This is a genomic window from Nonomuraea sp. NPDC001699 (assembly GCF_053596455.1).
Map to the genome: position 1 here is coordinate 221,796 of NZ_JBSFGF010000001.1, position 54,168 is coordinate 275,963.

Genomic DNA, 54,168 nt, shown 5'->3' on the forward strand with positions numbered 1-54,168 from the left:
TCCGCCGGGGCGGCGGGCTCGGGGGCGGCGCCGAGCGTCCAGGGGGAGGAAGGCGTCGTGTCGGTCCGGGGAGGCTCGTCCGGGAACAGGTGCGGGTGGGAGGCGCGGAGCCGGGCGCGGGCCCGCCGCAGCTCGTCGTCCAGGGCGCCGGTCCACAGGCCCGTGACCGCGGCCGCGTGCGGGAGGCTCAGCCCGTCGTGGAAGGTGACGACGACGGCCGCGCGGGTCGTCGGGGCGAGCCCGGTGAACAGGTGGCCCTCCGGCAGCGGCCAGGGCTCGCCCGTCGCGCCCAGGAACCGTCCGTACAGCTCGCGCAGCACCGCGTCGGCCGGGCGGTGGTAGCGGATGGCGGACCACCGGCGGCAGGCCGCGAGCAGGGCGTGGACGGTCAGCTCGCGCGCCTTGTCCACGTCGCCGGTCAGCAGGTACGCCGTCCGCGCGAACGAGGGCTCATAGGACGCCAGAAAAGCCGATAAGTCGTGGGATTTGCTCACTTGTATGACTCCTTGGAGGTTGATCAGCGTAGAGGCAGTCCCGGCCGCGCGGAAGTGCCCCGGAAACCCGGACCGATCCGCCGTGGAGCCGCTTGCAGGCCCGTGGGCTGGGCATCTACCGGGCATGCGCCCGTCATCCCCGACCTGCGACCGGTCGTCGCGCCTTCGCCTCGTCGCGCCGCTCGCCTGCCTCGCCGTGCTGACCGCGTGCGGCACCGTCACGCAGACCGCCCGGCTGGACACCCCCGCGGAGACCAGCCCGGCCGCCACCCCGCGCGGCACCCCCTCCGACGTCCCCACCAGCACCGCCGAGGTGGACGTCGAGCGCGACGGCCTCGACCCGGCCGTGGTGACCGGCGTCCGGTACGCCACCCACGACGGCTACGACCGGGTGGTCATCGACCTCACGGGCGACATTCCCGGATACAAGGTCAAATGGGTGGACGAGTTCCTGGAGGACGGTTCCGGCGAGCCCATGGGCGTCCGCGGCGGCGCGTACCTGCAGCTCACCCTGGTCCCCGCCAACGCGCACGACGACGACGGCTACCCCACCTGGAAGGGCGGCCCCGTCTACCCGGCCAACCTCAAGAACGTCTCCGACGTCGTCAGGACCGGCGACTTCGAGGGACGCGTGGGCATCGGCCTGGCGCTCGCCCGCAAGGCCGGCTTCCGGGTGAAGGAGCAGTCCGCGCCGAGCCGGCTGGTGCTCGACGTGGCACACTGATCCCCGTGGTGAGAAAGATCGAGGGCCCGACCCGCATCCCCGTCCCCGGCGGCAAGCTCATCGACGAGCACGTGGGGCGCGTCAACAGTGGCGACGAGCAGGTCTCGATCGCCCACATGACCGCCCCGCCCGGCTGGGCCGAGCCCGCCCAGACGCCGTCGTTCACCGAGTACACCGTGGTCCTGCGCGGCAGCGTGCTCGTCGAGCACGACGGCGGCACGGTCGAGATCGCCGCCGGCCAGTCGGTGGTGACCTCGCCGGGGGAGAAGGTGCGCTACAGCGCGGGCCCCGACGGCGCCGAGTACGTCGCCGTGTGCCTGCCCGCCTTCGCGCCGGAGGCCGCGGGCCGCGACTGACCCGGGGGCCCGCGCGGGTGTGCCGGAGGGGTCGTCCACAGGCGGGCGCGACGTGTGCGGCGGCGGAGGAGTGTGCTCATATCATGGCCAGATGAGCCCCACGCTTGACAAGATCCGGCTGGCTCCCAAGGTGTTGTTGCACGATCACCTCGACGGCGGGCTGCGCGCCGAGACGATCGTCGAGCTCGCACGGGAGATCGACTACGGGCGGCTGCCCTCCACCGACCCCGACAACCTGCGCCTGTGGTTCGAGGAGGCCGCCGACTCCGGGTCGCTTGAGCGCTACCTGGAGACCTTCGACCACACGGTCGCGGTCATGCAGACCCGCGAGTCCCTGGTCCGGGTGGCCGCCGAGTGCGCCCGCGACCTCGCCGACGACGGCGTGGTCTACGCCGAGGTGCGCTTCGCCCCCGAGCAGCACACCACCATGGGGCTGAGCCTCGACCAGGTGGTGGAGGCGGTGCTCGAAGGGTTCACGCTCGGCTCGCAGGGGCGCGGCATCCGGGTCGGCACGCTGCTGACCGCGATGCGGCACATGGCGCGTTCGATGGAGATCGCCGAGCTGGCCGTGCGCTACCGCGACGCCGGCGTCGTGGGGTTCGACATCGCCGGGGCCGAGGCCGGCTACCCGCCCACCCGGCACCTCGACGCCTTCGAGTACCTCCAGCGGGAGAACGCGCACTTCACGATCCACGCCGGCGAGGCGTTCGGGCTGCCGTCGATCTGGCAGGCCATCCAGTGGTGCGGCGCCGACCGGCTGGGCCACGGCGTGCGGATCATCGACGACATCGCGGTGGCCGGCGACGGGTCGGCCAAGCTGGGGCCGCTGGCGGCGTACGTGCGCGACAAGCGCATCCCGCTGGAGATGTGTCCCACGTCCAACCTCCAGACCGGGGCCGCCGCCTCGATCGCCGAGCATCCCATCGGGCTGCTGCGCAGGCTGCACTTCCGGGTCACCGTCAACACCGACAACCGGCTGATGAGCTCCACGAGCGTGTCGCTGGAGTTCGCCAAGCTGGTCGAGGCGTTCGGCTACGACTGGGACGACCTCCAGTGGTTCACGGTCAACGCGATGAAGTCGGCTTTCCTCCCGTTCGACGAGCGGCTGGCGCTGATCAACGGCGTGATCAAGCCGGGGTTCGCGCAGATCAAGTGGCAGCCGTGAAGCACACCTACCGGTCCAAGACCGCTTTCGTGCTGGGCTGCGCGTGGCTGGTCTTCGTGGCGTTCAACGTGTGGGACCTGACGGCCCACTACAACGGCAAGCCGTCCATGGTGGCGCTGGCCGTGCTCGGGGCGATGTCGGCGCTCGTCTACGCGATCGCGATCAGGCCCGCCACCGTGGTCGGCGAGGAGGGCCTGCTGGCCCGCAACCCGCTGCGCACGACGTTCCTGCCGTGGGCGTCCGTCGGCGAGGTGACGGTCACCCACTCCATCGCGGTCCGCCACGGCGGCGAGGGCGCCGACGAGCAGGTGCTGCGGTTGTGGACGCCGATGAGCAGCGCCCGCGAGCGGTCCAAGGCGCAGCGGCGCGGGGTGCCCAAGCCCGAGCGCGGCGGCCGGTTCCGGGTCGAGACCACGGTGAGCAAGGCCGAGCAGGCCGCCGCCGAGGCGTTCACCGGCAAGACCCACGCCGACTTCGTGGGCGACCAGATCCGCGACCGCGCCGAGGCCGCCCGCCGCCGCGAGGAGCCGGCGACCCCGGCCAGGGTCACCTGGTCCTACGACTCGATCGCGGTCCTCGTGGCCGCGGTCGCCCTGATCGTCGCCGCCGTCGTCATCGCCTGACCGTCCGCCGGCCCGGGTGGACGGGCGGACGGCGCGATGTCAGGAGGTCCGGCGGGTGAGGAAGCGGGTCATGCCTGCCTGGGCCAGGCCCGCCCGCTCGACCTGCCGGGCCGCCTCGGTCTCGGCCTCGAAGGCGCGCTCGACGTCGGCGAGCGCCGGGCGCAGCAGCCGGAGGTGCGTGGCGGTGGCGGTGCCCGGCCGCGTCCAGTGGCGCACCCGCGCGATCGCCGTCTCCACCAGCTTCTCGGCGGGCACGAGCTCGTCCAGCAGCCCCGCCGCCAGCGCGCCGGCGGCGTCCAGGCGGGCCGAGTCCAGCACCAGCCGCAGCGCCCGGCCGCCCGCCAGCCGGGGCAGCAGGTGACCGGCGGCGTTCGAGATCGACAGGCCGAGGTGGTTCTCGGGGAAGAAGTACTCGGCGGCCGGGGCGCCGAGCCGCGTGTCGAAGCAGAGCGTCCACTCGGCGGCGCCACCGACGGCCAGGCCGTTGACCGCGGCGACCACCGGCACCTCGGTCTCCAGCACGGCCCTGGTCATGTCGTGGAACAGCTCCACCTCCGCCTCCAGCGGCTTGCCCGCCGCCTCGGCGATGTCCTCGCCCGCCGAGAAGGCCCGGCCGGCGCCGGTCACCACGATGCCCCTCGCCGTACGGCCGTGCGCGCGGACGGCCGCGGCCAGGTCCCTGCGCATGCCGGCGGTGAGGGCGTTCAGTTTCTCGGGGCGCGTGAGGGTGATCAGGGCCACCTCGTCGCGTACGGTCACGTCGATCATGCCGGGTCCTCCGTGGGGATGGCGGGGGCGGCGCGCTGGTCGCGGCCGGGGCGGAGCAGGTGGCGCTTCTCGATGCGGGCGGACGGGGTGAGCGTGAACGACTCCACGAACTCCACGTACGCCGGGATCTTGAAGCGGGCCAGGCGTTCCCTGGCGTGCGCGATGACGGCGGCGGCCGTGCCCGCGTCGGCGGCGTGTCCGGGGCGGAGCTGGATGAACGCCTTGGGCAGCTCGCCGAAGAGGTCGTCGGGGATGGGGACCAGGGCCGCGGACAGGACCGCGGGATGCCCGGCGAGCACGCTCTCGACCTCGGCGCACGAGATGTTCTCACCGCCCCTGCGGACCATGTCCGTCAGCCGCCCGGCATGTCGGATACGCCCTAGCTCGTCGCGTACGCCCAGGTCGCCGGTGTGGTACCAGCCGCCGCGGAAGGCGTGCGCGGTGGCCTCGGGATGGTTCCAGTAGCCGTTCATCATGGGCGCGCCGCGGACCAGGATCTCGCCGGTTACGTCGTCGAGCCGGACCTCCTTGCCGGGCGGCGGCGTGCCCATCGCGCCGGTGCCGACCGTGTCGTCCGCGTCCGGAGCGGCCATCAGGTCGCAGCCGCTCTCGGTGGAGCCGTACAGCTCGCGCCAGGGTGCGCCCCAGCGCTCCTCGAACGTGCGGTGCAGGCCCGGGGCGATGCCGGAGCAGAGCACGAGCCGCATCCGGTTGTCGCGGTCGAGGGGGCTCGGCGGCTGCTTGTGCATCAGCAGGGGCATGGTGCCCAGCACGTACGTGAGGGTCGCGCCGTGCTCGCGGACGGCGGGCCAGAAGCCGGAGGCGGAGAAGCGCGGGAGGACCACCAGCGGGATGCCGCCGGCCAGGCAGAGCAGGGTGGTCCATTGCGGGTCCATGTACGAGTACGCCTGGGCGATCAGCAGGACGTCGTCGTCGCGCAGGTGTACGAGGTCGGCGACGACCCGCGCGGTCCTGACCCAGTAGTCGTGGGTGAGCAGGCAGGCTTTGGGGAAGCCCGTCGTCCCCGACGTGTACTGGAAATTAGCGACATTGTCCGCGCTGGGGGATATGTCGAGAGGTGGGCCATCTGTCAGCGTGTCCACGAGGTGCACCACGCCGGGCACGCGCGCCGCGTGGGCCCGGCCGGCGAGGGTGGCGACCGCGCCGGAATCGCGCAGGACGTGCTCCAGGTCGGCGGCCTGGTACCGCACGTTCACGGGGACGGTGACCGCCCCCGCCTTCAGGACGGCGAACCAGCTCAACGGCCACCACGGCTCGTTGTCCAGCATGACGGCCACCCGGTCGCCGGGGCGTACTCCTCGGGCGGCCAGCGCGCGGGCCAGGCGGTCGGACTCGGCGTCGGCCTCGGCGAAGCTCAGCGAGGTCGCGGGGACGGTCGGTGAGGGGGCGGGGAAGCGGAGGAACTCGCGTTCGCCGTACGTGCTAGCGGCGGTCCTCAGCAGGTCGGGGATCGTGGTGTGCATCCGGCGGCTCCCACGGGAAGTCGGGCAGCAGGCGTGGATCGAGGGGCGCCACGACCGGGACGGCGGCGCGCACGGCGGCCAGGCCGATCGTGACGAACTCCGCGCACACCTGCTCCAGCGTCGAGTCCCCGTCGGGGCGGTACCACTCGCTGGTGCCGGTGCACATGGACATGAGCGCGAGGCGGGTCAGCCTCTGGTCGGCGAGGTGGAAGACGCCCTCGGCGACGCCGTCGGCCAGGGCGCTCCTCCAGTGGCTCTCGTAGGCGTCGCGCAGGGCGATGACCTCGGTGTGGGCGGGGGAGCCAGGGGTGAGGGAGCGGAGCTCGCCGTCCATGACGCGGCTGGTTAGGGGGCTGCGCGCGTGCAGGGCGGTGAGCGAGGTGATCAGCAGGGCGAGGCGGTCGGCGGGACGTGTGGCCCCGTCCAGGACGCGGGCGGTCGAGTCGATCAGGCCCTGGAGGCCGGTCCGCATGAGGTCGGCGAGCAGGGCTTCCTTGCTGGGGACGTGGTGGTAGATGCCGGCATTGGTCAGGTTCGCCGCCCTGGCCAGGTCTCTGATGCCGGTGGCGGCGTAGCCCTGCCGGGCGAAGAGCCGCACGGCCGCCGTCCTGATCCGGAGCCGTGCGTCCACGTCCACGGCCACCTACCGAACGTTCGGTTGCTAGTTACGCTGAAAAATACCCCATGTCTGTAGAAACCGCCATAGGTTGACTCTGACACCGTGTGAGCCCCTACTCCTGGAGCGGACATGTTCAGCATCGGAGAATTCGCCAGGCTGGGGCTCGTGTCCGTACGCATGCTCCGCCACTACGACGCCATCGGTCTGCTGCGTCCCGCGCAGGTGGACCCGCTCACCGGTTACCGGTCCTACCAGGCCGCGCAACTGGCCAGGCTCAACCGCATCGTCGCCATCAAGGACCTCGGCTTCACGCTGGACCAGGTCCGGGCGATCCTGGACGAGAAGGTCAGCACCGAGGAGCTCCACGGCATGGTACGGCTGCGCCGCGCCCAGCTTGAGGCGCAGATCAGCGCCGACCTGGCCAGGCTGCGCGGCGTCGAGGCGAGACTCCGCAGCATCGAGACGGAGGGTCACATGAGGACCGCGGAAGTCATGCTGAAGAAGGTCAGCCCGGTACGGGTCGCCCAGCTCAGCGCCAGAGCCGCCAGCTACGAGGGCGAGGACGTCGGCCCGGTGATCCAGCCGCTGTTCGCCGAGATCTGCGCCCGCGTGGAGGAGGCCGGCCTCAAGGTGGTCGGCCCCGGCCTGGCCCACTACCGTCAGGAGGACGACGGCTCGGTCATGGTGCACGCCTGCCTGCCGGTCAACGCCGACCCCGACCCCCGCCACGACTTCGAGATCAGGGACCTGCCCGCCATCGGCACGGCGGCCACGATCATCCACCACGGCCCGATGGAGGCCGTCGGGCCGACCTTCCAGGCCCTGGCCCACTGGATCGAGGAGAACGGCTACCGTTCGCTCGACCTGGCGCGCGAGGTGTCGCTGCACTGCCCGGACGATCGCGCGGAATGGGTGCACGAGCTGCAGATCGAGGTGGCCCCGATCTAGTGGAGGCGGCCGAGCTGGAACACCACCGGGTCGAGCTGACCGGTTACTGCTACCGCATGCTCGGCTCGGGCTTCGAGGCCGAGGACGCGGTGCAGGAGACGTTCGTCCGGGCCTGGCGGACGTACCAGGCCGGGCGGGGGCCGTTGCGCCCGTGGTTGTTCCGGCTCGCCACGTCCGTCTGCCTCGACATGCTGCGTGGGCCGCAGCGGCGGGCGCGGGCGATGGACCTCGGGCCGGCGGCGCGTCCGGGAGACCCGCTCGGCGAGCCGCTGGCCGGGGACGCCTGGGTGTGGCCCGTCCCCGACGACCGCGTGCTCCCGGCCGACCCGGCGGAGCTGGCGGTGGCCAGGGAGAGCGTGCGGCTGGCGTTCGTGGCCGCGTTGCAGCGGCTGCCGGCGCGGCAGCGGGCCGTGCTGATCCTGCGTGACGTGCTGAAGTGGCAGGCCGCCGAGGTGGCGGGCCTGCTGGAGATGAGCGTCGCGTCCGTGAACAGCGCGTTGCAGCGCGCCCGCGCCCGCCTGCCCGCCGTCACCCCGGAGGACGCCGAGGTGGACGAGAGGCTGCTCGACCGCTACGTCTCGGCCTTCGAGCGGTACGACGTGGACGCGCTGGTCTCGCTGCTGCGCGAGGACGCGACGATGTCGATGCCGCCGTTCGCGTGGTGGTTGCGCGGCCGGGAGGCGATCAGGGCGGTCCTGGTGGCCGCCGCGGCGCCCTGCGACGGCACCCGCCTGCTGCCGGCCAGGGCGAACGGCGCGCCCGCCTTCGCCCAGTACCGGGACGGGAAGGCGTTCGCCCTGGTAGTCCTGGAGATCGGCGGCGGAGTCGTCACCGGCATGACCACCTTTCTCGATCCCGGGCTCGTGTCGTCCTTCGGCCTGCCGATGAGTTTCGGGGGCGCGCTCCGTACTGACAGGTGAAGGAGGACAGACACATGCCACAGATCGTCGAATTTCCCGAGCGTCCTTACATCGGGATCCGGAAGACCATCACGATGACCAGCTTCGGCCTCGTCGGGGACCGGATCGCGGAGATGATCGGCTGGCTCGCCGAGCGCGGGCACACGCCCGCCGGAGCCCCGTTCTTCCGGTACGACAGCATCGACCTGCCGCAGGACCGGCTGGTGGTGGAGGCGGGCGTGCCCGTCACCGCGCCCGTGGCGGGGGAGGGCGAGTTCCACGCGGGCACGCTGCCCGCGGGCCGTTTCGTCACCGAGTCCCACCACGGCCACCCCGACCAGCTCTCCGGCGTCATCGAGTCGGTGCTGACGTGGGCCGCCGAACAGGGCCTGACCTGGGACATGACCGAGAAGGGCGGGACCGAGCACTGGGGCTGCCGGCTGGAGCTGTACCGGACGGACCCGCGGGTCGAGCCCGACCTGAACAAGTGGGACATCGACCTGCAGTTCCGCCTGGCCTGACACTCGGCCGGATGACGCGACCCGTCATCCGGCCCCTCATCCGGCCAGAAGCCGGGCCGGTCATCCCGGCCAGCCACCGGGCCCGTCACGCCGCTTCGGCGCGGGGCAGCCGTGAGGTCAGCAGCGCGGCCAGCACGAACAGGGCCGCGCCCGCCAGGCCGATCGTCACGAGCCCGCTGACGAACGCGGCGTGACTGGCCCGCAGCAGCTCGGCGGCCTGCGCCGGGGCGAGCCGCGCGGCCACGGCCGCCGCGCCCGCCACGGTCTCCCTGGCGGCCTCGGGCACGTCCGCGGGCAGGGCGTGGTGGTAGACGGCCGCGCCGACCGTGCCGAGCAGGGCCAGACCGAGCGTGCCGCCGAGGAAGTTGCCGGACTCGGCCAGCGAGGCCGCCGACCCGGCCTTCTCCGGCGGCACGGAACCGACCACGATCCCCGTGCCCAGGGCGAACAGCGGGCCGGTGCCCAGCGCCAGCACGGTGATGGCGGTGATCACCACCGGCAGCCCGGACCCGGCCTGCGTGAGCAGCGCCGCCCCGGCGGCCGACAGCGTCAGGCCGCCCACGACGGCCGTCCGGGGGGCCAGGCGGCGGGTGAGCGCCGGGGTCAGCGTGGTGCCCAGCGCGACGCCGAGCCCCATGGGCGCGAACCACAGCGCCGACTGCGCCGGGGTGTACCCCAGCACCGACTGCAGGAGCTGGGTGACCAGGAGACCGGTGCCCGCCATCGCGATCCCGGCGAGCACGAGCGCGGTCAGGATCAGGGTGAGCGGCCGCTGGGCGAACAGGCGCAGGTTGAGCAGGGGAGCGTCGAGCGTGAGCTGCCGCCGTACGAACGCCGCCCCGAACGCGAGACCGACCGCGATCACCGCGAGCGGCACGCCGGGCCCGGCCGACACCGACGAGGCGGCCAGCTCCTTGACACCCCAGACCACCGGCAGGATCGCCAGCATCGACAGCGCCACGCTGACCAGGTCCATGCGCCCGCCGTCCGGGTCGCGGAACTCCGGCAGCAGCAGGACGCCGGCCACGAGCAGCACCACGATCACCGGCACGGCCAGCAGGAACACCGACCCCCACCAGAAGTGCTCCAGGAGCAGCCCGCCGACGACCGGCCCGAGCGCGGCCCCGGCGAACTGGCAGGTGGCCCAGACGGCGATGGCCGTGCCGCGCTGCCGGGCGTCGCGGAACATGTTGGTGATGAGCGCGAGCGTGGAGGGCATGAGCGTGGCCCCGGCCACGCCCAGCACGGTACGGGCGGCGATCAGCATGGCGGGGCCGGTCGCGTACGCCGCCACGACGGAGGCGACGCCGAAGGCCGCCGCGCCGGTCAGCAGCAGCCGGCGGCGGCCGATCCGGTCGCCGAGGCCGCCCATCGTGATCACCAGCCCGGCGACCATGAACCCGTAGATGTCGATGATCCACAACTGCTGGACGGCGTCGGCCCCCAGGTCCACGCTCAGCCGGGGCAGCGCCAGGAACAGCGCGTTGATGTCGACCGCGACGAGCAGGGTCGGCAGGGCGAGCACCGCCAGCCCGGCCCATTCGCGCCGCCCGGCCCGGGGCTCGGCGGCGGTCTCGGTGAGATTCGGCATGTCGGCACCCTCCTGGTGTCATCGGTTCCGCCAGGAGGTCGGAGCGGGGGGCGCGCGCTCGACATGCTTTCCGGAGAAGTTCCGCGGGGATGTCGAGAGGGCCGCACCGGCTCCGACTCCAGCACGACGGAACTCGCACGACCACGAGGAGAGACGATGAAGTTTCTGCTGATCATGCAGGTGAACCAGCAGGTCATGGACACCCTGACCGAGGAGCAGCGCGAGCTGATCATGAACGGCCACGGCGCGTTCATGAAGACGATCCAGGAGTCGGGCGAGATGATCGGCACGCAGGCGCTCGGCGACCCGTCGACCAGCGCCGTCGTCCGCACCCGCAACGGGCTGCCCGCCGTGACCGACGGCCCCTACCTGGAGGCCAAGGAGTACATGGGCGGCTACTACATCGTCGACTGCGAGAGCCGCGAACGCGCGATCGAGCTGGCCGGGATGATCCCGGACAGCCGGATCGAGGGCCTGGCCGTCGAGGTCCGGCCGATCATGTTCTCGGCCGGCGCCGACATGTGACCCCGAGACCCCGGGCCCGCGACGCGACGCGGGCCCGGCCCCTGGAAACCCCTGGCCCGAGCGGGACCGGAGGCGCTCAGAGTTCCAGGGCGGCGGTGAGGTCGGCCTTCAGGGCGTCGAGGTCGCGGGCGGCGGACGCGCGGGCTTGCGACACCTCGCCCGCCACCGGCACCACCACCTCCAGGTAGCACTTCAGCTTGGGCTCGGTGCCCGACGGGCGGACCACGACGCGGCCGCCGTCCGACAGGCGGAAGCGCAGGCCCTCGGTCGGCGGCAGGCCGCCGTCGCCGCGGCTCAGGTCGTCGACGGCCTCCACCGCGTGGTCGCCGAGCCGCGACGGCGGGGCGGCGCGCAGGCGGTCCATCGCCCCGGAGATCAGCGACAGGTCGGCGACCCGGAAGCTGAGCTGGGACGTCGCGTGCAGGCCGTACCGGACGGCCTGGTCGTCGAGCAGGTCGAGCAGGGTGCGCCCGTCGCGCTTGGCGGCGGCGGCGACGGCCGCCACGGTCAGGGCCGCGCCGATGCCGTCCTTGTCGTGGACCGGCAGGCCGGCGTCGGAGCCGACGCTGTAGCCGATGGCCTCCTCGTAGCCGAAGACCAGGCCCTCGCCCGCCTTCATGATCCACTTGAACCCGGTCAGCGTCTCGCCGTAGCGCACGCCGTGGGCCTGGGCGATCTTGCTCAGCAGCGTCGAGGAGACGATCGTGGTGGCCACCAGGCGGTCGCCCGTGGTGTGCGTGATCACATGCTCGGCCAGCAGGCCGCCGACCTCGTCGCCGGTCAGCATGCGGCACGTGCCGTCGGGCAGCGGCACGCCGACCGCGCACCGGTCGGCGTCGGGGTCGTTGGCCAGGATCAGGTCGGAGCCGAGCTTGGCGGCCAGCGCGACGGCCAGGTCCATCGCCCCGGGCTCCTCCGGGTTGGGGAAGGCCACCGTCGGGAAGTCGGGGTCGGGGTTGCGCTGCTCCTCCACGGCCATCGGCGTCTCGAAGCCGGCCGCGAGGAAGGCGCCCGTCAGCGTCCCGGAGCCCACCCCGTGCAGCGGCGTGTACGCCACCCGCAGGTCGCGCGCCTCGCCCAGCGGCAGGGCGGTGACCGCGTCGATGTAGTCGTCGACGATGTCCTCGCCCAGCTCGGTGAGCGTGCCGGGGCCGTCGAGGGGAAGCTGGTCGACCCGGCCCACGGCGTCGATGGCGGCCGAGATCTCCCGGTCGACCGGCGGCACGATCTGCGAGCCGTCGCCCCAGTAGACCTTGTAGCCGTTGTCCCTGGGCGGGTTGTGGCTGGCCGTGACCGTCACGCCCGCGTCGGCCCCGAGCTGGCGCACGGCGAAGGCCAGCACCGGCGTGGGCAGCGGGCGCGGCAGCAGCGAGACGTGCAGTCCCGCGCCGGTCAGGACGGCGGCGGTGTCCCTGGCGAACACGTCGGACTTGTGCCGGGCATCGTAGCCGATCACGACGTGCTTGCCGGGGCCGAGCACACCGGCCAGACCGGCGGCGGCGCGCATGACGGTGACCCGGTTCATCCGGTTGGGGCCCGCGCCCAGCTCGCCGCGCAGGCCGGCGGTGCCGAACTCCAGCTTGGCCTGGAACCGCTCGCGCAGGGTGGGCAGGTCGTCGTCCTCCAGGAGGCCGGACAGCTCGGCCCGGGTGTCGGGGTCGGGGTCCTGGGCCAGCCACTGACGGGCGCGACGCAGCAGGTCGGCGTCGACGGGCGGCAGCGGCACGTCACCGCCGGACTCGGGCGGGATCAGGTCGTCGCCGCCGGACTCGGGCGGGAGGCCGGGGGTCACAGGCGGTCCACCACCTTGGCCAGCAGCACGCCCATGCGGGCGGCCGTGGCGCGGCCCACCTCCAGGACCTCCTCGTGGTTGAGCGGCTCGCCGGACAGGCCCGCCCCCGGGTTGGTGACCAGGGAGACGCCGAGCACCTCCAGGTTCGCCTCGCGGGCGGCGATGGCCTCCAGCACGGTGGACATGCCCACCAGGTCGCCGCCGAGCGTGCGCAGCATCCGGATCTCGGCCGGCGTCTCGTACGTCGGGCCGCGGAAGGCCACGTAGACGCCGTCGGCCAGGGTCGGGTCGATCTCGCGGACCAGGGCGCGCAGGCGGCGCGAGTAGACCTCGGTGAGGTCGATGAAGGTGGTGCCGGTGATCGGGTTGGCGCCGGTCAGGTTGACGTGGTCGCTGATCAGGACCGGGTCGCCGACGTTCTGGGTCTCCGGCCGCAGACCGCCCGCCGCGTTGGTCAGGACGATCGTGCGCACGCCCGCCGCGGCCGCCGTGCGCACGCCGTGGACGACCGCGTCGACGCCCAGGCCCTCGTACAGGTGGGTACGGCCGAGGAAGACCAGCGCGTGCCGCCCGGACGGGGTGCGGACGACGCGGATCTTGCCACCGTGCCCGGCCACGGCCGGGGCGCGGAAGCCGGGCAGATCGGTGAACGGGATCTCGGCCACGGTCTGCCCGATCGCGTCAGCGGCGGGAACCCACCCCGACCCCATGACGAGGGCCACGTCGAAGGTGTCGAGGCCGGCCGCGCCGGTCAGGGCGGCGGCGGCCTCTACGGCCAGGGTGTATGCGTCGTTGCTCACATCTCAGTAGTTTAGGAGCAGCCTGTCCAGGACCCGCACCCCGAACTGCAGCGCGTCCACCGGCACCCGCTCGTCCACGCCGTGGAACATCGAGGCGAAGTCCATGTCGCCGGGCAGCCGCAGCGGCACGAACCCGAACCCGCGCACCCCGAGGTCGGCGAAGAAGGTCTTGTTGTCGGTGCCGCCCGACATGCAGTACGGCACCGCCCGCGCCGTCGGGTCCTCGGCCTTCAGCGCCGCGATCATCGACTCGACCAGCGCGCCGTCGAACGTCGTCTCCAGCGCGATGTCGTGGTGCACGAACTCGCGGCGCACGTTCGGCCCGATGAGCGAGTCGACGGTCTTGAAGAAGTCGTCCTCGAAGCCGGGCAGGAAGCGCCCGTCCACGACGGCCGTGGCCTGGCCGGGGATGACGTTGGACTTGTAGCCGGCGTCGAGCTGGGTCGGGTTGGTGGTGTGGCGGAGCGTCGCGCCGACGAACCGCACCAGCGGGCCGAGCTTGTCCAGCAGCGGGGCCGGGTCGTCCTCGTCGAACGGCAGGCCGAAGGCGTCGGCGACCTCGGTGAGGAACTGGCGCACGGTCGGCGTGTAGGTCAGCGGCCACTCGTGCCCGCCGAGCCGGGCCACGGCCTTGGCGACCTCGGTGACCGCGTTGTCGGAGTTGAGCATCGAGCCGTGCCCGGCGGTGCCGTCGGCGACCAGCTTCATCCAGGCCAGGCCCTTCTGGGCCGTCTCGATCAGGTACAGCCGCAGCGACGGGTCGACCTCCAGCGAGTAGCCGCCGACCTCGCTGATTGACTCGGTCACGCCCTCGAACAGCTCGGGGTGGTGGGCCGTGAGGTACTTGGCGCCGTACACGCCGCCGGCCTCCTCGTCGGCGACCCAGGCGAAGACGATGTCGCGGCGCGGGCGGCGTCCCTCGCGCTTCAGCTGGCGCAGCACGGCCAGCATCATCGCGTCCATGTCCTTCATGTCCACGGCGCCGCGGCCCCAGATGTAGCCGTCCCTGACCTCGCCGGCGAAGGGATCGACCGACCAGTCGGCGGCGTTGGCGGGCACCACGTCGAGGTGACCGTGGACGAGCAGCGCCGGCAGGGACGGGTCGGTGCCCTCGACGCGGGTGACCACGTTGCCGCGCCCCGGCTCGCTCTCGACGTACGTCGCCTCGATGCCGACCTCGTCCAGCCGGGCCATGACGACCTCGGCCGCGGCCCGCTCGCCGGGGCCGCTGCCGTCCCCGTAGTTGCTGCTGTCGACGCGGATCAGCTCCACGCACAGGTCGGCGACTTCCTTCTCGGCAGGTGTCATGGCGTCTTCTCCAGGGTGAGCAGTCCGGACTTGTGAAGGTGGCCGCGTTTGTACGCGCGGGTGATGAGGGTCAGGTCGCTGTCGGTGATCTCGTCGAGCCGGCCGAGCACGTCGGTCATGAAACGATAGAGGTCCGCCTCGTGGGCCACCGCCACCTGCACGATGAGGGAGTGGGTGCCCGACGTGGCGGCGCAGTACCGCACGTTGGGGTGCGCGGCCAGGCGCCGGCCGGTCTCGCCGAGCCCGTACGGCCGCACCTTCAGCCACAGCATGGCCTCGACCTCCAGCCCGAGCAGCGCGGGCTCGACCTCGGCGCGCGGCAGCAGTAACCGCCGGTCGATGAGCGAGCCGACCCGCCGCCGGGCGGTCGGCACGGAGAGGTCGAGCCGTTCGGCGATCGTGGTGAAGGCGGCCCGGCCGTCGGCCGCCAGCAGTTCGGCGATCTCCTTCTCCAGCGGCGACAGGCCGTCCTCGTCGGGCAGGTCGGGCGGCGGCGGCGCGGGGCGCAGCTCGGCGACCTCCCGCTCGGTCAGGAAGGGCGCGTGCCACTCGGCCACGGTCGTGAACGTGTGCAGCACGACCTGGGTCTGTGTCTGGAGCACGCCGTCGATGTCGCTGATGTCGTGGGACAGGATGGTGTGCAGGTCCTGCCGGGACGGCGGCACCAGCTCGCAGGCCAGGTCGGCGGCCCCGGTCAGCGCGTAGACCGACCGCGTGTCGCGCCGGTCGGTGAGCGACCTGGCCACCTGGGCCGCCGTGCCGGGCCGCACCTGGACGTGCAGGTGCGCGGGGCGGCCGTGGCCGGTGCGCAGGTCGTCGTAGATCGCGGTGACACGGACGACGCCGTCGGCGATGAGTCGCTGGAGCCGGCGGGCGACCGTGCGTTCGTGCTCGCCCACCGCCCGGCCGATCTCGCCCCACGTGGCGCGCGGGCTGACCTGGAGCGCGGCGACGAGCCGTCGGTCGAGAACGTCCACCTGCAACCGCTTCCGTGTCGGGTTTGTAAATAATTGCCCAGACATTTGACTGTTTCGGTCTTCCGAATGCACAGTAAGCCATCACCCCACGTGTCAGCAAAAGGAGACATGCCGTGTCGACCTCCCCCGTCGCGCAATCGCCGCTCGGCATACCCAAGAGCAGGGTCCGTCAGCTGATGGCGGCCAGCATCGGCAACGTGGTCGAGTGGTACGACTGGTACGCCTACACCTTCCTGGCCACGGTCTTCTCGGCGCAGATCTTCCCCGACAGCTCGGGCAACAGCCTGGTGCCGCTGCTGAGCTCGTTCGCGGTCTTCGCGGTGGGCTTCTTCATGCGGCCCCTCGGCGGTCTGCTGGTGGGCGCCTTCGCCGACCGGTACGGCCGCAAGTCCGCCATGACCTTCACCATCGTCCTGATGGGCGGCGGCTCGCTGCTGCTCGGCCTGACCCCCACCTACGAGGCCGTGGGGCTGCTGTCACCGGTCATCCTGACGCTGGCCCGGCTCGTCCAGGGCCTGTCCGTGGGCGGTGAGTTCGCCGCCGCCACCACGTTCCTCGTCGAGTCGGCCCCGCCGCGCCGTCGCGGCCTGTTCTCCTCCTTCCAGTACGTCAGCACCACCATCGGCCAGCTCATCGCCTCCGGACTGGCCGCGGTGCTCACCGCGACGCTGGTCAAGGAGGACATGAGCTCCTACGGCTGGCGCATCCCGTTCCTGGTGGGCGCGCTGCTCAGCCTCGTCGGCCTGTGGATCCGCAAGGGCGCCGACGAGACCTCGGCGGTCGCGGAGGAGATCCAGCGGGGCGAGGTCAAGCGGCCGGGCATGTTCGAGTTCCTCAGGCTCCACCCGAAGTCCGCGCTCACCATCGTCGGCATCACGATCGCCGGCACCGTCGCGTACTACACCTGGACCAGCTTCCTGCCCACCTACGCGCAGATCACGGTCTCGTTCGACAAGGCCGAGTCGCTGCAGGTCGGCACGATCTCGCTGGTGTTCTTCATGTTCTTGCAGCCGCTGCTCGGCCTGCTGTCGGACAAGATCGGGCGCAAGCCGATGCTGATCGCGTTCGGGCTCGGCTTCCTGATCCTGCCGGTGCCGCTGCTCGGGCTGCTCACCGACTCCTTCGCGAGCCTGCTCGTCGTGCAGATGATCGGCATGGTGTTCCTGGGCTGCTTCACCTCGGTCTCGGCCGCGGTGAACTCCGAACTGTTCCCGACCCGGGTGCGGGCGGCGGGGGCCGGGTTCCCGTACTCGCTGACCGTGGCGATCTTCGGTGGCACCGCGCCGCTGATCGGCACCGCGCTCCAGAAGGCGGGCAACCCCGGGATGTTCCCGTGGTACATGTCCGCCCTGGCCCTGATCTCCACGCTGGTCTACGTCTTCGTGCTGCGTGAGACCAAGGACGAGCCGCTGCGCTAGGGCGCCGAGGTGCAGGGGCGCTCCCGCAGCTCCTTGACGTAGTCGTCGGGGGCGCCCGCACGCTCGGCCGCGTCGGCCAGGTTGCACAGGTAGCGGGCCGAGGGCAGGCCGCCCTCGTAGCCGTCGAGCACGTAGAACCAGGCCACGGCCTCGCCGTCGAGGGTCTGCACCCGCAGCCGCACCTTGTGGTACGCCCCGCGGACCGCGCCCTCCCACTGGTCGAGCGAGGTCTCCTCCCATTCGGGCACGTCGTAGAGCACGACGAAGACGTGTTCGTCGGGATCCTCCACGATGGTGGCGATCGAGCTCTCCCACTTGCTGTCGGTGCGGCCGAAGGTCAGCCGCCAGCCGGTCAGCCAGCCGACCCCCCAGATCGGGGAGTGCGGGGCGCGCATGGCCATCTGCTCGGGGTCCATGTTCATCCCGTAGGAGGCATACAGCCGTAGATCATTCGGCTTCCCTGATTGATCCGAAAGCCACGCCACGATCCACCCCTCTCGCCGGGTGCCGCTCGTCATCCAGCTACCGCGCCATCCTGCCACGCTGACCCGGCGTGTCGGTCCATCAAGCCGGGCACGGAAGGCCCATGTGTCCCCCATGTCCACGGGAGCGTCATCCCGCCATGGCCCGGTTGCGGCTTCCGGGGGCACGTGCGGGAGAATGGGACACGTGACGAGGATCGTGATCATTGGTGGCGGACCAGGCGGCTACGAAGCGGCGCTGGTGGCCGCCCAGCTAGGCGCGCAAGTCACGATGGTCGAGCAGGACGGCCCGGGCGGAGCCTGCGTGCTCACCGACTGCGTGCCGTCCAAGACGCTGATCGCGACCTCCGTCCGCAAGCAGGCACTTCTCGACGCGCCCTCGCTCGGCGTGTCGTTCTCGGGCGGCCCCGACGGCGACGCGGGCGTGGTCGGCGTCGACCTGCCGCTGGTCAACAAGCGGGTCAAGGAGCTGGCCCAGGCCCAGTCGGCCGACATCGCGACCCGGGTCGAGGCCGAGGGCGTCGAGATCATCAAGGCGCGGGGGCGGCTGGTCGATCCGCAGGTCGTCCGCGCGGGCGACCGTACGATCAGGGCCGACGTGGTGCTGGTGGCCACCGGCGCGACGCCGCGCGTGCTGCCGGGGGCCGAGCCCGACGGCGAGCGCATCCTCACCTGGCGGCAGCTCTACGACCTGGAGGAGCTGCCCGAGCACCTGATCGTGATCGGCTCCGGCGTGACCGGCGCCGAGTTCGCCGGCGCCTACCGCTCGCTCGGCGCGGAGGTCACCCTGGTCTCCAGCCGCGACCGGATGATGCCCAACGAGGACGCCGACGGCGCCGAGGTGCTCGAAGAGGTTTACCGGCGGCGCGGCATGAACGTCATGGGCCGCTCGCGCGCGGCCTCCGTCAAGCGCACGGCCGACGGCGTGGTGGTGACCCTGGAGGACGGCCGCACGGCCGAGGGCTCCCACGCGCTGATGACGGTCGGCATGGTCCCCAACACCGGCGGCATGGGCCTTGAGGAGGCCGGCGTCCAGCTCGACCGCAACGGCTTCGTCAAGGTCGACAAGGTCTCCCGCACCTCCGCGCCCGGCGTCTACGCGGCCGGCGACTGCACCGGCGTGCTCATGCTGGCCTCGGTCGCCGCCATGCAGGGCCGCATCGCCGTGTGGCACGCGCTGGGCGAGGCCGTCCAGCCGCTGCGGCTGGCCACGGTGGCCTCCAACATCTTCACCGACCCCGAGATCGCGGCGGTCGGCGTGGCGCAGCGCTCGATCGAGGCGGGCGAGATCGACGCGAACGTGGTCAAGCTGCCGCTGGCCACCAACGCGCGGGCCAAGATGCAGGGCTTCAACGACGGCTTCGTCAAGCTGTTCTGCCGCCCCCACACCGGCATCGTGCTCGGCGGCGTGATCGTGGCCCCGCGCGCCTCGGAGCTGATCCTCGCGGTGTCGCTGGCCGTGCAGCAGCGGCTGACGGTCGACCAGGTCGCCCACACGTTCGCGGTCTACCCGTCGCTGTCGGGCTCGATCACCGAGGCGGCCCGCCGTCTCATGCAGCCCGAGGCCGCCATCGGCATCTAGTGCCGTGACCGACGACGCCCTGAGGAGATGTCGCGGGTGAATCGTGCTCTGCTGAGCCGGCTGCTGCCGGGCGTCGACCTGGAGGACCTCACCGTCCGTCAGGGGCAGTTCCACCAGGTGGTGATCGGCGCGGACCGGGTCGTGTGCCTGCCTCGCACCGAGGCCGCCGCCACCCGGCTGCCGCAGCGGGCCGCCGTCCTGCGCCTGCTCGCCGGGTTCGAGCTCGGGTTCCGTACGCCTCGGCCGCTGTCGGAGGGTGGCGGCCACGGCGCGGACCAGCCGCGGTTCCTGGTGCTCAGCCGCGTTCCCGGAGCCCCGCTGGAGGCCGAGGCGCTCGAAGATGCCCGGGTGGCCGAGGCCGCGGCGGCTCAGTACGTCACGCTGCTCACCGAACTGGCCAGGATCGGCGCCGAGGAGAGCGTGCGAGCGGCCCTGCCGGCGCCGCGCGATCGATGGCGGGAGTTCGCGGCGGACGTCCGCGCCGAGCTGTTCGGGCTCATGTCCGACGGCGGACGCCGGCGGGCCGAGCGGGAGCTCGCGGCGCTCGACGGCCTTCCGCACGTCGCCGACGCGGTGGTGCACGGCGATCTCGGCCCCGAGAACGTCCTGTGGGAGTGCGCGGACGGACTGCCCGTGCTGGGCGGGGTGATCGATTGGGACGAGGTCACGATCGGCGATCCCGCCGAGGACCTCGCGGCCGTCGGAGCCGGCTACGACACGCGGTTCCTGGATCGGGTGCTCGCGCTGGGCGGCTGGTCGGACAGCGGGACGGCCGGCCGCATCGCCGTCATCCGGGCGACCTTCGCCCTGCAACAGGCCCTGTCCGCGCACCGGGACGGTGACGAGGAAGAACTGGCGGACGGCCTGACCGGCTACCGCTGAAGCCGTCCCCGTCGTCGACGGACCGACCCGCGCGGTTTCCTCGTCGTCCCGGAGCACCCGAACCTGGTCTTCAAGGGCGACCTGCGGCTCGGGGACGTCTCGCCGGCCCGTTTGCCATGACACTCATTGGATAGTAGCATTATCCAACATCCGGATAACGCTACTATCCAATGAGGTGTTCCCGATGACTGTGATCGTTCTCTTGGTGGCGACGGTGGGCTTCCGGTTGCTGGGCGTGCTCGGGGTGCGGCGGTTCGGCACCTTGCAGGTGTCCGTGGCGCACGGGCTGGCGGTGATGCTGGTCATGACGGGGAGCGCGCACTTCGTCCCCGAGGGTGTGACCTTCATGCCGAACCATGGCGACCTGGTGCGCATGGTGCCACCTTTCGTGCCGTTCCCGGCCGCGATGGTCTACCTGACCGGCGTGTTCGAGCTGGCCGGGGCGCTCGGGCTGGTGCTGCCGGGCACGCGCCGGGCCGCCGGGCTCTGCCTGGCTCTGCTGTTCGTCCTCCTGCTTCCGGCGAACATCTACGCGGCGGTCTCCGACGTGCCGTTCGCGGGCGGGGAGGCGTCGCCCTTGTGGCAGCGCGTTCCGGAGCAGGTCCTGTACATCGCCGCGGCGCTCGTCGCCGTCGGGCGGCGTGCCGTCCCTGCCCGGGAGGGCGCGGAGCCCGTCACTGCCGGGCGTTGATTCGTTCCTGACCCAACCAGGGGCCTGCCGACCGGCCCCGCGGGGGTGCTGCGCGCATGCGGAGCTGCCGCAGCGCCCCCTCTCAGGGCTTCCAGGCCGGGTCGCGGCCGATCAGGCCGAGCAGGCGGTCGAACGGCGGGGCGTCGTCCGGCACCGCCACCGGCGGCCCGAACGCCCCCTGCCGCCGGCCCATCTCCACCGTCTCCTCGGTGAACCGCAGCCCCCGGGACACCGCCTCCGCGTCCGGTTCGTACGCCTGGTCGGTGGCCCTGGCCAGGTCCCAGCCATGGACGACCATGTCGACCAGCCACAGGTGGGCCACCATGGTCATCGGCAGGCCGCCCAGCGCGTCGCAGGTGCCCTCCCACGCCTCCGGCCGCGACCAGGCGTCCAGCATGCGCCCGGCCCGCTCGGGGAAGTCGCCCGCGTACGGGCCCTGCTCGGTGCGCTCCCCGCCGCGCGCCAGCGACTCGAACATCTCCGCCACCCATTCCAGGTGGCTGACCAGCGCCTTGACGTCGAACTCCGCGCAGGGCGTCGGGGATTCGAACTGCTCGGGCCGCACCCCGGTCACCAGACCCGCGGTCCGGTCGGTGGCCCGCGCCATCAGCGGCATCATGTCTTCCATGGCAGACATGATGTCCCGCCTGCCCGAGGCACGGCTTGTAGAAACGCGACAGCGCGGCTGGGTCAACCCGTACGCGGGGCTCGCCGCCTTCGATTTCGCGCGGCAGGCGCCGTCGCCGGAGCTGGCCGCGTACGTGGACCACTTCTGGGTCGTCACCTGGACCGACCTCGTCGAGCCGTACGAGCAGCGCATCCTGTCGCACCCGACCGTGAACATGACGATCGTCCAGGACTTCCACCAGATCGCGGGCGTGATCGACGGCGGGTTCTCGTACACGATGCGGGGCAGCGGCCGGGCGCTCGGCACCCGCTTCCGCCCCGGCGGCTTCCGGACGCTGCTCGGCGCCCCGGTGTCGGAGCTCACCGGCCGGTTCGTGGAGATCGGCGAGATGTTCGCGGCGTCCGGCCCGGCCCTGGTCGAAGGCGTGCTGGCCGAGCAGGACCCGGGCGCCGCCATCGCCTTGGTGGAGGCGTTCCTGCTGGAGCTCGGGCCCGAGCCGGACCCGCTGGCCGAGGAGGCCGCGGCGCTGGTGGGGATGGTGGAGGACGACGTGACCGTGACCAGGGTCGACGAACTGGCCGCCAGAGCGGGCCGGTCAGTGCGCTCGCTGCAACGACTGTTCCGGGACTATGTCGGCATCGGCCCAAAATGGGTGATCCGCCGCTTCCGGCTGCACGAGGCCGCGGAACGCGTGCAGCAGGGCCTCGACCTCGCCACGCTCGCCGCCGAGCTCGGCTACACCGACCAGGCCCACCTGACCCGCGACTTCACGGCCGCCGTCGGCATGCCGCCCGCGGCCTACGCCCGCCTCAACCCCCAGGCCTGACGCCTGCGGGCGGATCACCACTCGCGGGGCGCGATCAGCTCCTCCACGTCCGCCTCGGGGAAGCCGTAGGTCGAGGCCACGAACCAGAACTCCTCGCCGATCGCGTCGCGCGCGACGGTCTCGATCTCGCTGCCGGCCTCGTGGAACTCCTCGTCGAGCTCGTTGAACTCCTCCGTCGCGGCATGCGTGAGCGCGTAGAGGGCCGCCAGGTCGGCGGGCTGCTCGGTCTCGATGCGCTCGCACAGCCGCAGCAGGACGGCCCGGCCCTTGTCGACGACGTGATCGGGGTAGTAGCCGTCGTCGTACATGGCCTTGAGAAAGGGGTGGCCGGTCACCTGCGGATGTGTGGGGGACATCCCGAGCTCCTTCGCGGTCGCGGTCGAACGGCTCGATCATGCACCGCGCCACCGACAGAATCCGCCGGGCCGAGGTCAGCGCATCAGCTCGTACGCCGCGTACGCCGTGACCCCGTACGCCAGGTGCGGGATCACGTCGGAGACCCACGCGCCCGCCGGCCACTCGCGCGGATCGGTGACGTCGAGCAGCGTCAGCGGCACGTTCGAGCCGGACATGGCCAGAGCGGTGAGCGCCAGCACCCCGACCGGCCACGACCTGCGCCGCCCCGACAGGACCCCGTAGGCGATGGCCGAGGCGATCCCGGTCGCGTACCCCATGAGGGAGCCCAGCGCCTCCACGCGGTTGGCACCCCGGTCGCCGTCGCCGAGGTCGGTGTGGGTCAGGCCGGACAGCTTCTCCACGGCCTGGCGCGGCGTGCTGCTCGCGGCCCGCGCCCGGACGAGCATGTCCAGGTAGGAGACGGTGTTGAGGGCCGTGGTGCCTGCCGCTCCCGCGATCAGTCCCTTGACGAGTGTGTGCATGCCCTGGCCGCTACCCCGCCCTGCCTGCCCCTCACCCGCACGTCGAACCGGTGGCGGCACGTACTGTGGCCGGGTGAGCGCTGATGGGATGCCCGCCGCGCTGTCGCCGTACGTGACGACGCTGGCCGCCTACGACCTCGGGCCCGGTTCTGGCGGGGTTCATCGCGGGCTCCCGTCGTCCACGTTGTCGATCACGATCCCGGAGGCGGACCCGGTCGACATCGCATGGGTCGGGCGGCCGGGCCCGGGGCGGCGGCTGCGGGCCGCCGTGGCCGGGCTGCACCTGGACGCGGCCGAGCTGCGGCAGCGGGGTTGCACGCGCGGGCTGTGGCTGACGCTCACCCCGCCGGGCGCCGCCGCGCTGCTCGGGGTCCCCGCGTCGGCGCTGGCGGGGGAGGTGGCCGAGCTCGCGGACGTCGTCCCGGCGCTGGCCGACCTGCCCGAGCGCCTGGCGGCCTGCCGGTCCTGGGCCCAGCGCCGTGCCCTCGTCGAACGCCGCCTGCTCGCCGGCCTGGCCCGCCACGGCGACCGCGCCGCCCGCCGTACACCCCGCGCGGCGCTGGCGGCCCTGTCCGGGACCGGCCGGGTCGAGGAGGCCGCCCGGCTCCTCGGGTGCTCGCGGCGCCACCTGAGCGGCGCGGTGCGCGCCGAGCTGGGGGTGACGCCGAAGGAGTACCAGCGGCTCGTCCGGTTCGAGGCCGCCCGGGCCCGGCTCGTGGCCGCCGCGCGGTCCGGCGCGGCCGGGCTGGCGGACGTGGCCGCCGCGTCGGGCTTCGCCGACCAGGCCCACCTCACCCGCGAGTGGCGCGCGATGGCCGGCTGCACCCCCACGGAATGGCTGCGCACCGAAGGCCCAACCCCCCAACCCCCGCGCTGACGCCCGTCGCGCCGCCCCACCGGCGCCCACGGGCGCCGGTGGCCCGTCGCGGGGCGTTCCCAGATGTTCAAGACCGCCGTCGCCGCGCGAAGCCACGATGGCCGTATGGACCTGAACCTCTTTCCCCGTCTCATCGTGCCCGACCCCGACCGGGCCTCCGCCTTCTACCAGGACGCCCTGGGCGCCGAGCAGGTGTTCCGCGCCGACCAGGGCGAGGACGGGCGGCCCGCCGTCATCGAGCACCGCCTCGGGCGCGCCGCCTTCCGGGTCTCACCGGCCGTCGCCGCGTGGGGCTGGCTCTCGCCGGACGACCTGGGCGGCTCCCCGGTGCTCCTGGAGGTCGAGGTCGGCGACCCCGACGCCGTCGGCGAACGCATGACCGCCCAGGGGGCGGAGACGGTCGTGCCGATCGAGAACCGGCCCTACGGCAAACGTTCGGGCCGCCTCCGCGACCCGTACGGCCACCTGTGGATCATCACCGGCGACCTGCGCTGAAGCACCCGCGCCGGGCCGCGGCAGAGCGGTCGGAGGCGGGCGACGCCTGGCTTGGGCGGCATGACCATCGCACTCCAGTACTGCCACATCACCGTCGACGACCTGGACGAGTCGCTCGCCGCCTTCCGCGACCCGTCGGGCAACATGGTCCGGATCCAGCAGCGGGCCTGACCCGCGTACCCGGGGCTTTATTCCTGATGGTCCGGCCTGTCATGCTGCTCGGCATGGAGGATCCGGATCAGGCGCACGTCCGTGTGCGGCCCTTCCGCGAGGAGGACCGTCCAGGGGTGCTGGCGCTGGCTCCACGGCTGGCGGAGGGGGTGGCGTCCTGGCGGGACGCCGAAGCCGCCGCACGGGCGGCGGAGCGGTGGCTCACCGGGTCCGTCGCCTCGGCGGGGGAACGACGGGGAGCCGTCTTCGTCGCCGTACGGGGGACCCGGGTCGTCGGCGTCGTCTCGGTGGACCGGCAGCGTCGGACAACGCGACCGCCCGCCGCTTTTACGCGGCTCTCGGCTACACCGAGGAGGGCGTGCGGCTGACCCGGTCGCTGGACCGCGCCGTCCAGACCCGGCTGAGCTGAAGCACGCTGCCGGCGAACAGCAGCACGCCCAGCGGCACGTGCACGGTCGTCACGTGCGCGATGCCCAGCGCCACCTGGGCGCTGACCAGCACCAGGAACCCCGCCGCGTGCATGATGGGCTTCGGGGAGCCGCCGCCCGGCCGCCACGCCAGGATCGCGGCGACCAGGTGCAGCACCGCCACGCCGAATACCGTGTACGCGGCGGCACTGTGCAACGGCTGCCCGTTGGGCACCGACAGCAGCAGTCCGGCGGTGACCGGCGCGGCGAACAGGGCCAGGGTCTGCAGGGTGATCGCGACACGCAGCAACATGGGGAACTCCTCGGCCGCCGGGTGGTGGCGGCCCGCTTCTGGGGCTTGCCTTCAAGAGTCCGACGACGTGACCGCCGGAAATGTGAGGTCGGCGCGGTGACCTCACGATCAGAGGCGCTGTCTCGTCGGACACGATAGGGCAAAAGCGACTAAGGGAGTCGTCCACCATGACCACCGCATCCGACCCGAGCCTGGACGCGATCATGAGAGAGCGCAGGCAGCTCATCAACCTGGCCTACCGGCTGCTGGGCTCGCTGGCCGACGCCGAGGACGTCGTCCAGGAGACCTACACCCGCTGGTACGCCATGTCGCGGCGGCAGCAGGAGGCCATCGAGTCGCCGGGCGCGTGGCTGACCAGGGTCGCCGGCCGTGTCTGCCTGGACCTGCTCGGCTCGGCCCGTGCCCGCCGGGAACGGTACGTGGGCGAGTGGATCCCCGAACCGCTGCCCGACCGCACGGAATGGGCCGCCGACGACCCGGCCGACCGGGTCACCCTGGACGAGTCGGTCAACATGGCCTTCCTCGTCGTGCTGGAGTCGATGACGCCGGCCGAGCGGGTCGCGTTCGTCCTGCACGACGTCTTCCGCTACCCCTTCGCCGAGGTGGCGGAGATCGTCGGCCGCACCCCGGCCGCCTGCCGCAAGCTGGCCTCCTCCGCCCGCCACCGCATCGACGCCGCGCGGACCTCGGTGACGCCGGTGGCCCGCCAGGCCGGCATCGTCCGCGAGTTCAAGCAGGCGTGGGAGGCCAAGGACATCGAGGCCCTCATCGCCCTCCTCGACCCCGACGCGGTCGGCGTCGCCGACGGCGGCGGCGTGGTCAGCGCGGTGCTCCGGCCGGTCGAGGGCGCGGACCGGCTCGCCCGTTTCGCCATCGAGATCGGCGTCCGGGCGCCGTCCATGACGTTGCTGGAGCGCACGGTCAACGGCCGGCCCGGCCTGGTGGCTCAACGGGACGGCGTCACCGTGATGGTCGTGGCCTTCGACGTGGCCGGCGACCGGATCAAGCGCCTGTGGGCGGTACGCAATCCCGACAAGCTCCACCCCTGGACGGCGGCCTGACCCTCACATTCCCGGACGCTGCGTCGTCGGACCGCCGAGAGACGATCGCAGAAGAAGGGAAGCCGATGTCCACGACGACCGAGCAGGAGAACCTCCAGTCGCGTCTGCCCGATCCCTCCCGGTTCTTCCCCGAACTGGGAGAGATCGCCGTCGCCATGACCAAGGCCACGCGCAACGGCGCGATCCCGGGGACCACCGTCGGCCTGGTGCAACTGCGCGCCGGGCAGATCGTCGGCAGCACGTACCACACGGTCCGGCAGGCCGACCTGCTGCGCAGGGCGGGGGAGCCGGACGAGCGCCTGGCCGCCGTGGCGTCCTGGCGGGACGCCCCCTACTTCTCCGGCGCCGAACGGGTGGCGCTGGAGCTGGTGGAGGCCGTCCTCACCGCGAACCCGTCCGGGGAACGCGTCCCGGACGAGCTGTACGCCAGGGCGACGGCCCACTACGACGACAAGGCCATGTGGACGCTCATCCTGGCGATCAGCCAGATCTGCTTCTTCATCCCCGTCGCCGTCGTCGCCAAGCCGATCCCCGGCAAGGCCCCCGGCAAGAACTACACCGGCTGAGGCGGGCGGCTACGCGGCCGGTTCGCGGTTCCCGGCGAGCAGGCGCCTGACCTCCTCGACGTCGGTGCTCCTGCCGTAGCCGGCGAGCTGGAAGGTCTCCTCCTTCGCGAAGTCCGCCCAGTGTTCGAGCACGAACGCCCGTCCGGCCGCGACGTCGCCGGGCTCGGGCGCCTGGTCCAGGAAGCCCCGCTGCCACGGCGCGAACTCCAGGAACTGGGAGGCGTGGGCCAGGCAGGCGTCCAGCTTGGCCGTCAGCACGGGGGACACGTCCACCACCACGTCGGGGCGGTGCACGGGGGCGGAGGCGTAGTCCGTCATGAGCAGGCACACCGGCATGCGCTCCAGGGCCGGCTTGCCCACCTCCAGGTTGCGCGTCATCGCGAACTCGACCGCGTGCGCGGCCAGCTGCCCGGCGGCGCGGTTGTCGGGATGGCCGCCGCCGTCGGCGTGCAGGGCGATCACCAGGTCGGGACGCCAGGCGCGGATCTCCGCCAGCACCCGCAACCGCAGCTCGACGGTGGGCTCCAGCATGCCGTCGTGCACGTCGAAGATCTCGTAGTCCACCACGCCCAGGGCGTCGGCCGCGCGCCAGGCCTCCTGGGCGCGGCGGCGGGCCAGCGGACCGCGTTCCAGCACGTGGTGCCCGGCGTCGCCGTTGGTGAGCGTCAGGAACTTCACCGCGTGGCCGGCCTGGGCCAGCAGCGCGGCCGTGCCGCCCGCGTAGATCTCGGGCTCGTCGGGATGAGCGGCGATCACGAGGGTTCTCAACATGTGCGTCCTTAGGGGTTGGATTCGCCGGTACGGCCGGCCGTACCGGCTTGGAAGACCCGCTCGCGGGTCAGGTCCAGGGCATAGCAGAGGGCGCCGTCGAGCACGGCGTTGCCGCGCGCGGCGCTGAGGGCGACGGTCACCGGCACCAGGGGTGTCGAGGCCAGGCGGTCGGCGACCCGCGCCCTGAGCGGCTCGCCTCCCGCGACGCACAACGGCCCGGCCAGCACGACCAGGCCCGGGTCCAGCACGCCGATCGCGGCCGTCACGCCGAGCGCCACCCGTGCGGCGGCGTCGTCGAGGAAGCCCGGGTCGGCGCCCGCCAGCGTCCGGCTCACGGCGGTCAGCGTGGGTTCGCCGGCCAGGCCGTGCGCCTCGGCCAGCGCGGCCAGCGGCTCGGCGCCGAGCAGCGCGCCGAGCGGCCCGCCGTCCTGTCCGTAGCGGCGGCCGGTGGTGACCGGGTCGGGCACGATGACCGAGCCGACCTCGCCGCCGCGCCCGGTGACGCCACGCCAGAGCCCGCCGTTCAGCACGACTCCCGCGCCGACCCCGCCGCCCACCCAGAGCAGGACGAAACTACTGTCCTCGTGCTCCTGGAGCTCCCGGATGGCGACCAGGTTGACGTCGTTCTCCAGGCGGACGTTGCCCGGCAGCTCGTCCAGGCCGGACCAGCCGGAAAGCTGCACGGCCTGCCGCAGCCGCCGCCCGTCGGCCTCCACCACGCCGGGCACGCCCACCACGACCTGGTCGAGCTCGTCCAGGTCGAAGCCGGCCGCGCCGAGCGTCTCGGCCAGCAGCCGCCGGGCGTCGCCGGTGGCCTCGGTCCGGTGGCTGCCGAGCACCCGGCCGGTCAGGTCGGCGACCGACACCTCGATCGAGCTGGTGGTGAGATCGACCCCCGCGACGCGCGCCGCCGCGCCGTCGAGCTGCCACATCTGCGCGGCCGGCCCGGCGTTGCCGGGCTTGAGGCCGGCCTTCCTGGCGAGCCCGCTGCCCTCCAGCCTGCGCAGCACCTCGGCCGCCGACGCCTTGGACAGGCCCGTGTGCAGTTCCAGCTCGGCACGGGTGAGGCCGCCGTGCTCCAGGAGCAGGGTCAGCGCGGCGCGCTCGTTGAGCGTGCGGAAGACGGTGGGGTTTCCCGAAGACATGCCTACTTCAGCGCTCCTGATGTCAGCCCGGACTGGATATGTCGCTGGAAGACGATATAGATCAGCACGACGGGAAGCACTGTCATGCTGAGAGCGGCGAACAGTCCGGGCCAGTCGGCCTCGTACCCGGCGATGGTGGAGATGTCGGCCACGCCCTGGGTGATCACCCACAGGCTCTTGTCGCCGGGCAGCAGGACCAGCGGGATCAGGTACTGGTTCCACTGGCCCAGCACGTTGAAGATGGTCAGGCTGACCAGCGCGGGCCGGGCCATGGGCAGCATGACCTGGAAGAACGTGCGGGTGTGCGAGGCGCCGTCGATCATCGCCGCCTCGGCGACCGCGTCCGGCAGGGCCCTGAAGAAGGACGTCAGGAAGAACACCGTGAACGGCAGCGAGTAGGCGATGTACACCAGCACCAGGCCGACGTGGCTGTTGAGCAGCCCGAGCCCGTCCACCACGAAGAACAGCGGCACGAGCGCCAGGAAGACGGGGAAGGCCATGCCGGAGACGAACAGGAAGTAGACCAGCCGGTTGCCCCGGAAGCGGTAGCGGGCCAGCACGTACGCGGCCATCGAGCTGAGCAGCATCGTCCCGGCGACGCCGAAGAAGACCACGATGACCGTGTTGAGCATGTAGCGGCCGATGTTGGCCCGCTCCCAGGCCCGCGCCCAGTTGTCCCAGCGCAGCTCGCCGGGCAGTTGCAGGGCGTCGCCGAAGATCTCGGCGTTGCTCTTGAACGAGGCCAGCAGGGTCCACAGCAGCGGGGCGATGATGAGCAGCGCCCAGAGGCCAAGAACGGCCTGGATGCTGATTTTTCGGAACATTTCAGTAGACGACCTTCTGGCGACGGGTCACGCGCAACGTCAGCGCGGCGAAGGTGAGGGTCAGGAAGAACAGCGCCACGCCCATGGCCGAGGCGTAGCCGAAACGGGAGTAGGAGAAGGCGTTCTTGTAGATCTCCGTGGCCAGCACGGTGGTCGCGCCGTCCGGCCCGCCCTGCTCCACCGACAGCACGTTGACCAGTGCGAACCCGTCGAACGCGGCGATCCCCAGATAGACCCAGGCCACCTGGACGGTGTCCCAGACCAGGGGCAGCGTGATGGAGAAGAACATGCGCAGCCGTCCGGCGCCGTCGAGGGCGGCCGCCTCGAAGACGTCCTTCGGGATGGCCGCCATACCGGCCGAGAACAGCACGACGTAGAAGCCGACCGCCTGCCACACCATCACCGCGATGATCGACCACAGCGCCAGGTTCTGGTCCGTCAGCCAGCCGACCGGCTCGACGCCCAGCTTCGTCAGCGCGCCGTTCAGCACGCCGCTCGCGTCCGGCCGGTAGACGGCCTTGAACAGCACCCCGACCACCGCGACCGCCAGCACCTGCGGCAGGAAGAAGATCACCCGGTAGACCTTGGCGCCCGGCGTGCCCGCCGAGTCCCCCAGCAGGTACGCGAAGACCAGCGCGAGGGCGATGGTCACCAACGGCACCGTGACCAGCAGGACCGCGTGGTTGCGGACCGCCTGCCAGAACGTGTCGTTGCCGAGCATCCGCCGGAAGTTGTCCAGGCCGACGAAGTTCAGGTTCGCCGAGACCCCGCGCCAGTCGGTCAGCGCGATCTGGAACGCCTGGACGTACGGGCTGATCACGAAGACCGCGTAGAGGATCACGGGCAGGGCGAGGAAGCCCGCGACGAAGCCGTGCCGCCTCATCGGTCAGACGCTCCGGGTCTGCTTGGCGATCGACGAATCGGCCTTGAGCTCGTCCGCCTTCTTCTGCATGTTCGCGCAGAACTGCTCCGGAGTGATCCGTCCGGACATCACCGAGTTCGTCTGGACCTGACCGTGGTCGAACAGCTCCTTGTACCAGCCCTCGAAGCGGGCGTCGGTGATGATGTTCGTCCCGGCGGCCTCCTGGGCCTTGGCCGCGCTGCGCACGGCCGAGGTCAGGTCGAGGCCGTCGACCACGCCGTTGACGACGGTGAGGTTCTTGGTCATCTCGGTGTATCCGCGCGCGCCCTCCCGCGACAACATCAGGCGCAGGTACTCCAGGCCGCCCTGCGGGTTCTTGCCCTTGGCCGCCACGAAGAACGCCTCGCTCACCCCGATCATGATCGCCTCGTACGGCATCGCGTCGGCGGCGGTGATGCTGGGCACCGGGGCGATCGCGTACTCGAAGGAGGCCGGCCGGTCCTTGGCCATCTCGTTCTCCAGCCAGGAGCCGCAGGGGTAGAACAGCACCTTGTCCTGCAGGTGCTTGACCTGCGTCTGGGTGTGGTCGAGCCCGAAGTACGCCTTGTCGCCGAAGTCGCGCTGCACCTGCGCCCACGCCGCGACGGCCTGCCGTACGGGCTCGGCCTGCCAGGCGCCGTCGGCGAGGTTGTCGATGTCGACGATCACCTTGTTGCCGCCGACCTTGGCGGCGCTGTAGACGAGGTTCCAGAGCTGGTAGAAGGGCCCGACCTGGCCGGGGTAGGCGAACAGCGCGATGCCCGCCTTCCTGGCCTCCTCGCCGAGGGCGTTGAACTCCGCCCACGTCTTCGGCACCTGCCAGCCGCGCTTCTCGAACAGCTTGGCGTTGTACCACAGGGCGCGGTGGGCGACCGTGTACTGCAGCACCCGCGGCACGCCGTCGATCAATGAGTTGTCGTAGACGCCGCCGACCAGCGTGTCGCGCACCTTCTTGGCCGGGTCCACCAGGGAGGGTGCGTCGAACAGCGGCGTCAGGTCGGCGAGGTGCCCCTCGGCGACGAGCGACTGCAGGTCGAGGGCATCGGGGCCGGAGTTGTTGACCACGTCGGGCGCGTCGCCGCTGATGAAGCGGGGGCGGAGCTGCGTGCCCACCTTCTGCGTCGGCACGTGCTTGATCTTGGCGGTCTTGTACGCCTTGCTGTACAGGGCCTCGTGCAGGTCGGTCGCGTAGCCGTCGCCGTTGCCGCCGCTGAAGATCACGACTTCCAGTTGCCGGGCGGCGTCCACGCCGAGGGGGTTGGCGGCCGAGGTGGGGGCGGCCGAAGTGGAGGCGACGGGGGCGGCGGATCGGCCGGTGGCGCACGCGGCGAGCAGCCCGGCGCCCGGGCCCGTCGCGAGGGCGGTGAGCCCGATACGTCGAAGAACCTCACGTCGGCTGGGGTTGGTGGACATGGGTGGCCTCCTTGAACCGCCAACCGTCCGGATACCTTCCAGACGGTTGGCGGCTGACTCTAGACTTACCGCCCCACGTGCGTCAATACCTTCTAGAACTGCGCTCGGAACCGTTAGAACTGCGCTCGGAACCTTCAGAACTGCGCTCGGAACCTTTAGAACTGCGCTCGGAGCCGAGCCTTGGCCTCCTCGGAGGCCCCGACGCGGTCCAGACCGTTCAGCGCGGCGCCCACGATCGGCGGCTGGTCGGGGATGACCTGCTTGGCCAGCGGGGCCCGCACGGCGAACCGCTCCTCCAGCATCGCGACCAGCAGCGGGATGCGCGCGTGCAGCACGCCCCCGCCGAGCACGACCTCCGTCGGCGTCTCCAGCAGGTCCAGCCGGCGCAGGCACACCTCGGCCATCACGACGATCTCGTCGGCCAGCCGGCTGACCAGCGCCAACGCGACCGCGTCAGCCGACGCGGCGGCCTCGAACACCCCGGGGGCCAGCGCGGTCAGGTGATGCCGCTCGATCTGCCCGAAATGCACGCCGAGCACCACCTCCTCGACCGTCCGCGTGCCGAAGTGCGCCTTGACCAGGTCGGCGAGTGCGGTCGGCGCGCCCCGGCCGTCCTCGGCGCGGACGGCGTGCCACAACGCCTCCTCGGACAGGCCGCCACCCCCGCCCCAGTCGCCGCTGATCTTCCCGAGCGCGGGGAAGCGGGCCACCTGACCGGTGGGCGAGACGCCGACCGCGTTGATGCCCGCGCCGCACACCACGGCGACGCCGCTCGGCCCGGACGCCCCCGAACGCAGCAGCGCGAAGCTGTCGTTGCCCACGACGACCTCGGCCGCCATCCCGCGCGCGCGGAACTCGGCCGCGAGGGCCTCCTCCTCCACCGGCAGGTCGGCCCCGGCCAGATAGGCGTAGAGGTGGTCGGCGTACGGGGGAGCGGCCGCCGGGCCGAGCGCCCGCCTGACCGCCTCCTCCACGACGTCCACCGCCGCCGGCACGCCGACGGTCTGCGGCTCGAACGGCCCGCCGTCGCCCTGGGCCAGGACCGTGCCGTCGTCCGAGAGCACGACGACGTGGGTCTTGCTGTTGCCCGCGTCCACGGCGATGATCACCATGACAGGTACCGCTCGTTCGCCGCCAGCAGCAGGCCGGTCAGCTCGTCCGCGACGGCCTCCTGGCCGATCAGCGGGTGGGCCAGCAGGGCGTTGCGCACCCGGTCCGCGCCGCCGCGCAGCGCCGCGTCGAGCGCCAGCTCCTCGTACGCGGAGACGTTCGCGATCAGGCCCGCGTACAGCGGCTCCACCGGATCGACCGGCAGCGGCACCGCCCCCGACGCCGAGATCCTGGCCGGGACCTCGATGACCGCCTCGTCACGCAGGAACGGCAGCGCCCCGTCGTTGCGGGTGTTGACCACCTGCACGTCGCCCCGGTCGCCGAGCAGCGAGGCGATCAGCGCGACCGCCGCCTCCGAGTAGTAGGCGCCGCCGCGCTTGTCCAGCAGGTCCGGCTTGGTGTCCACGGCCGGGTCGGCGTACAGCTTCAGGAGCTGTTCCTCCATCGCCGCGACCTCCGCCGCCCGCGACGGCTTGGCCCGCTGCTCGGACACCACCAGGTCGTGGGCGTAGAAGTAGCGCAGGTAGTAGGACGGCACCACCTGGAGCCGGCGCAGCAGCTCCACGGGCAGGCCGAGGTCGTCGGCCAGCTCCGGCCCGTGCTCGGCGATCAGCTTCGGCAGCACGTCGACGCCGTCGACCAGGACCGACCGCTCCCACGTCAGGTGGTTGAGCCCGACATGACCGAGCGTGACGCTCTCCGGCGCCACGCCCAGGTGCCGGGCGAAGCGGCGCTGGAACCCGATGGCCACGTTGCACAGGCCGATCGCGCGGTGCCCGGCGTCCAGTAGCGCCCTGGTGACGATGCCGACGGGGTTGGTGAAGTCGACGATCCAGGCGTCGGGCGCGTGGGCGCGTACCTGCTCGGCCAGTTCGAGCACGACCGGGACCGTGCGCAGCGCCTTGGCCAGCCCGCCCGCCCCGGTCGTCTCCTGCCCGACGCAGCCACATTGCAGCGGCAGCGTCTCGTCGACGTTCCGCGCGGCCTGGCCGCCCACCCTGAGCTGGAAGAGCACGGCGTCCGCGCCCGCCACCCCCTTGGCCACGTCGGCGGTGGCGACCACCTCGGCCGGGTGCCCGGCCCTGCGCAACATCCTGCGGGACACGCCCGCCACCAGGTCGAGCCGGGTGGCGTCCGGATCGACCAGGGCGATCTCGGTGAGCGGCAGCTCGTCGCGCAGCCGGGCGAAGCCGTCGATGAGCTCGGGGGTGTAGGTCGAACCGCCCCCGATCACGGCGAGTTTCATGTGCACTCCTAGAATTAGGAAACTTTCCTAACCGGCGAACCTACCCGACCGCCGCCCGCCCGACTCCTCCCGCCCCTGTTCGCGAAAAGTTTCCTGTTCGCGAAAAGTTTCCCCGCGCCGTGTAGAGAACCCGTCCCCGGCTCCGACTCCCTGGTGATGGCGCCGCCAGGGCGCCACGAGACAGGAGGCGAACCGAGATGGGCAAGGTCACCTGCGACATGGGAACGTCCCTCGACGGCTACGTGGCGGGGCTCAACCAGAGCCTGGAGAACCCGTTCGGCGACGGTGTGGGCGACCGGCTGCACCAGTGGATGTTCGAGGAGCCGGAGCGGCACGCCGAGGTGATCGAGGCCATCACGGCGGCCGGGGCGTTCATCATGGGCCGCAACATGTTCGACCCCGGCCGCGGCGACTGGGACCCGGACTGGACCGGCTGGTGGGGCGAGGAGCCGCCGTACCACGCGCCGGTGTTCGTCCTCACCCACCACCCGCGCGAGCCGCTGCCCATGAAGGGCGGCACGACGTTCTTCTTCGTCACGGACGGGATCGAAGCCGCCATGACCCGGGCCCGCGAGGCCGCGGGGGACCGCGACATCTCCATCGCCGGCGGCGCCGCCACCGTCAACCAGTACCTGGCCGCCGGCCACATCGACGAACTGCGCCTGCACGTCGCGCCCGTGATCCTCGGTCGCGGCGAACGCCTCCTCGCCGACGCGGGCGACATCACCCTCACCCCGGCGGCCCCGCCCACGGGCACCGACCTGGTCACACATCTCACGTACCGGGTGGTCCGCTAGGGACGTTCCTTTCCAGGTCGGCCCATACGACACGGTGGCCGTACGGTTCGGCGACGTGCGTGCCGCTCCTGACGGACAGTGCGGCCACCAGACCGAGGCCGCGACCTGACTCCCGCAGGGACCCGGCGTCCAGGGGGGCGAAGCGCGGCTCTCGCTCCGCCGTCCCGGGGTCGACCACTTCGAGGCGTACGAACCCGTCCCCGACCTCGAGCAGCACCGTGACCCAGTCACGCTCGGGCCCCGGCGGCACATGCCTGACCGCGTTGGTGACCAGCTCTGAGACGACCGTCAGCGCATCGTCCCTAAGCAGTGGATCGACATCGTCCAGCCAGCGCCGAATCGTCTGCCGGCTTTCTCCGGGGGCTCGGTCACCGCGCGTCAGCGTCATGCCTTTCCAGCTGGAGACGGTCTGGAGAAGTGACATGAATTCCCTCCAAAGCGAATCCTGACGTTTCTTGCGACAAAAGCGCTGTCGCCCGGGATCCAGCATGAAGGGGCGCGCGATGGCATAGCGCTCACACCTCGCGAAACCTGGCCGACAAGGAATGACGCCTGGCATGTATTGATTGTCGGAAGGGCGTCGCAGTAGCCTTCCGGAAGGCAATCCACCTGCTCTTGACCTGCGGAGACGCCATGACTCCCGATGTCAGCGATCATTTGTCACCCAGGGCGCGTTTCGCTCGTGACCTCGCAGAACGACGTAAAGCGGCTCGAATGACACAATCCGCACTTGCTCTACGCATTCTCTGTCACGAATCACTCGTCAGTCATGTCGAAAAAGGCCGACGGGTCCCCACGCTGGTATTCGCTCGCGAAGTGGACAGGGCGTTCGGCACCGACGGCCATTTCACCGGCCTCCACGAGCGCATCTCTCAGTCACCCGCTCTGGGCTGGTTCGCACGGTGGGTCGAGGAGATCGAACCGCAAGCCGTCATCATGTACTCGTGGGATCCGCTCGTGATCCCCGGCATGCTCCAGACCGTGGACTACGCCCGTGCCGTCTTCGCGGGTACAGGCTCATCCGATCAGGTGGAAGAGCAGGTCCAGGCGCGGATCCGGCGCATCGGCGTCTTCGAGGCATCCAACCCGCCATCCCTTCTCGCAGTCATTGAGGAGGGAGTCCTCCATCGGCCCTTCGGCGGGGCCGGTGTCCTGGTCGGGCAACTGCGTTTTCTGCTGGAGCTCACCGAGCATCCCCAGATCACTGTTCAGATGCTTCCGCACACGGCTGGTTGCATAGCCGGCATGGTGAGCGCGTTCGCGCTGGCGCGGCTGCGCGACGGATCCGAGGTGGTTTCGGCGGACTCGCTTCTGTCCGGACAAGTGTCAGGCGACCACGACGCAGTCGCGCGTTTGAAGCAGAGGTATGACAGCATCAGAGCGCACGCACAGCCGAAGAATGTCACTCGACAGGCGATAGAGGGTGCGATAGCCAAATGGACCAGCTGAACCTTGATGATGCGCAATGGCGCAAGTCCAGCGCCAGCGCCGACACAGGGCAGTGTGTCGAGGTCGCGACCAACCTTCCGGGGATCATCGCCGTCCGTGACAGCAAGAACCCACAGGGCCCAGCGCTGATCTTCACTCCTGAGGAGTGGAAGGCGTTCTTGTATGGCGCCAATCGGGGCGAGTTCGCCATCTGAGGCAGACGTCTGTCGCTTCGGAGTCGGGTTCGTCCGAGGGGTGCGGGGACCGGTAGGTCCCCGCCGGGGGCCTTCCCCGACACAGCCTGAGCTCACCGCGCCCATCGGCGAAGCCCTTCATGGCCCACACGAGAACCGGATCCGTCCTATCGGGTGAAAGGGGGTGTTCAGCCCGAAGAACGGAGCCGAGAGTTTGACGCAGGACACCGAGGTGGACGACGCGGAGGTGATCAGACGTGCCCGCAGCGACCCCGCCGCCTTCTCGGCGTTGTACGACCGGCACGCCCCCGCGCTCCACAGATACGTCACCCGCCGCCTGGGCGATTCGCTGGCCGACGACATCGTGGCCGAGACGTTCCTGGACGCCTTCCGCCGCCTGGCCCGCTACGACACCACCCACCGCGACGCCCGCCCCTGGTTGTACGGCATCGCCGCCAACCTGATCGGCAAGCACCGCCGTACCGAGACCAGGGCCTACCGCGCCCTGGCCAGGACAGGCCTCGACGCGGTGGCCGAGAGCTACGCCGACCGGGTGGCGGCCCGCGTGTCGGCCGGGGCGGCGCACCGCGAGCTGGCGGGGGCGCTCGCGACGCTGTCGCCGCCGGACCGCGAGGTGCTGCTGATGATCGCCTGGGCCGACCTCAGTTACGAGGAGGTCGCCCGCGCGCTCGGCGTCCCGATCGGGACCGTGCGTTCGCGCCTGCACCGCGCCAGGAGAAAGACCCGGGCGGCCCTGGGTGGCATCGACCCGTCAGCCATCCACGACACCGCCCCCTCAACCACCTACGACGCCGCGCCGTCAGCCATCCACGACACCGACGAGGAGGAGCCCGGCCGTGGACGATGACCTCACGCTCCTGCGCGAGCTGCGCGCGGACGCCCCCGAGCCCGACGCCGCCCGCCTGCGCGCCGTGCGCGCCCGAGCCCTGGCCCCGGCGTCGCCGCCGGTCCTCGCCCCGGCCCCGGCCCGGAAGCGGCGCCGGTTCTGGGCGGTGCCGTCGCTGCTGGCCGCCGCGACAGCCGCCGCCGTCGTCGTCGTGGCGGTGAACGGTTCCCACACCCCGGCCCCCGCTCCGCCGGGCGCCGTGACCACCATGCCGGTACGGGCCGAGACGGTGCTGCGCCAAGCCGCCCTGGTGGCCGAGGGGCGCCGCAAGCACCACGAGCCGCGCCCCGACCAGTGGATGTACCGGAAGGATCTGGTCAAGCAGCCCTCCGAGGAGCGAGGCACGGTCGGGGAATCCTGGACCCGGTACGACGGCACCCGGTACGCGTACCGCCAGAACGGCGGCTCCATGGAATCCCTGGAGATCACCCCCGACCCGGGCGACGACGACCTGACACCCCGGCAGTACGCGGCCAAGTTCGCCGACCTGCCCACCGATCCCGCCGCGCTGCTGGACCACGTCAGGGGCGACCGGCACTGGTCGACCCTGCCGAAGGGGGCGGAGGCCGAGCAGCCGGACGCGCGGGCGTTCCGCGTGTTGTCGGTCTACCTCGACGCGGGGGTCCCCATGCCGCCGCAGGTCGAGGCCGCCATCTTCCGCGCGCTCGCGGAGCTCCCCGGGGTGCGGGTGGACCTCGGCGTACGGGACGCGGCGGGCCGGGCGGGGATCGGCATCGCCTACGAGCCCGCCGGTTCCGTCCCCGGGGGGTCGGTGCGGGACGCGCAGGGCCAGATCGTCTCGCGGTCGTACCTGGTGCTGGACGCCGCGACCTACCGCTTCCTCGGCAGGCGCGTGGACACCCTCCAGGACGAGGTCATCGGCGGTGAGGTGACGGCCCGCAAGGGCACGTTCTACGCGAGCGCCGACCTGGCGACGGGCGTAGTGGACGAACCAGGCCAGATCCCCTGACCGACCCCGGAGCGGCCCGCGAGCGGGCGGGCCGCTCGCAGGCCGCGCGACCGGAAGACCGTTCGAGCCGCAGGCCACGCTACGGACGCTCGCCCAGGCGGTCGACCCAGCCCGTCTCCTCGTACGTGGTCTGGATCAGCGGCTCGGACCGCCCGGGCGGGCGGAGCTCGTAGGCGAGCAACCGCGCCGTCGCGACGTCCACGACCAGGCGCGACTCGCCCGCGCCCTCACCGCTGCCCGGCGTGGTCAGCGCCAGGGCGACGCCGGTACGGCCCAGCGGGTCGGTGACCTCGCCCAGCGACCTGATCGCGGGCTGCTCCGCGAGCACCCGATACAGGGAGGAACGGGTTCCCGGGCTGATGGGACCGGAGAGCAGGTCCTGCGCCGTCGCCCACACATAGGAGGTGAACGTCGGCATGCCGGGCCACCAGTCGCCGGGCTCCTCCTCGTCGAACAGCCGCCGCAGCAGGCTCGCCAGCTTCTCCTTGTCGGCCGGGAGGGCCAGCAGCTGGCGGAGCGTGTAGCGGTGGCTGCCGATCAGGAAGCGGAGTTGCATGGCGTAGTCATTGCTCGACGGCTTTCCCCCGCTCAGGTCGGGGGAGCCGAGCCGCCTCCATCGAGCCTCGTCCTCGGGGGAGGCGAAGGTGACCTTCGGGTCCTGGCGGGTCACGGTCCGGCTGGGCGCACCCCGGCGGGCCGCGTACCAGGTGTCCTGGGTGTTCGTCAGCCTGGCCGAGAACGGCGGGTTCTTCGCCTGCGGGTGGCTCACCGGCTGGGTGGTGCGCGCGCGGACGTGCCAGTACCGGCCGGCGGCGGCGGGCCCGTGCCCGGCGGACTCGGCCGCGGCCAGCAACACGAAACGTGCGTCCAACGCCTGGCGCGCTCCTTCCGAGGACGCCGGCGTACCGGCCGGAAGGGCGCTCGGCGGCGCGCCCGCGGGTCCGATCCCGGCGCCGCCGAGGATCACGACGGCGGCCGCAGAGGCGAGCAGCGCCCCCGCGGCGGCTCGCGTCGCGGTGCGGATCCGCCTGGCCCGGCGCCCTCGTCGCACCAGCGCGGGCACCGGCGCGGGCGTGGGCTCTTCACGTTGGGCGAGAACACGCAGTGCCCGCGCCAGGAGTTCCTGGTCGTCCTTCATCGTGCTGCCTCCTGATCTTCGCGCAGAGCCGTACGCAGGCGCGCCATCGCTCTGGAGTGCTGGCTCTTGACGGCGCCGACCGAGCAACCGAGTACGGCCGCGACCGCCTTCTCCGTCAGGTCCTCGTAGTGCCGCAGCACCACCACCGCCCGCTGCCTGGGCGACAGGGCGAGCAGGGCGCGACGCAGGTCCTCGTGCGGCTCGTGGAGCTGCTGACGGGGATCGGTGTGCTCGGGCGGACTGGCGGTGGGCACCTCCCGCCGTCGCCGCCGCCACCGGCTGACGTTGCCGTTGGCCAGCATGCGCCGCAGGTAGGCGTGCGGGTCGGCGGACCGCACGCGCCGCCAATGGACGTACAGCCGCACCAGGCAGTCCTGCAGCAGTTCCTCGCCCCGGTGCCGGTCGCCGGCGAGCAGGATGGCGACGGCCATGTGCCTGTCCCAGGCCGCCGCCACGAAGGCGGCGTAGGAGGCGTCGTCGGATTCACTCACACGGCCTCAACGCGGAAGTGGGCCGGGAAGGTTTACCCCGGAACACGAAAAGGGCGCGCCCCCCGGAATGGGAGGGCGCGCCCGTCAGGGTCGGCGCAGGGTTACCAGTCGCCGCCGCCGAAGTCGCCACCGCCGAAGTCTCCGCCGCCGCCGCCGAAGTCGCCCCAGCCGCCGCCACCGCCGCCGAAGTCCCCTCCGCCGCCGAAGTCGCCGCCGCTGAGGTCGCCCCCGCCGCCGCCGTCCTGGTAGCCCTCGGCGTAACCGGCGCCGTAGCCGCCGCCGCCCCAGCCGCCGTGGAACATGCTGCCCATCATCGTGCCGATGAACATGCCGGTCATGATGTCGCCGAAGCCGCCGTAGTAGCCGTAGGCGTACGGCTGGTAGGCCGGGCCCGCGTCGTAGTAGGGGCGACGGTGACCGTCGACCATGACCTCGCGCATCTGCGGGTCGAAGCCGCGCTCGACGGCCTCGGCGTCCATCGCGCAGGCCGGCACGTCGCGCACCGCGCCGCCGGGCGGGGCCCAGCGCACGTCACGGGCCGACGGGCCGTGCTGCGGGTTGAAGAAGCAGGGGGCGCGCCGCTCGGGGATCGGCCGGTTGTTGACCTTGGCCTTCACCACGGCCAGCGCGTAACGGCCGTCCTCAAGGGTCTGGGTGACCTCGCGGACCTGGTCGGCCCGCTGGACCGCGTTGAGCTGCGTCTTGGCCTTCTCGTAGGAGTCGAGCGCCTGCTGCCACTCGGTGATGTGGCCGCCGCCCTGGCCGGCGAGGGTGACGTCGGTGTCGAGCTCGGTGATCTCCTCGCCCAGCTTGGTGACGTCCTCCTCCACGGTCTGCTTGACCGCGGCGAGGTCCTTGGCCTCCTGGATGGCGCGCTTCTTCTTCTTGTTCTTGGAGTACAGGAAGTAGCCGCCACCGCCGACCACCAGCAGGCCGAGCAGGGCCACCAGCGCGAACTGGCCCCCGGCGCCGGGGTTGGCCTGGCTGCTGGTGCTCAGGGCGCCGCTGCGGTCGTTCTTGCCCGCCGCGTCGACCCGGTTCGTGAAGTCCTTCACGCCCGCGACGATGTCGCCCGAGTTGGCGTTCACCGAGAGCTTGACCAGCTGGCCGGCGAGGTTGTTCCGCAGGGCGTTGGACCCGGCGAACATCGTCTCGCCGTCGAACACCACCACCGTCACCTTGGGACGCCCGGCTTCCACCAGCGCCTTGCCCAGCGACGACAGGTACGGCCCGACGGTGGAGTTGTCAAAGGTGCCGTCGGGCAGCGCGACAGCGTAGATCTTGCTGTCGGCGTCCTTCAGGGCGTCGTTGATGTCACTCTGCTGGCTGGAGCTCAAGGGGGAGCCCGACACCACGTAGAGCGGGGCCTTCTTCCAGTTTTGCACCACAGTCTGTGCGTCAGGTGGCGCCGCCGCGTTGGCGGCAGGGGACAGCGCAAGAACGACGAACAGCCCGGCGATCAGAGCCGCGATCGCGGCCCCTGCTCGGCGCAGCGAATGGGTCATTGGCAGCAAGCCTCCTTCGCCCATGAGGACGAACGGGCGGTCGGCAAAGTTCCTCACTGGGCACGTTACCTGCCCGCGACGGCGCGGAAGCACGGGGGAGCGGGCTCAGGCGTCCTTGATCTCGCAGATCGTGGCGCCCGAGGTGACGGTCTGGCCGACGGCGGCCGACAGGCCCGTGACCGTGCCCGACTTGTGGGCGGTCAGCGGCTGCTCCATCTTCATGGCCTCCAGCACCACGACCGTGTCGCCCTCGCCGACCACGTCGCCGTCGTTCGCCACGACCTTGACGATCGTGCCCTGCATCGGGCTGACCAGCGCGTCGCCGCCCGCGGAGGCGTGCTTCCGCGCGCCGCCGGCGCGACGCGGCGCCTTGCCCGCGGCGGGCGCGGGGCCCGCCATGCCGAGCCCGGCCGGGAGCACCACCTCAAGGCGCTTGCCGCCGACCTCGACCGTCACCGTCTCGCGCACCGCCGGGGCGGACGGAGCCGTGGCGACCTCGCCCGCGTACGGCTCGACCGGGTTGTCCCACTCGGTCTCGATCCACCGCGTGTGCACGGCGAACGGCTCGGACGTGAACGCCGGATCGGTCACGACCGCCCGGTGGAAGGGCAGCACGGTCGGCATGCCGTCGATCTCGAACTCGGCCAGCGCCCGCCGGGCCCGGTCGAGGGCCTCGCGGCGGGTGCGGCCGGTCACGATCAGCTTGGCCACCAGCGAGTCGAACGTCTGCGGCACCGTCATCCCGGCCTCGTAGCCCGAGTCGAGGCGCACGCCGGGCCCGGACGGAGTGCGCATGGCGGTCAGCATGCCGGGGGCGGGCAGGAAGTTGCGCCCGGCGTCCTCGGCGTTGATGCGGAACTCGATCGAGTGGCCGCGCAGGGCCGGGTCGTCGTAGCCCAGGAGCTCGCCGTCGGCGATCCTGAACATCTCGCGCACCAGGTCGACGCCCGCGACCTCCTCGCTCACCGGGTGCTCGACCTGGAGGCGGGTGTTGACCTCCAGGAAGGAGATCGTGCCGTCCTGGCCGACGAGGAACTCGCAGGTGCCGGCGCCGACGTAGCCCGCCTCCTTCAGGATGGCCTTGGAGCTGGTGTAGAGGAGGTCGATCTGCTCCGGCGACAGGAACGGCGCGGGGGCCTCCTCGACCAGCTTCTGGTGGCGGCGCTGGAGCGAGCAGTCGCGGGTGCTGACCACGACCACGTTGCCCTCGCGGTCGGCCAGGCACTGGGTCTCGACGTGCCGGGGACGGTCGAGGTAGCGCTCGACGAAGCACTCGCCCCGGCCGAAGGCGGCCACCGCCTCGCGGACGGCGGACTCGTACAGCTCGGCGACCTCCTCCAGCCTGCGCGCGACCTTGATGCCGCGCCCGCCGCCGCCGTACGCGGCCTTGATCGCGATCGGCAGGCCGTGCTGCTCGGCGAACGCCACGACCTCCGGCGCGCCGGAGACCGGGTCCTTGGTGCCGGCCACCAGCGGCGCGCCGACCTTCTGCGCGATGTGCCTGGCCTGCACCTTGTCGCCCAGCGCGGCGATGGCGGCCGGGGGCGGGCCGATCCAGATCAGGCCGGCGTCGATGACGGCCTGGGCGAAGGCGGCGTTCTCGGCCAGGAAGCCGTAGCCGGGATGCACGGCGTCGGCGCCGGAGCGCGCGGCGACGTCGAGCAGCTTGGCGATGTCGAGGTAGGTCTCGGCGGGGGACTGCCCGCCCAGCGCGTACGCCTCGTCGGCCGCCCTGACGTGCAGGGCGTCGATGTCTTGGTCGGCGTAGACGGCCACGCTGCCGATCCCCGCGTCCGTGCACGCGCGGGCCACCCGTACGGCGATCTCGCCGCGATTGGCGATCAGAACCTTCCGCACCGACCTTCGTCCCTTCCTCGTGAGTGCTCAGCGGCCGAGGTACGCGCCGCCGTTGAGATGCAGCACCTGCCCCGTCATGTGCCCGGCTCCCGCGGATGCCAGAAAGAGAACGGTATCGGCCACGTCAGAGGGGGTGCCAGGGCGCCCGTTGCGCGTTTTCTGCACGCGGGCCTTGACGCTCTCCTCCGTGAGCCTGCCGCGGAAGAACTCGGTCTCCATCACCAGCCCGGGAGCCACCACGTTGGCGGTGACGCCCCGGGGGCCCAGCTCGGCGGCCAGGTCGGCGGTCCAGGACTCGACGGCGGCCTTCGCGGCCCCGTACGAGCCGGACCCGGTGCCGCGCGCGGCGATCGAGCCGATGGAGATGATCCGGCCGCCCTCGCCCATGCGCGGCGTGAGCGCGGTCGTGACCAGGACGGCGGACAGCAGGTTGGCGTTGAGGTTGGCCCACCACGCCTCGGCGACGTCCGCCAGGTCGCCGGACTGCCCGCGTTCCAGGTTGGTGTTGCCCCCGGCGTTGTTGACCAGGACGTCGACGTGCGCGGGCAGGCTGTCGAGCGCGCCCTGCACGGCGGCGGGGCTCGCGGCGTCGAACGGCACGTACGCCGCCCCCAGCCGCCCGGCCGCCGCCTTCAGCACCTGCTCGCGCCGGCCGGTGATCGTGACCTGGTCGCCGAGGGAGACGAACGCCTCGGCGACGGCATAGCCGATCCCGGTGCCGCCACCCGTCACCACGACCTCGCGCATGAATGGATCACTCCTTTGATCCGAATAATCCTCTGGACGACCATAGCCGCTCGGCATAACGGGGGCGATGGGCGGTGGCCCGCTTTAAGGTGAGGGCGCTTTCACCAGTCCCAGGAGGTATGCATGAGCCAGAGTATGCTCGGCGGCAACCCCATTGAAATGCAGCAGATGGCGAGCCAGTTCACCCAGCAGGCCGAGGCGCTCCAGACCGTGTCGGCGGCGCTCGACCGCGAGGCGGCCAAGGTGGGCACCGCGTGGACGGGCGACGGGGCCAAACGGTTCGGCGAGGCCTGGAACCAGTACCGCACGGCCTTCACGCGCATGACCGAGGAGCTGCGGGAGGCTTCGCGGGTGATCAACACGTACCGGCAGAACATCGAGTCCGCCACGCAATGAGCACGGACGGGGGCCCTGGCCGGGCGCCGGGGCTTCTTCCGTCCTGAGGGGAGCGTTCCTCCCGGATCGGGCAGGCTACGCTCTCTCTTCATGATTGGTCGCGCCTTGGCGGCGAGCGTGCTCGCCCTGCAGTTCGCGGCGGCGCCGGCGCAGGCCGCGCCCGAGCGGTGCACGCCCAAGAAGGCCACCATGGCGATCGCCGAGAGCTGGGCGCAGCGGCGGCTCAACGTGCAGCGGGTGTGGCCGCTGACCACGGGCCGGGGCGTCACGGTCGCCGTCATCGACAGCGGCGTGGACGAGACGCACCCGCAGATCCGCCTGAGCGGCAAGGCCGACCTCACCAACACGGGCTTTCGCGACTGCGTCGGCCACGGCACGGCGGTCGCCGGGATCATCGCCGGCCAGCCGCGCAAGGACGTGCCCTTCCACGGCGTCGCCCCCGGGGTCAGGCTGCTGTCGATCAAGCAGGTCAACGGCGACAGAGGCGACGTGGGCCTGCTGGCCAAGGCCATCAAGACGGCCGTGGACGAGCGCGCCACCGTCATCAACCTCTCGATCGACGCCCCCGACACGGCCGACCTGAGGGCGGCCGTCGCCTACGCGCTGGAGCGGGACGTGGTGATCGTCGCCGCCGCCGGCAACCTGACCAAGGAGGACGGCACGTCGGCCCCCTCCTATCCCGCCGCCTACGACGGGGTGCTGTCGGTGGGCTCGGCGACCCCGGACGGCGGGCGTTCGACGTTCTCCAACCCCAACGCGGTCGCCGTGCTCGGCCCGGGGGAGGGGATCAGCTCGACCTGGCCGCTCAAGGGCTACCAGTCCGCCCTGAAGGGCACCAGCTACGCCGCTCCCTACGTGGCGGGCGTGGTCGCGCTCGTCCGGTCCCGCCATCCCGGGCTGACGCAGCTCCAGGTGCGCAGGCGCATCACGATGACCGCCGACGGCGCGTCGGGGACGGGCACCGGCGCCGGCATGGTGAACCCGCTGCTCGCGGTGACGGCGGTCCTGCCGTCGGAGCAGGTGGCCGTGGCGCCGCCGGTGCCGCCGCCGCTGCCCGCGACCGTGGTGCGCAAGGCCGTGCCGCCGGACCAGCGGTCGATGGAGGTCGCGACGGTGGTCGCGGTGGGCGGATTGTCGCTGGCCGGGCTCGTGATGGCGGCCTGGGTGGTCGTGCCCATGGGACGCAGGCGGCGCTGGCGGCCCGGCTCGCCGCCGGATCTTGGGCGAATTGACGGTTAACTGTAAGAACGAGCGACCGAAACTGCTGATGCTTATGGGGCTTATTTGGTTAAATGTCTCTCGATCATGACAGACTCCTGAAAGGACGGTCATGGTGGAGAAGGACTCCCCCCAGGCGCCTGTACCGGAGCGCTTCGGCGACCACGACATTGTGAGCCAGTTGGGGCAGGGCCCGCGTGGCGCCGTTCATCTGGGCAAGGAGTCCGAGGACGCCGATCCGGTCGCGATCAAGACGCTGACCGTCGACCCGGCGACCGACCCGGACTTCGTGACCCGGCTCAAGGACGTCGCCCGCGTGTCCAGCTCGTACGTGGCCCGCACGCTCGACGCCGGCGTCCAGGACGGCCAGCTCTACGTCGTACGTGAGCACGTCGAAGGACGTTCGCTGGCCGAGACCGTCGCCGAGGACGGCCCGCTGACCGGTGACGCGCTCGAACGCGTGGCGGTCGGCATGCTCACCGCGCTCACCGCGGTGCACCTGGCCGGGTTCGCGCACCGCGGGCTCACCCCGAACAACGTGATCCTCACCGGCGAGGGTCTGCGCGTCACCGACATCGAGATCGGCGACCCGGCCGGCGAGATCGGCTACCGCGCCCCCGAACAGCTCAACGGCCTCCAGTACGGGCCCTACGCCGACGTCTTCGCCTGGGCGGCGACCGTGGTGTTCGCGGCCACCGGCTCCGCGCCGTTCGGCCAGGACGCGCACGCCGTCCTCACGGACGAGCCCGTGGTGGACGGGCTGCCGGACCCGCTGCGGCAGACCGTGCTCGCGGCGCTGTCCAAGGACGTGTCCGGACGGCCCACGACGTACACGGCGCTGCTGCGGCTGCTGGGGGACGACAAGGCCCCCATGCCGGCCGCGCCGATCGACGGCGTGCCCGTCCAGCTGCCGTCCGACCCGGCGGCCCTGGTCACCCTGATCGACGGCCAGTACCCGATGCCGGGTCAGCCTCCGGTGCCGGGGCAGCCGCCCGTGCCGGGCCGGCCTCCGGTGCTGCCCCTGGCCATCGAGGGCGCACCGGCCCCGTACGGCCCGGTGCCCCCGCAGCCCGCACCCCCGGGATTCCTGCCGGAAGGCGCGATCCCGCCGGGCGCGTTCCCGCACGACCCGATGCAGCAGGGCCCGATCCCGCCCGGCGCACTGCCTCCCGTCCCGATGGGGCAGGACCCGATGCAGGCCGGTCCGATGCAGCCCGGTCCGATGCAGCACCTTCCCGCGCACGAGGAGCCGGTGCAGGGGGTGCCGGTGCAGTACCCGCCGGTGCCCGTGCAGGCCGCGTGGGGACCGCCGCCCGGACCGCAGAACCCGCCCGTGGAGCCGGGCCGGCCCGTCGCGGCGGGCGCGGCCGGCGCCGCCCCGGCACGCAAGCCGTTCCCGATCGGCCTGGCGGCCGGCGTGATGGCGGTCGTGCTGCTGTCGGCCCTCGGCCTGTGGGGCGCGAGCCGCTACTCCTCCAACGTCACCTTCGAGCCCGCCGCCGCGGCGGCCTCCGCCTCGCCCAGCTCGGGCGCGGCAGCCGCCCAGCAGGCCATGACCGCCGCGCCCACGCAGCCCCAGCCCGAGGTCACCGCCCCCTGGGCGACCACGCCGTCCCCGGACGACGACGGCGTGGGCCCGCTGGTGCTGCCGGACGACGACGACTCCACGAACACCCGCCAGGTGCCGGTGCTGACCTCGGTGCCGACGCCGACGGTGACCCAGCAGATGGTGGTCCCGACGTACCAGCAGCCGACGGCCCAGCCGACCGCGCAGGCGAAGAAGACCGACAAGGAGCCCGAGCCGACGGCCACGGTCACCAGGACGGTCACGCCGACCCCGTCCGAGACGCCCACCCAGAAGCCGACGGAGAAGCCCACCGAGGAGCCGACCCAGAAGCCGACGGAGAAGCCCACGGAGAAGCCGACGCAGAAGCCGACGGAGACGCCCACCCCGACGCCCACGCCGACCTCGACTCCGACCCCGACCCCGACGCCGACGCCGACGCAGAAGCCGACCGAGACGCAGAAGCCGACCGAGAAGCCCACCCAGGCTCCTGAGCCCACCACCCAGAAGCCCACCCAGGCGCCGGAGCCCACCAAGACCTCCGAGCCCCCGGCCAAGCCGAACCCCTACACGGCGACGCAGGTGTGCGGGTCCGGTTTCGTGGTCCAGCGGTCGAGCCCGTTCAGCGGCGGCACGACGTACCAGCTCTACAACAGCAGCACGGGCCAGAACTGCGTGGTCACCCTCAAGTCCGGCGCCGACGTCGGCAAGGCGAGCCCCGTCAGCGCGACCCTGGAGGTTCAGGGCGGCCCGAGCAGCACCGACAGCGGCAACTACGAGTACTACGCGGGCCCGGTCAAGCTTCCGGCCAAGGGCAAGTGCGTGCGGTACTCGGGCAGCGCGGGCTCCGTCAGGGGCGGCGCCGACTGGGCCAACTGCGGCTAGGGCTCAGTATCCGCGGTAGCCGGATCCGGTCTTCGTCCCGACGACCCCCGGCACCGCGGACACACTGCCGTAGCGATCGATCGAGTAGCGCACGCCGGCGATGATGTTGTCCACCGGGTTGTAGATGTTCCGGTGGCCGTCCATGGCGTGGGCGTTGAAGGTCGGGTCGATCGTCTGCATGAGCCCCTTGGAGGGGTGCCCGGCCGCGGCGTTGGAGTCCCACAGGTTGATCGCGTGCGGGTTCCCGCCGGACTCGTGCTGGATGATCATCCAGATGTCGTTGACGTTCATCTTGTCGGCCGGGTAGCCGTTCGCCTTGAGGATGGCGACGGCCTCCTCGATCCACTCCTTCACCTTGCCCGAGGGCGCCGGCCCGCCGCCCGCGGCGGGCGGCGGCCCGCTGGAGCCGTAGCCGCCGATGATGGGGCTGCCGCCGCTGCCCGAATAGGGCGAGGTGTAGCTCTGGGTACGCCGCCAGTCCAGCCGGTGATCGGCGTCCGGCACGAACCTGTGCTCGCCCTCCTGCTCGCCCGCCGCCTTGATCTTGGCGAAGGTCATCTTGCGCTCGGCCAGCGCACTGTCGATGGCCTTCTTGGCGTCGGAGACGGCGGTCCTGGCGTCCTTGACCGGCTGCCCGGCGTTCTCGGTCTCCTCGCGCACCAGGCGGCCGATCTCGGCGTTCAGGTCCTCCGGCTTGGCGTCGGGGTTGGCGTCCTTGTAGGTCTGCACGCGGGTGAGCAGGCGGTCGCAGATGCCGTCCACCTGGCGCTGTGAGCTCTCCAGCGCGTCGGCGGCGGCGTCGAGCGCGTCCGCGCAGGCGTCGAACGCGTCGTGCAGGCCCTGGCCGGCCCTGCCGTAGTCCCACATGTAACGGACGAACGCGTCCGCCGAGGCGCCCTCCCAGGCCAGGTCCACGGTGGTGACGGCGCTGCCGAGCTCGCCCGCTCCGGCGAGCACCTCGCCCGCGGCCGTACGCCAGCGCGCGGCGATGCCCCGGATCGAGCTCGGGTTGCCGGTCACCTGCTCGGCCAGCGCGGCCAGAGCGGGACCGCCGGGCAGGCTGTTGATCGCCTCCGGTGCGCTCATGACGGGTCGTTCGCCTTCCGCACGTTGCTCTCCACCAGGTCCAGGGCCCGCTCGACGCTCTGGACGAGGCTCTTGGCCTTGCCGCACTCGCTGTCGGCGACGCCCTCCACCCGGCCCACGGCGGTCGCGAGGGCCGAGGAGTCGGCCAGCTTGCCGAAGATCGAGGAGTCGACGGCCGTGGCGGGGAAGCCGTCGGCCAGGTCGCCGAACTTGTTCGCCACGGCATGGGCCGCGATGCGGCAGTCGTCCAGGGCCTCGAAGTGGATGTCCAGTCCTGCCATCACTCCTCCTCCGGGGGCGGCCAGAACGCCGTCTGCGCCAGCCGCGAGCCGAACCTTCTGTCCACCACGAAGCCGCGTCCCGGAGGCTGCGGCTGGGCGCGTACGTTGCCGAACAGGAAGCCCTCGTCCCTGCTGCCGGACAGGATCACCGCGGGGCTGGCCATGTCCTTGATGCGCTGGATCACCGGGTCGAACATGGCCCGGCCCAGGCCGCCCATGGCCCGCGACATGATCAGGTGCAGTCCGATGTCCCGGGCCTGCGGCAGCAGCTCGACCAGCGGCAGCAGCGGGTTGTTGGACGTGGCCACCAGGTCGTAGTCGTCGACCACGATGTACAGGTCGGAACCCTTCCACCAGTCGCGGGCGCGCAGCTGCTCGGGCGTGAGGTTCGCCGGCGGCAGGCGCTTGAGCAGGGCGTTGCGGGCGTCGTTGACCAGTTCGAGCGCGGCGGCGCTGGAGGCGGCGTAGCCGATGCGGTTCTCGCTGACCGCCGTGTCCAGCAGCGACCGGCGGTAGTCGATCACGATCATCATGGCCTCGCGCGGCGTGTGCCGGGCGACGACGTTCTCGGCGATCACCTTGAGCATGTTGGACTTGCCGCTCTCGGTGTCGCCGACCACGATGAAGTGCGGGTCGGCGTCGAAGTCGATCAGCACGGGCGCGAGCGCGGCCTCGTCCACGCCGATCGCGATCCGCTCCTTGCCGGTCTCCTCCACACCCGGCAGCGACGCGGCGGGCAGCACCGACGGCAGCAGCCTGACCTGCTTGGCGGGCGGCCCCTGCCAGGAGTCGCCGATCGCCTGCACCAGGCCCTGGAGCCCGGTGGCCAGGTCGTCGGAGTCCTGCACGCCGTCGATCCTGGGCAGGGCGCCGAGGAAGTGCAGACCGTCCTTGGTCAGGCCGCGTCCGGGCACGCCTTCCGGCACGGCCAGGGACTTCTTCCTGTTGATCTCGGACTCGTAGGCGTCGCCGAGCTTGAGCTCCACCCGCGTGCCGAACAGGTCACGGATGCCCGGCCGGAACTCCGACCACTTGCCGGTCGCCGCCACCACGTGGATGCCGTAGCCGAGGCCGCGCGCCGCCAGGTCGGTGATGACCGGTTCCAGGGTCTCGAAGTCCTGCCGGATCGTCAGCCAGCCGTCCACGACGAGGAAGATGTCGCCCCAGCCGTCGCCCTGGAGGGAGCCGTCGGCCACCCGCTTGCGGTAGGTGCCCATGGAGTCGACGCCGTTCTCGGTGAACTCGCGTTCCCGGTCGCGCAGGATCGAGGCGATCTCGGCGACCGTGCGGCGCACCCGGTCGGCGTCGAGCCTGGAGGCCACGCCGCCGACGTGCGGCAGCCCCTCCAGTGAGGACAGCGCGCCACCGCCGAAGTCCAGGCAGTAGAACTGCACCTCGGCGGGCGTGTGCGTGAGCGCCATGCTGGTGATCAGCGTGCGCAGGATCGTGCTCTTGCCGCTCTGCGGGCCGCCGGCCACGCCCACGTGCCCGGCCGCGCCGGACAGGTCCAGCCAGTACGGGTCCCGCCGCTGCTCGAACGGCCGGTCGATGAGCCCCACGACGGCCTGCAGCCGGCCGCGTCCCGGCCAGCCGGCGGTGGACAGCCCCAGCTCGGGCGTGACCGACAGCGGCGGCAGCAGGTGCGCCAGCGTGGGCGGCTCGGCCAGCGGCGGCAGCCAGATGCGGTGTGCGGCCGGCCCCTGGCCCACCAGGCGGCCGACGACGATGTCCAGGAGGCTCTGCTGCGCCTTGTTGCTCTCCTCCTGCGCCGCGGGGTCCTCGGGCTGCTCGTCGACCATCGGGACGGGCACGAAGTCGGGGCCGTACTCGACGATCTCCCTGACCGTCACCGAGCCGTCGTGGGTGGCGACGTGCCGCAGGTCGACATGGTGGGGGCCCGACACGTACGCGGCCTTGAAGCGGGTCATGCCGGTGGTGTCGAACTTCAGGTACCCGTTGCCCGGCGCGGACGGCAGCTCGTACGCGTCGGCCACGCCCAGCACGACCCGGCTCTCCATGGCCGAGAACGTCCGCAGGCCGATCCGGTACGAAAGGTGCGTGTCGAGGCCGCGCAGCCGTCCCTCCTCCAGCCGCTGCGAGGCCAGCAGCAGGTGCACGCCGAGCGAACGCCCGAGCCGGCCGATCATCACGAACAGGTCGATGAACTCGGGCTTGGCCGTCAGCAGCTCGCTGAACTCGTCCAGGATGACGAACAGCGTGGGCAGCGGGCGCAGGTTGGCGCCCTGCTCGCGGGCCTTCTCGTAGTCGCGCAGGGAGGCGTAGTTGCCGGCCGCGCGCAGCAGCTCCTGGCGGCGCACCATCTCGCCGTGCAGGGCGTCGTGCATGCGGTCCACGAGCGGCAGCTCGTCCTCCAGGTTCGTGATGACCGCGGAGACGTGCGAGAGGCCGTCCAGGCCGAGGAAGGTCGCGCCGCCCTTGAAGTCGACGAGCACGAAGTTGAGGATCTCCGAGGAGTGCGTGACCGCGAGCCCGAGCACCAGCGTGCGCAGCAGCTCGCTCTTGCCCGAGCCGGTCGCGCCGATGACCAGGCCGTGCGGGCCCATGCCGCCCTGCGCCGACTCCTTGATGTCCAGCTCGACCAGCCGGCCGTCGGCGCCGAGCCCGATCGGCACCCGCAGCCGGTTGCGGCCCGCGCGCGGCCGCCAGGTCACCGACGGCTCCAGCCGGGTCGGGTCGCCGACGCCGAGCAGCTCGGTCAGGGTCGTGTTGACCGCCAGCACGTCCTGGGCGTCGCCGCCCTTGGCCGAGGACGCGCGCAGCGGCGCGAGCTGGCGGGCCAGCCCCTCGGCGCGCAGGTAGTCCAGCGAGTCGGGGTCGCCGAGCCGGTTGGTGTTCTCGCGGCCCGCGTGGTCCAGCTTGACCATGTGGAAGCCGGCGGCGTCGATGCGCAGCCGCAGCGTGCTGCGTTCCTCGACGGTGCCGGCCGAGTTCGTCAGGTCGATCACGGTCACGCCGTCGATGGCGTCCGCGCCGAGCTGCGAGTCCTGCGGCACGTGGCCGCCGTCCAGGATGAGCACGTGGTACGGCAGCGCGTCCGGCGAGGCGCCCGGCTTGAACCGGGCCCGTTCCTTCAGCTCGCCGCCCACCAGGCGGTCGAGCTGGGCCAGGTTCTCGGCCATGAGCCTGACCTGGCCGGCGCCGTCGGTCTCCTCGGGGTGCAGCGCGTGCGGCAGCCACTTGACCCATTCCCAGTGGCTCATCCACTCCTTGCTCGCGCACACCATGATCCGCATGTCGTCGGGGGAGTGGAAGACGGCCATCTGCGCGATCATGGCCCGGACCAGGTCGCGGACCAGGGCGGGGTCGCCGTCCAGCTTGATGCGGGCGAAGGAGTGCAGCGCGACGGCGACCGGGAGGCGTTCGACGGTCGAGTGGGTGCGGATGAAGCGGCGCAGCGCGCCGGCCGACAGGGCGTCCAGGTCCTCGACCGGCTTGGAGTCCGGGGGGATGAGCTGGACGGCCAGCTTCTGGATGCCGGTGCCGAGCCGTACCGTGCTGAAGTCCTCGTCGCGGGGGCGGCGCTCCCACAGGCGCGGGCCCATCGCGGTCCACCAGAGCGTGTCGGGGGACGGGCCGCTCCACTCCAGGGCCTCGCGCTGCTGGATGGCGGCCTTGCGCACCTTCTTGCGGATCTGCGCCAGGTAGCGGAAGTAGTCGCGCCGGGCGCCGTTGAGCCGCTGTTTGCGCTCGCCCGCCTGGCGGCCCATCTGACCGACCGTCATGCCGACCATGGAGAACGCGAACAGGCCGCTGGCCACGTACATGATGGGGTTGGCGTTGGTGCCGCCGGCGGTGAACATCAGACCCATCGCCGCCGCGCCCGCCACCATCGGCAGGTACGTCAGCACCGCCATCATGCCTTGTGACTGGACCTCGGGGATCTCCGGTGGAGACTCCAGCAGGATCTCCCCGCGCGGAGCCTTCGGGCTGGGGCGGCGCTCCGGGCGCCGTACTACGACGATGCTCACCCTAGTGACAGGCCCTTCTGGTGCTCGGAAGAACCTTCTTACCAGATGTGCCTTACGTCCGAGTTGAGGTCTGAGTTAACACTGTCTCGCTATGTTGTGTTTGTGACATCGTTGGCCGAGATCCCGCCTCCACAGCAGGGCGCGTTGCACCAGGTGCCCGCTCCGCTCCCGCCGCTGTGCCACGTGACAGTTGTAGGGCCGCGCAGGAAGGCCGACCTGGCGCTGCCCGCCGACATCCCGCTGCCGCACGTGCTTCCCGGGCTGCTCAGGGCGATGGGCGAGCTGGGCGGCGACATCGCGACCGCGCCCGGCTGGACGCTCCAGCGCCTCGGCGGTCCCCCCTTCGACCTGGGCCAGAGCCTCGGCGCGCTGGGCGTGCTGGACGGCGAGATCCTCTACCTGCGCCCGCGCGCGGTCGCACTGCCGCCGGCCAG

Annotated in this window: 56 protein-coding genes (2 of these 56 running past the window's edge); 26 read left to right on the top strand and 30 right to left on the bottom strand. The window is 71.9% G+C overall.

Annotated features, from left to right (window positions below):
• Nucleotides 1–494, bottom strand: partial view of a hypothetical protein gene (locus ACWCSU_RS01105; RefSeq protein ID WP_449932724.1) — the 5' end (the start) only. It extends 1,162 nt beyond the left edge of the window; the window shows 494 of its 1,656 coding nt (coding positions 1–494); the start codon lies at nt 492–494; its stop codon lies off the left edge, out of view.
• Between the two features lie 124 nt (nt 495–618).
• On the opposite strand from ACWCSU_RS01105, the gene ACWCSU_RS01110 reads away from it, so the two are divergent.
• The 4 genes from ACWCSU_RS01110 to ACWCSU_RS01125 all read left to right on the top strand — a co-directional run bounded on the left by ACWCSU_RS01110 (nt 619) and on the right by ACWCSU_RS01125 (nt 3,362).
• Nucleotides 619–1,218, top strand: coding sequence for an AMIN-like domain-containing (lipo)protein (locus tag ACWCSU_RS01110; protein WP_449932726.1), 600 nt, complete (start codon nt 619–621; stop codon nt 1,216–1,218).
• A gap of 5 nt (nt 1,219–1,223) precedes the next feature.
• On the top strand, nt 1,224–1,574 hold the full coding sequence (locus ACWCSU_RS01115) for a cupin domain-containing protein (RefSeq protein ID WP_364086133.1): 351 nt from the start codon (nt 1,224–1,226) through the stop codon (nt 1,572–1,574).
• 91 nt (nt 1,575–1,665) lie between these two features.
• The gene (locus ACWCSU_RS01120; RefSeq protein WP_357702408.1) at nt 1,666–2,739 is read left to right on the top strand and encodes an adenosine deaminase; all 1,074 of its coding nucleotides are present in this window, start codon (nt 1,666–1,668) and stop codon (nt 2,737–2,739) included.
• Entirely contained in the window at nt 2,736–3,362 is a 627-nt protein-coding gene (locus ACWCSU_RS01125; protein ID WP_357702409.1) for a PH domain-containing protein, read from the top strand. Before ACWCSU_RS01120 ends, ACWCSU_RS01125 begins: the two co-directional genes overlap by 4 nt.
• Before the next feature lie 39 nt (nt 3,363–3,401).
• On the opposite strand, the gene ACWCSU_RS01130 is transcribed toward ACWCSU_RS01125, so the two are convergent.
• Genes ACWCSU_RS01130 through ACWCSU_RS01140 form a run of 3 tightly spaced genes read right to left on the bottom strand, consistent with a single transcriptional unit; the run spans nt 3,402 to nt 6,245 of the window.
• The gene (locus ACWCSU_RS01130; RefSeq protein WP_364086136.1) at nt 3,402–4,130 is read right to left on the bottom strand and encodes an enoyl-CoA hydratase/isomerase family protein; all 729 of its coding nucleotides are present in this window, start codon (nt 4,128–4,130) and stop codon (nt 3,402–3,404) included.
• On the bottom strand, nt 4,127–5,614 hold the full coding sequence (locus ACWCSU_RS01135; protein WP_449932730.1) for an AMP-binding protein: 1,488 nt from the start codon (nt 5,612–5,614) through the stop codon (nt 4,127–4,129). Before ACWCSU_RS01135 ends, ACWCSU_RS01130 begins: the two co-directional genes overlap by 4 nt.
• Entirely contained in the window at nt 5,574–6,245 is a 672-nt protein-coding gene (locus ACWCSU_RS01140; protein ID WP_449932732.1) for a TetR/AcrR family transcriptional regulator, read from the bottom strand. Before ACWCSU_RS01140 ends, ACWCSU_RS01135 begins: the two co-directional genes overlap by 41 nt.
• 117 nt (nt 6,246–6,362) lie before the next feature.
• Between ACWCSU_RS01140 and ACWCSU_RS01145 the strand changes: the two genes are divergently transcribed.
• From ACWCSU_RS01145 to ACWCSU_RS01155, 3 genes are read left to right on the top strand one after another with little or no spacing between them, the layout of a single operon-like run.
• Nucleotides 6,363–7,181, top strand: coding sequence for a MerR family transcriptional regulator (locus tag ACWCSU_RS01145; RefSeq protein WP_449932734.1), 819 nt, complete (start codon nt 6,363–6,365; stop codon nt 7,179–7,181).
• Nucleotides 7,142–8,101 carry a sigma-70 family RNA polymerase sigma factor gene (locus ACWCSU_RS01150; protein ID WP_449932736.1) on the top strand — a complete coding sequence of 320 codons (960 nt, stop codon included), beginning with the start codon at nt 7,142–7,144 and terminating at the stop codon, nt 8,099–8,101. Before ACWCSU_RS01145 ends, ACWCSU_RS01150 begins: the two co-directional genes overlap by 40 nt.
• 14 nt (nt 8,102–8,115) lie before the next feature.
• On the top strand, nt 8,116–8,601 hold the full coding sequence (locus ACWCSU_RS01155; protein ID WP_449932738.1) for a GyrI-like domain-containing protein: 486 nt from the start codon (nt 8,116–8,118) through the stop codon (nt 8,599–8,601).
• Between the two features lie 85 nt (nt 8,602–8,686).
• On the opposite strand, the gene ACWCSU_RS01160 is transcribed toward ACWCSU_RS01155, so the two are convergent.
• On the bottom strand, nt 8,687–10,192 hold the full coding sequence (locus ACWCSU_RS01160; RefSeq protein ID WP_357702422.1) for an MFS transporter: 1,506 nt from the start codon (nt 10,190–10,192) through the stop codon (nt 8,687–8,689).
• A gap of 156 nt (nt 10,193–10,348) precedes the next feature.
• Here ACWCSU_RS01160 and ACWCSU_RS01165 point away from each other — a divergent pair, with 156 nt between their 5' ends.
• On the top strand, nt 10,349–10,717 hold the full coding sequence (locus ACWCSU_RS01165; protein WP_357702424.1) for a YciI family protein: 369 nt from the start codon (nt 10,349–10,351) through the stop codon (nt 10,715–10,717).
• Between the two features lie 76 nt (nt 10,718–10,793).
• On the opposite strand, the gene ACWCSU_RS01170 is transcribed toward ACWCSU_RS01165, so the two are convergent.
• From ACWCSU_RS01170 to ACWCSU_RS01185, 4 genes are all read right to left on the bottom strand, one after another.
• Complete coding sequence (locus ACWCSU_RS01170; RefSeq protein ID WP_449933708.1) at nt 10,794–12,437, bottom strand: phospho-sugar mutase; 1,644 nt, start codon at nt 12,435–12,437, stop codon at nt 10,794–10,796.
• Between the two features lie 68 nt (nt 12,438–12,505).
• Nucleotides 12,506–13,309, bottom strand: coding sequence for a purine-nucleoside phosphorylase (locus ACWCSU_RS01175; protein WP_357702426.1), 804 nt, complete (start codon nt 13,307–13,309; stop codon nt 12,506–12,508).
• A gap of 3 nt (nt 13,310–13,312) precedes the next feature.
• Nucleotides 13,313–14,617: a M20/M25/M40 family metallo-hydrolase gene (locus tag ACWCSU_RS01180; protein WP_357702428.1), complete on the bottom strand. Its 1,305-nt coding sequence runs from the start codon at nt 14,615–14,617 to the stop codon at nt 13,313–13,315.
• Nucleotides 14,614–15,594: an Lrp/AsnC family transcriptional regulator gene (locus ACWCSU_RS01185; RefSeq protein WP_357702430.1), complete on the bottom strand. Its 981-nt coding sequence runs from the start codon at nt 15,592–15,594 to the stop codon at nt 14,614–14,616. Before ACWCSU_RS01185 ends, ACWCSU_RS01180 begins: the two co-directional genes overlap by 4 nt.
• Before the next feature lie 113 nt (nt 15,595–15,707).
• On the opposite strand from ACWCSU_RS01185, the gene ACWCSU_RS01190 reads away from it, so the two are divergent.
• On the top strand, nt 15,708–17,012 hold the full coding sequence (locus ACWCSU_RS01190) for an MFS transporter (RefSeq protein WP_357702432.1): 1,305 nt from the start codon (nt 15,708–15,710) through the stop codon (nt 17,010–17,012).
• On the opposite strand, the gene ACWCSU_RS01195 is transcribed toward ACWCSU_RS01190, so the two are convergent.
• Complete coding sequence (locus ACWCSU_RS01195) at nt 17,009–17,434, bottom strand: gamma-glutamylcyclotransferase (protein ID WP_357702434.1); 426 nt, start codon at nt 17,432–17,434, stop codon at nt 17,009–17,011. The genes ACWCSU_RS01190 and ACWCSU_RS01195 overlap by 4 nt on opposite strands.
• 247 nt (nt 17,435–17,681) lie before the next feature.
• Between ACWCSU_RS01195 and ACWCSU_RS01200 the strand changes: the two genes are divergently transcribed.
• The 3 genes from ACWCSU_RS01200 (at nt 17,682) to ACWCSU_RS01210 (ending at nt 20,649) form a co-directional block, all read left to right on the top strand.
• Nucleotides 17,682–19,076 (top strand): NAD(P)H-quinone dehydrogenase, encoded by a 1,395-nt coding sequence (locus ACWCSU_RS01200; RefSeq protein WP_357702436.1) that lies wholly within the window; start codon nt 17,682–17,684, stop codon nt 19,074–19,076.
• A 27-nt stretch (nt 19,077–19,103) separates the two neighbouring features.
• Complete coding sequence (gene vph, locus ACWCSU_RS01205) at nt 19,104–19,958, top strand: viomycin phosphotransferase (protein WP_449932743.1); 855 nt, start codon at nt 19,104–19,106, stop codon at nt 19,956–19,958.
• A 184-nt stretch (nt 19,959–20,142) separates the two neighbouring features.
• On the top strand, nt 20,143–20,649 hold the full coding sequence (locus ACWCSU_RS01210; RefSeq protein ID WP_449932745.1) for a DoxX family protein: 507 nt from the start codon (nt 20,143–20,145) through the stop codon (nt 20,647–20,649).
• 82 nt (nt 20,650–20,731) lie between these two features.
• Here the strand turns inward: ACWCSU_RS01210 and ACWCSU_RS01215 are convergent, their stop codons facing one another.
• The gene (locus ACWCSU_RS01215; RefSeq protein WP_449932747.1) at nt 20,732–21,277 is read right to left on the bottom strand and encodes a TIGR03086 family metal-binding protein; all 546 of its coding nucleotides are present in this window, start codon (nt 21,275–21,277) and stop codon (nt 20,732–20,734) included.
• Here ACWCSU_RS01215 and ACWCSU_RS01220 point away from each other — a divergent pair.
• Nucleotides 21,276–22,103: an AraC family transcriptional regulator gene (locus tag ACWCSU_RS01220; RefSeq protein ID WP_449932749.1), complete on the top strand. Its 828-nt coding sequence runs from the start codon at nt 21,276–21,278 to the stop codon at nt 22,101–22,103. The genes ACWCSU_RS01215 and ACWCSU_RS01220 overlap by 2 nt on opposite strands.
• 14 nt (nt 22,104–22,117) lie before the next feature.
• Here the strand turns inward: ACWCSU_RS01220 and ACWCSU_RS01225 are convergent, their stop codons facing one another.
• Both ACWCSU_RS01225 and ACWCSU_RS01230 read right to left on the bottom strand, forming a co-directional pair.
• Entirely contained in the window at nt 22,118–22,459 is a 342-nt protein-coding gene (locus tag ACWCSU_RS01225) for a DUF5713 family protein (RefSeq protein ID WP_357702445.1), read from the bottom strand.
• 75 nt (nt 22,460–22,534) lie between these two features.
• The gene (locus ACWCSU_RS01230; protein WP_357702447.1) at nt 22,535–22,981 is read right to left on the bottom strand and encodes a hypothetical protein; all 447 of its coding nucleotides are present in this window, start codon (nt 22,979–22,981) and stop codon (nt 22,535–22,537) included.
• Between the two features lie 73 nt (nt 22,982–23,054).
• On the opposite strand from ACWCSU_RS01230, the gene ACWCSU_RS01235 reads away from it, so the two are divergent.
• Together ACWCSU_RS01235 and ACWCSU_RS01240 are read left to right on the top strand one after the other, a co-directional pair.
• Nucleotides 23,055–23,858 carry a helix-turn-helix domain-containing protein gene (locus ACWCSU_RS01235; RefSeq protein WP_449932752.1) on the top strand — a complete coding sequence of 268 codons (804 nt, stop codon included), beginning with the start codon at nt 23,055–23,057 and terminating at the stop codon, nt 23,856–23,858.
• Between the two features lie 105 nt (nt 23,859–23,963).
• A complete protein-coding gene (locus ACWCSU_RS01240; protein WP_357702451.1) occupies nt 23,964–24,353 on the top strand; it encodes a VOC family protein in 390 nt (129 codons plus the stop codon).
• Nucleotides 24,354–24,866: 513 nt separating this feature from the next.
• Here ACWCSU_RS01240 and ACWCSU_RS01245 read toward each other — a convergent pair.
• Nucleotides 24,867–25,244 carry a hypothetical protein gene (locus tag ACWCSU_RS01245; RefSeq protein ID WP_357702455.1) on the bottom strand — a complete coding sequence of 126 codons (378 nt, stop codon included), beginning with the start codon at nt 25,242–25,244 and terminating at the stop codon, nt 24,867–24,869.
• Between the two features lie 167 nt (nt 25,245–25,411).
• Between ACWCSU_RS01245 and sigJ the strand changes: the two genes are divergently transcribed.
• On the top strand, nt 25,412–26,305 hold the full coding sequence (sigJ, locus tag ACWCSU_RS01250) for an RNA polymerase sigma factor SigJ (protein WP_449932755.1): 894 nt from the start codon (nt 25,412–25,414) through the stop codon (nt 26,303–26,305).
• A 65-nt stretch (nt 26,306–26,370) separates the two neighbouring features.
• Entirely contained in the window at nt 26,371–26,871 is a 501-nt protein-coding gene (locus ACWCSU_RS01255; protein ID WP_449932757.1) for a carboxymuconolactone decarboxylase family protein, read from the top strand.
• Nucleotides 26,872–26,880: 9 nt separating this feature from the next.
• On the opposite strand, the gene ACWCSU_RS01260 is transcribed toward ACWCSU_RS01255, so the two are convergent.
• The 7 genes from ACWCSU_RS01260 to ACWCSU_RS01290 form a co-directional block, all read right to left on the bottom strand.
• On the bottom strand, nt 26,881–27,642 hold the full coding sequence (locus ACWCSU_RS01260; protein WP_357702460.1) for a PIG-L deacetylase family protein: 762 nt from the start codon (nt 27,640–27,642) through the stop codon (nt 26,881–26,883).
• An 8-nt stretch (nt 27,643–27,650) separates the two neighbouring features.
• Nucleotides 27,651–28,787 carry an ROK family transcriptional regulator gene (locus tag ACWCSU_RS01265; protein ID WP_357702462.1) on the bottom strand — a complete coding sequence of 379 codons (1,137 nt, stop codon included), beginning with the start codon at nt 28,785–28,787 and terminating at the stop codon, nt 27,651–27,653.
• 2 nt (nt 28,788–28,789) lie between these two features.
• On the bottom strand, nt 28,790–29,611 hold the full coding sequence (locus tag ACWCSU_RS01270) for a carbohydrate ABC transporter permease (RefSeq protein WP_357702464.1): 822 nt from the start codon (nt 29,609–29,611) through the stop codon (nt 28,790–28,792).
• A 1-nt stretch (nt 29,612) separates the two neighbouring features.
• On the bottom strand, nt 29,613–30,494 hold the full coding sequence (locus tag ACWCSU_RS01275) for a carbohydrate ABC transporter permease (RefSeq protein ID WP_357702466.1): 882 nt from the start codon (nt 30,492–30,494) through the stop codon (nt 29,613–29,615).
• 3 nt (nt 30,495–30,497) lie between these two features.
• On the bottom strand, nt 30,498–31,925 hold the full coding sequence (ngcE, locus tag ACWCSU_RS01280) for an N-acetylglucosamine/diacetylchitobiose ABC transporter substrate-binding protein (RefSeq protein ID WP_449932761.1): 1,428 nt from the start codon (nt 31,923–31,925) through the stop codon (nt 30,498–30,500).
• A gap of 155 nt (nt 31,926–32,080) precedes the next feature.
• Complete coding sequence (locus ACWCSU_RS01285) at nt 32,081–33,037, bottom strand: N-acetylglucosamine kinase (protein ID WP_449932763.1); 957 nt, start codon at nt 33,035–33,037, stop codon at nt 32,081–32,083.
• Complete coding sequence (locus tag ACWCSU_RS01290) at nt 33,031–34,281, bottom strand: 6-phospho-beta-glucosidase (protein WP_449932765.1); 1,251 nt, start codon at nt 34,279–34,281, stop codon at nt 33,031–33,033. The genes ACWCSU_RS01285 and ACWCSU_RS01290 overlap by 7 nt, the downstream gene beginning before the upstream one ends.
• Before the next feature lie 197 nt (nt 34,282–34,478).
• Here ACWCSU_RS01290 and ACWCSU_RS01295 point away from each other — a divergent pair, with 197 nt between their 5' ends.
• A complete protein-coding gene (locus ACWCSU_RS01295; protein ID WP_364086193.1) occupies nt 34,479–35,078 on the top strand; it encodes a dihydrofolate reductase family protein in 600 nt (199 codons plus the stop codon).
• Here the strand turns inward: ACWCSU_RS01295 and ACWCSU_RS01300 are convergent.
• The gene (locus tag ACWCSU_RS01300) at nt 35,056–35,637 is read right to left on the bottom strand and encodes an ATP-binding protein (protein ID WP_449932767.1); all 582 of its coding nucleotides are present in this window, start codon (nt 35,635–35,637) and stop codon (nt 35,056–35,058) included. The genes ACWCSU_RS01295 and ACWCSU_RS01300 overlap by 23 nt on opposite strands.
• 74 nt (nt 35,638–35,711) lie before the next feature.
• Here ACWCSU_RS01300 and ACWCSU_RS01305 point away from each other — a divergent pair, with 74 nt between their 5' ends.
• The 4 genes from ACWCSU_RS01305 (at nt 35,712) to ACWCSU_RS01320 (ending at nt 38,577) form a co-directional block, all read left to right on the top strand.
• Nucleotides 35,712–36,527, top strand: coding sequence for a helix-turn-helix domain-containing protein (locus ACWCSU_RS01305; protein ID WP_449932769.1), 816 nt, complete (start codon nt 35,712–35,714; stop codon nt 36,525–36,527).
• The gene (locus ACWCSU_RS01310; protein ID WP_449932771.1) at nt 36,515–36,721 is read left to right on the top strand and encodes a DUF397 domain-containing protein; all 207 of its coding nucleotides are present in this window, start codon (nt 36,515–36,517) and stop codon (nt 36,719–36,721) included. The genes ACWCSU_RS01305 and ACWCSU_RS01310 overlap by 13 nt, the downstream gene beginning before the upstream one ends.
• 193 nt (nt 36,722–36,914) lie before the next feature.
• Nucleotides 36,915–37,568 carry an RNA polymerase sigma factor gene (locus tag ACWCSU_RS01315; RefSeq protein WP_449932773.1) on the top strand — a complete coding sequence of 218 codons (654 nt, stop codon included), beginning with the start codon at nt 36,915–36,917 and terminating at the stop codon, nt 37,566–37,568.
• Nucleotides 37,558–38,577, top strand: coding sequence for a CU044_5270 family protein (locus ACWCSU_RS01320; protein WP_449932775.1), 1,020 nt, complete (start codon nt 37,558–37,560; stop codon nt 38,575–38,577). Before ACWCSU_RS01315 ends, ACWCSU_RS01320 begins: the two co-directional genes overlap by 11 nt.
• A gap of 79 nt (nt 38,578–38,656) precedes the next feature.
• Here ACWCSU_RS01320 and ACWCSU_RS01325 read toward each other — a convergent pair whose 3' ends face one another.
• The 5 genes from ACWCSU_RS01325 to ACWCSU_RS01345 form a co-directional block, all read right to left on the bottom strand.
• Nucleotides 38,657–39,715, bottom strand: coding sequence for a CU044_5270 family protein (locus tag ACWCSU_RS01325; protein WP_449932777.1), 1,059 nt, complete (start codon nt 39,713–39,715; stop codon nt 38,657–38,659).
• A complete protein-coding gene (locus ACWCSU_RS01330) occupies nt 39,712–40,206 on the bottom strand; it encodes a SigE family RNA polymerase sigma factor (protein ID WP_364086210.1) in 495 nt (164 codons plus the stop codon). Before ACWCSU_RS01330 ends, ACWCSU_RS01325 begins: the two co-directional genes overlap by 4 nt.
• Nucleotides 40,207–40,307: 101 nt before the next feature.
• Complete coding sequence (locus tag ACWCSU_RS01335) at nt 40,308–41,711, bottom strand: hypothetical protein (RefSeq protein ID WP_357702488.1); 1,404 nt, start codon at nt 41,709–41,711, stop codon at nt 40,308–40,310.
• A 105-nt stretch (nt 41,712–41,816) separates the two neighbouring features.
• Nucleotides 41,817–43,568, bottom strand: a complete 1,752-nt coding sequence (locus ACWCSU_RS01340; protein WP_449932780.1) for an acetyl/propionyl/methylcrotonyl-CoA carboxylase subunit alpha — start codon at nt 43,566–43,568, stop codon at nt 41,817–41,819.
• A 27-nt stretch (nt 43,569–43,595) separates the two neighbouring features.
• Entirely contained in the window at nt 43,596–44,315 is a 720-nt protein-coding gene (locus ACWCSU_RS01345) for an SDR family NAD(P)-dependent oxidoreductase (protein WP_449932782.1), read from the bottom strand.
• Between the two features lie 123 nt (nt 44,316–44,438).
• Between ACWCSU_RS01345 and ACWCSU_RS01350 the strand changes: the two genes are divergently transcribed.
• The 3 genes from ACWCSU_RS01350 (at nt 44,439) to ACWCSU_RS01360 (ending at nt 48,378) form a co-directional block, all read left to right on the top strand.
• Nucleotides 44,439–44,711: a WXG100 family type VII secretion target gene (locus tag ACWCSU_RS01350; protein WP_357702494.1), complete on the top strand. Its 273-nt coding sequence runs from the start codon at nt 44,439–44,441 to the stop codon at nt 44,709–44,711.
• Nucleotides 44,712–44,801: 90 nt separating this feature from the next.
• Entirely contained in the window at nt 44,802–45,950 is a 1,149-nt protein-coding gene (locus ACWCSU_RS01355) for a S8 family serine peptidase (protein WP_357702496.1), read from the top strand.
• 91 nt (nt 45,951–46,041) lie between these two features.
• On the top strand, nt 46,042–48,378 hold the full coding sequence (locus tag ACWCSU_RS01360) for a protein kinase domain-containing protein (protein WP_449932785.1): 2,337 nt from the start codon (nt 46,042–46,044) through the stop codon (nt 48,376–48,378).
• 3 nt (nt 48,379–48,381) lie between these two features.
• On the opposite strand, the gene ACWCSU_RS01365 is transcribed toward ACWCSU_RS01360, so the two are convergent.
• The 3 genes from ACWCSU_RS01365 to eccCa are packed head-to-tail and all read right to left on the bottom strand — an operon-like array spanning nt 48,382 to nt 53,734.
• Complete coding sequence (locus tag ACWCSU_RS01365) at nt 48,382–49,464, bottom strand: transglycosylase SLT domain-containing protein (RefSeq protein ID WP_449932787.1); 1,083 nt, start codon at nt 49,462–49,464, stop codon at nt 48,382–48,384.
• Nucleotides 49,461–49,745 carry a hypothetical protein gene (locus ACWCSU_RS01370; protein WP_449932789.1) on the bottom strand — a complete coding sequence of 95 codons (285 nt, stop codon included), beginning with the start codon at nt 49,743–49,745 and terminating at the stop codon, nt 49,461–49,463. The genes ACWCSU_RS01365 and ACWCSU_RS01370 overlap by 4 nt, the downstream gene beginning before the upstream one ends.
• Nucleotides 49,745–53,734, bottom strand: coding sequence for a type VII secretion protein EccCa (gene eccCa, locus ACWCSU_RS01375; protein WP_449932791.1), 3,990 nt, complete (start codon nt 53,732–53,734; stop codon nt 49,745–49,747). Before eccCa ends, ACWCSU_RS01370 begins: the two co-directional genes overlap by 1 nt.
• A 102-nt stretch (nt 53,735–53,836) precedes the next feature.
• Between eccCa and eccD the strand changes: the two genes are divergently transcribed.
• On the top strand, nt 53,837–54,168 hold the 5' end (the start) of the coding sequence (gene eccD, locus ACWCSU_RS01380; protein ID WP_449932793.1) for a type VII secretion integral membrane protein EccD. 1,105 nt of this gene lie beyond the right edge of the window; only the first 332 of its 1,437 coding nucleotides appear in the window; it begins with the start codon at nt 53,837–53,839; its stop codon lies off the right edge, out of view.

What these genes read in the sequence shown, in the direction of transcription:
- ACWCSU_RS01210 (WP_449932745.1), top strand. Translation starts at nt 20,143, where the DNA reads ATGACTGTGATCGTTCTCTTGGTGGCGACGGTGGGCTTCCGGTTGCTG.
- ACWCSU_RS01110 (WP_449932726.1), top strand. Translation starts at nt 619, where the DNA reads ATGCGCCCGTCATCCCCGACCTGCGACCGGTCGTCGCGCCTTCGCCTC.
- ACWCSU_RS01155 (WP_449932738.1), top strand. Translation starts at nt 8,116, where the DNA reads ATGCCACAGATCGTCGAATTTCCCGAGCGTCCTTACATCGGGATCCGG.
- ACWCSU_RS01355 (WP_357702496.1), top strand. Translation starts at nt 44,802, where the DNA reads ATGATTGGTCGCGCCTTGGCGGCGAGCGTGCTCGCCCTGCAGTTCGCG.
- ngcE (WP_449932761.1), bottom strand. Translation starts at nt 31,925, where the DNA reads ATGTCCACCAACCCCAGCCGACGTGAGGTTCTTCGACGTATCGGGCTC.
- ACWCSU_RS01350 (WP_357702494.1), top strand. Translation starts at nt 44,439, where the DNA reads ATGAGCCAGAGTATGCTCGGCGGCAACCCCATTGAAATGCAGCAGATG.
- ACWCSU_RS01360 (WP_449932785.1), top strand. Translation starts at nt 46,042, where the DNA reads ATGGTGGAGAAGGACTCCCCCCAGGCGCCTGTACCGGAGCGCTTCGGC.
- ACWCSU_RS01150 (WP_449932736.1), top strand. Translation starts at nt 7,142, where the DNA reads ATGGGTGCACGAGCTGCAGATCGAGGTGGCCCCGATCTAGTGGAGGCG.
- ACWCSU_RS01325 (WP_449932777.1), bottom strand. Translation starts at nt 39,715, where the DNA reads ATGAAGGACGACCAGGAACTCCTGGCGCGGGCACTGCGTGTTCTCGCC.
- ACWCSU_RS01295 (WP_364086193.1), top strand. Translation starts at nt 34,479, where the DNA reads ATGGGCAAGGTCACCTGCGACATGGGAACGTCCCTCGACGGCTACGTG.
- ACWCSU_RS01165 (WP_357702424.1), top strand. Translation starts at nt 10,349, where the DNA reads ATGAAGTTTCTGCTGATCATGCAGGTGAACCAGCAGGTCATGGACACC.
- ACWCSU_RS01130 (WP_364086136.1), bottom strand. Translation starts at nt 4,130, where the DNA reads ATGATCGACGTGACCGTACGCGACGAGGTGGCCCTGATCACCCTCACG.
- ACWCSU_RS01230 (WP_357702447.1), bottom strand. Translation starts at nt 22,981, where the DNA reads ATGCACACACTCGTCAAGGGACTGATCGCGGGAGCGGCAGGCACCACG.
- ACWCSU_RS01240 (WP_357702451.1), top strand. Translation starts at nt 23,964, where the DNA reads ATGGACCTGAACCTCTTTCCCCGTCTCATCGTGCCCGACCCCGACCGG.
- ACWCSU_RS01160 (WP_357702422.1), bottom strand. Translation starts at nt 10,192, where the DNA reads ATGCCGAATCTCACCGAGACCGCCGCCGAGCCCCGGGCCGGGCGGCGC.
- ACWCSU_RS01285 (WP_449932763.1), bottom strand. Translation starts at nt 33,037, where the DNA reads ATGGTGATCATCGCCGTGGACGCGGGCAACAGCAAGACCCACGTCGTC.
- ACWCSU_RS01345 (WP_449932782.1), bottom strand. Translation starts at nt 44,315, where the DNA reads ATGCGCGAGGTCGTGGTGACGGGTGGCGGCACCGGGATCGGCTATGCC.
- ACWCSU_RS01275 (WP_357702466.1), bottom strand. Translation starts at nt 30,494, where the DNA reads ATGAGGCGGCACGGCTTCGTCGCGGGCTTCCTCGCCCTGCCCGTGATC.
- vph (WP_449932743.1), top strand. Translation starts at nt 19,104, where the DNA reads ATGTCGCGGGTGAATCGTGCTCTGCTGAGCCGGCTGCTGCCGGGCGTC.
- ACWCSU_RS01260 (WP_357702460.1), bottom strand. Translation starts at nt 27,642, where the DNA reads ATGTTGAGAACCCTCGTGATCGCCGCTCATCCCGACGAGCCCGAGATC.
- ACWCSU_RS01365 (WP_449932787.1), bottom strand. Translation starts at nt 49,464, where the DNA reads ATGAGCGCACCGGAGGCGATCAACAGCCTGCCCGGCGGTCCCGCTCTG.
- ACWCSU_RS01310 (WP_449932771.1), top strand. Translation starts at nt 36,515, where the DNA reads ATGGACCAGCTGAACCTTGATGATGCGCAATGGCGCAAGTCCAGCGCC.
- ACWCSU_RS01195 (WP_357702434.1), bottom strand. Translation starts at nt 17,434, where the DNA reads ATGAACATGGACCCCGAGCAGATGGCCATGCGCGCCCCGCACTCCCCG.
- ACWCSU_RS01370 (WP_449932789.1), bottom strand. Translation starts at nt 49,745, where the DNA reads ATGGCAGGACTGGACATCCACTTCGAGGCCCTGGACGACTGCCGCATC.
- ACWCSU_RS01225 (WP_357702445.1), bottom strand. Translation starts at nt 22,459, where the DNA reads ATGTCCCCCACACATCCGCAGGTGACCGGCCACCCCTTTCTCAAGGCC.
- ACWCSU_RS01335 (WP_357702488.1), bottom strand. Translation starts at nt 41,711, where the DNA reads ATGACCCATTCGCTGCGCCGAGCAGGGGCCGCGATCGCGGCTCTGATC.
- ACWCSU_RS01215 (WP_449932747.1), bottom strand. Translation starts at nt 21,277, where the DNA reads ATGGAAGACATGATGCCGCTGATGGCGCGGGCCACCGACCGGACCGCG.
- ACWCSU_RS01290 (WP_449932765.1), bottom strand. Translation starts at nt 34,281, where the DNA reads ATGAAACTCGCCGTGATCGGGGGCGGTTCGACCTACACCCCCGAGCTC.
- sigJ (WP_449932755.1), top strand. Translation starts at nt 25,412, where the DNA reads ATGACCACCGCATCCGACCCGAGCCTGGACGCGATCATGAGAGAGCGC.
- ACWCSU_RS01270 (WP_357702464.1), bottom strand. Translation starts at nt 29,611, where the DNA reads ATGTTCCGAAAAATCAGCATCCAGGCCGTTCTTGGCCTCTGGGCGCTG.
- ACWCSU_RS01180 (WP_357702428.1), bottom strand. Translation starts at nt 14,617, where the DNA reads ATGACACCTGCCGAGAAGGAAGTCGCCGACCTGTGCGTGGAGCTGATC.
- ACWCSU_RS01300 (WP_449932767.1), bottom strand. Translation starts at nt 35,637, where the DNA reads ATGCCAGGCGTCATTCCTTGTCGGCCAGGTTTCGCGAGGTGTGAGCGC.
- ACWCSU_RS01135 (WP_449932730.1), bottom strand. Translation starts at nt 5,614, where the DNA reads ATGCACACCACGATCCCCGACCTGCTGAGGACCGCCGCTAGCACGTAC.
- ACWCSU_RS01305 (WP_449932769.1), top strand. Translation starts at nt 35,712, where the DNA reads ATGACTCCCGATGTCAGCGATCATTTGTCACCCAGGGCGCGTTTCGCT.
- ACWCSU_RS01265 (WP_357702462.1), bottom strand. Translation starts at nt 28,787, where the DNA reads ATGTCTTCGGGAAACCCCACCGTCTTCCGCACGCTCAACGAGCGCGCC.
- ACWCSU_RS01145 (WP_449932734.1), top strand. Translation starts at nt 6,363, where the DNA reads ATGTTCAGCATCGGAGAATTCGCCAGGCTGGGGCTCGTGTCCGTACGC.
- ACWCSU_RS01255 (WP_449932757.1), top strand. Translation starts at nt 26,371, where the DNA reads ATGTCCACGACGACCGAGCAGGAGAACCTCCAGTCGCGTCTGCCCGAT.
- ACWCSU_RS01220 (WP_449932749.1), top strand. Translation starts at nt 21,276, where the DNA reads ATGGCAGACATGATGTCCCGCCTGCCCGAGGCACGGCTTGTAGAAACG.
- ACWCSU_RS01120 (WP_357702408.1), top strand. Translation starts at nt 1,666, where the DNA reads ATGAGCCCCACGCTTGACAAGATCCGGCTGGCTCCCAAGGTGTTGTTG.
- ACWCSU_RS01245 (WP_357702455.1), bottom strand. Translation starts at nt 25,244, where the DNA reads ATGTTGCTGCGTGTCGCGATCACCCTGCAGACCCTGGCCCTGTTCGCC.